The 56432-nt window shown below is 65.0% G+C and carries 52 protein-coding genes and 1 pseudogene (1 of these 53 running past the window's edge); 24 read left to right on the top strand and 29 right to left on the bottom strand.

Annotation, left to right across the window (positions count from 1 at the left end; genetic code table 11):
- Positions 1-558, bottom strand: the start of a protein-coding gene (locus ACVIHF_RS39740; RefSeq protein WP_456793635.1) for a TOMM precursor leader peptide-binding protein. The gene continues 1689 nt to the left of window position 1, outside the view; the window shows 558 of its 2247 coding nt (coding positions 1-558); its start codon is at positions 556-558; its stop codon lies beyond the left edge, outside the window.
- A 967-nt stretch (positions 559-1525) separates the two neighbouring features.
- On the opposite strand from ACVIHF_RS39740, the gene ACVIHF_RS39735 reads away from it, so the two are divergent.
- The 3 genes from ACVIHF_RS39735 (at position 1526) to ACVIHF_RS39725 (ending at position 3719) form a co-directional block, all read left to right on the top strand.
- Positions 1526-2395 carry a VOC family protein gene (locus ACVIHF_RS39735; protein ID WP_456793634.1) on the top strand — a complete coding sequence of 290 codons (870 nt, stop codon included), beginning with the start codon at positions 1526-1528 and terminating at the stop codon, positions 2393-2395.
- Between the two features lie 654 nt (positions 2396-3049).
- Complete coding sequence (locus ACVIHF_RS39730) at positions 3050-3301, top strand: C40 family peptidase (RefSeq protein ID WP_057016389.1); 252 nt, start codon at positions 3050-3052, stop codon at positions 3299-3301.
- Positions 3302-3464: 163 nt separating this feature from the next.
- A complete protein-coding gene (locus ACVIHF_RS39725) occupies positions 3465-3719 on the top strand; it encodes a hypothetical protein (protein WP_141340215.1) in 255 nt (84 codons plus the stop codon).
- A gap of 3 nt (positions 3720-3722) precedes the next feature.
- Here ACVIHF_RS39725 and ACVIHF_RS39720 read toward each other — a convergent pair.
- Positions 3723-4121, bottom strand: a pseudogene (locus ACVIHF_RS39720) (TetR/AcrR family transcriptional regulator); the annotation flags it as partial.
- Between ACVIHF_RS39720 and ACVIHF_RS39715 the strand changes: the two are divergent.
- Positions 4093-4389, top strand: a complete 297-nt coding sequence (locus ACVIHF_RS39715) for a hypothetical protein (RefSeq protein ID WP_253610078.1) — start codon at positions 4093-4095, stop codon at positions 4387-4389. The pseudogene ACVIHF_RS39720 and the gene ACVIHF_RS39715 overlap by 29 nt on opposite strands.
- A gap of 41 nt (positions 4390-4430) precedes the next feature.
- Here the strand turns inward: ACVIHF_RS39715 and ACVIHF_RS39710 are convergent, their stop codons facing one another.
- The 3 genes from ACVIHF_RS39710 to ACVIHF_RS39700 form a co-directional block, all read right to left on the bottom strand.
- Positions 4431-5162 (bottom strand): hypothetical protein, encoded by a 732-nt coding sequence (locus ACVIHF_RS39710; protein ID WP_310882951.1) that lies wholly within the window; start codon positions 5160-5162, stop codon positions 4431-4433.
- A 108-nt stretch (positions 5163-5270) separates the two neighbouring features.
- Positions 5271-5513 (bottom strand): hypothetical protein, encoded by a 243-nt coding sequence (locus ACVIHF_RS39705; protein WP_076825188.1) that lies wholly within the window; start codon positions 5511-5513, stop codon positions 5271-5273.
- A gap of 177 nt (positions 5514-5690) precedes the next feature.
- A complete protein-coding gene (locus ACVIHF_RS39700; protein ID WP_375166781.1) occupies positions 5691-6686 on the bottom strand; it encodes an NAD(P)H-dependent flavin oxidoreductase in 996 nt (331 codons plus the stop codon).
- Positions 6687-6752: 66 nt separating this feature from the next.
- Between ACVIHF_RS39700 and ACVIHF_RS39695 the strand changes: the two genes are divergently transcribed.
- The gene (locus ACVIHF_RS39695; protein WP_310882949.1) at positions 6753-8315 is read left to right on the top strand and encodes an AMP-binding protein; all 1563 of its coding nucleotides are present in this window, start codon (positions 6753-6755) and stop codon (positions 8313-8315) included.
- Positions 8316-8605: 290 nt separating this feature from the next.
- On the opposite strand, the gene ACVIHF_RS39690 is transcribed toward ACVIHF_RS39695, so the two are convergent.
- The 7 genes from ACVIHF_RS39690 to ACVIHF_RS39660 all read right to left on the bottom strand — a co-directional run bounded on the left by ACVIHF_RS39690 (position 8606) and on the right by ACVIHF_RS39660 (position 15371).
- Entirely contained in the window at positions 8606-10621 is a 2016-nt protein-coding gene (locus tag ACVIHF_RS39690) for an ATP-binding protein (protein ID WP_456793633.1), read from the bottom strand.
- A gap of 418 nt (positions 10622-11039) precedes the next feature.
- Positions 11040-11813: a thioesterase family protein gene (locus tag ACVIHF_RS39685; RefSeq protein ID WP_310882947.1), complete on the bottom strand. Its 774-nt coding sequence runs from the start codon at positions 11811-11813 to the stop codon at positions 11040-11042.
- On the bottom strand, positions 11813-12784 hold the full coding sequence (locus ACVIHF_RS39680; protein ID WP_283064901.1) for an NAD(P)H-dependent flavin oxidoreductase: 972 nt from the start codon (positions 12782-12784) through the stop codon (positions 11813-11815). The genes ACVIHF_RS39685 and ACVIHF_RS39680 overlap by 1 nt, the downstream gene beginning before the upstream one ends.
- A gap of 181 nt (positions 12785-12965) precedes the next feature.
- Positions 12966-13556 carry a hypothetical protein gene (locus ACVIHF_RS39675; RefSeq protein ID WP_456793632.1) on the bottom strand — a complete coding sequence of 197 codons (591 nt, stop codon included), beginning with the start codon at positions 13554-13556 and terminating at the stop codon, positions 12966-12968.
- A gap of 215 nt (positions 13557-13771) precedes the next feature.
- On the bottom strand, positions 13772-14353 hold the full coding sequence (locus ACVIHF_RS39670; protein ID WP_092087930.1) for a YqaA family protein: 582 nt from the start codon (positions 14351-14353) through the stop codon (positions 13772-13774).
- A 69-nt stretch (positions 14354-14422) separates the two neighbouring features.
- A complete protein-coding gene (gene hisE / locus ACVIHF_RS39665; protein WP_028342591.1) occupies positions 14423-14818 on the bottom strand; it encodes a phosphoribosyl-ATP diphosphatase in 396 nt (131 codons plus the stop codon).
- Positions 14819-14936: 118 nt separating this feature from the next.
- Entirely contained in the window at positions 14937-15371 is a 435-nt protein-coding gene (locus tag ACVIHF_RS39660) for a hypothetical protein (RefSeq protein ID WP_026192198.1), read from the bottom strand.
- A 265-nt stretch (positions 15372-15636) separates the two neighbouring features.
- Here ACVIHF_RS39660 and ACVIHF_RS39655 point away from each other — a divergent pair, with 265 nt between their 5' ends.
- The 7 genes from ACVIHF_RS39655 (at position 15637) to ACVIHF_RS39625 (ending at position 24908) form a co-directional block, all read left to right on the top strand.
- The gene (locus ACVIHF_RS39655; protein ID WP_456793631.1) at positions 15637-16692 is read left to right on the top strand and encodes an ABC transporter substrate-binding protein; all 1056 of its coding nucleotides are present in this window, start codon (positions 15637-15639) and stop codon (positions 16690-16692) included.
- A 199-nt stretch (positions 16693-16891) separates the two neighbouring features.
- Positions 16892-17929 carry an IS110 family RNA-guided transposase gene (locus ACVIHF_RS39650; protein ID WP_253605065.1) on the top strand — a complete coding sequence of 346 codons (1038 nt, stop codon included), beginning with the start codon at positions 16892-16894 and terminating at the stop codon, positions 17927-17929.
- Positions 17930-18342: 413 nt separating this feature from the next.
- Positions 18343-20121, top strand: a complete 1779-nt coding sequence (locus tag ACVIHF_RS39645; protein WP_253604608.1) for a glucan ABC transporter ATP-binding protein/ permease — start codon at positions 18343-18345, stop codon at positions 20119-20121.
- A 203-nt stretch (positions 20122-20324) separates the two neighbouring features.
- Positions 20325-21773 (top strand): D-alanyl-D-alanine carboxypeptidase family protein, encoded by a 1449-nt coding sequence (locus ACVIHF_RS39640; RefSeq protein WP_456793630.1) that lies wholly within the window; start codon positions 20325-20327, stop codon positions 21771-21773.
- 176 nt (positions 21774-21949) lie between these two features.
- Positions 21950-23632, top strand: coding sequence for a long-chain fatty acid--CoA ligase (locus tag ACVIHF_RS39635; RefSeq protein WP_310882943.1), 1683 nt, complete (start codon positions 21950-21952; stop codon positions 23630-23632).
- A 22-nt stretch (positions 23633-23654) separates the two neighbouring features.
- A complete protein-coding gene (locus tag ACVIHF_RS39630; RefSeq protein WP_310882942.1) occupies positions 23655-24212 on the top strand; it encodes a DUF924 family protein in 558 nt (185 codons plus the stop codon).
- A gap of 210 nt (positions 24213-24422) precedes the next feature.
- Positions 24423-24908: a peroxiredoxin gene (locus ACVIHF_RS39625; RefSeq protein ID WP_018269652.1), complete on the top strand. Its 486-nt coding sequence runs from the start codon at positions 24423-24425 to the stop codon at positions 24906-24908.
- Between the two features lie 274 nt (positions 24909-25182).
- Here ACVIHF_RS39625 and rnhA read toward each other — a convergent pair whose 3' ends face one another.
- Genes rnhA through ispH form a run of 3 tightly spaced genes read right to left on the bottom strand, consistent with a single transcriptional unit; the run spans position 25183 to position 27592 of the window.
- Positions 25183-25635, bottom strand: coding sequence for a ribonuclease HI (gene rnhA / locus ACVIHF_RS39620; protein ID WP_283064904.1), 453 nt, complete (start codon positions 25633-25635; stop codon positions 25183-25185).
- Positions 25632-26612 (bottom strand): homoserine kinase, encoded by a 981-nt coding sequence (locus ACVIHF_RS39615; RefSeq protein WP_310882941.1) that lies wholly within the window; start codon positions 26610-26612, stop codon positions 25632-25634. The genes rnhA and ACVIHF_RS39615 overlap by 4 nt, the downstream gene beginning before the upstream one ends.
- A gap of 5 nt (positions 26613-26617) precedes the next feature.
- Positions 26618-27592 (bottom strand): 4-hydroxy-3-methylbut-2-enyl diphosphate reductase, encoded by a 975-nt coding sequence (gene ispH, locus ACVIHF_RS39610; RefSeq protein ID WP_057016404.1) that lies wholly within the window; start codon positions 27590-27592, stop codon positions 26618-26620.
- 229 nt (positions 27593-27821) lie between these two features.
- On the opposite strand from ispH, the gene ACVIHF_RS39605 reads away from it, so the two are divergent.
- Positions 27822-28520 (top strand): DUF1013 domain-containing protein, encoded by a 699-nt coding sequence (locus ACVIHF_RS39605; protein WP_076825203.1) that lies wholly within the window; start codon positions 27822-27824, stop codon positions 28518-28520.
- 109 nt (positions 28521-28629) lie between these two features.
- Here the strand turns inward: ACVIHF_RS39605 and ACVIHF_RS39600 are convergent, their stop codons facing one another.
- From ACVIHF_RS39600 to ACVIHF_RS39590, 3 genes are all read right to left on the bottom strand, one after another.
- Entirely contained in the window at positions 28630-28902 is a 273-nt protein-coding gene (locus ACVIHF_RS39600) for a hypothetical protein (RefSeq protein ID WP_075969207.1), read from the bottom strand.
- A gap of 311 nt (positions 28903-29213) precedes the next feature.
- Complete coding sequence (locus ACVIHF_RS39595; RefSeq protein ID WP_456793629.1) at positions 29214-31121, bottom strand: propionyl-CoA synthetase; 1908 nt, start codon at positions 31119-31121, stop codon at positions 29214-29216.
- A 198-nt stretch (positions 31122-31319) separates the two neighbouring features.
- The gene (locus ACVIHF_RS39590) at positions 31320-32090 is read right to left on the bottom strand and encodes a tetratricopeptide repeat protein (protein WP_253604624.1); all 771 of its coding nucleotides are present in this window, start codon (positions 32088-32090) and stop codon (positions 31320-31322) included.
- A gap of 135 nt (positions 32091-32225) precedes the next feature.
- On the opposite strand from ACVIHF_RS39590, the gene ACVIHF_RS39585 reads away from it, so the two are divergent.
- Positions 32226-33770 (top strand): cation:proton antiporter, encoded by a 1545-nt coding sequence (locus ACVIHF_RS39585; RefSeq protein WP_310882938.1) that lies wholly within the window; start codon positions 32226-32228, stop codon positions 33768-33770.
- Positions 33771-33988: 218 nt separating this feature from the next.
- Here the strand turns inward: ACVIHF_RS39585 and ACVIHF_RS39580 are convergent, their stop codons facing one another.
- From ACVIHF_RS39580 to ACVIHF_RS39565, 4 genes are all read right to left on the bottom strand, one after another.
- Positions 33989-34795, bottom strand: a complete 807-nt coding sequence (locus ACVIHF_RS39580; protein ID WP_253604628.1) for an SDR family NAD(P)-dependent oxidoreductase — start codon at positions 34793-34795, stop codon at positions 33989-33991.
- Positions 34796-34907: 112 nt separating this feature from the next.
- Positions 34908-35321: a DUF1850 domain-containing protein gene (locus ACVIHF_RS39575; protein ID WP_456777820.1), complete on the bottom strand. Its 414-nt coding sequence runs from the start codon at positions 35319-35321 to the stop codon at positions 34908-34910.
- Entirely contained in the window at positions 35282-37390 is a 2109-nt protein-coding gene (locus ACVIHF_RS39570; protein ID WP_456793628.1) for a TRAP transporter permease, read from the bottom strand. The genes ACVIHF_RS39575 and ACVIHF_RS39570 overlap by 40 nt, the downstream gene beginning before the upstream one ends.
- A gap of 174 nt (positions 37391-37564) precedes the next feature.
- On the bottom strand, positions 37565-38512 hold the full coding sequence (locus ACVIHF_RS39565; protein WP_018269641.1) for a TAXI family TRAP transporter solute-binding subunit: 948 nt from the start codon (positions 38510-38512) through the stop codon (positions 37565-37567).
- Between ACVIHF_RS39565 and ACVIHF_RS39560 the strand changes: the two genes are divergently transcribed.
- Positions 38511-38828, top strand: coding sequence for a hypothetical protein (locus ACVIHF_RS39560; RefSeq protein ID WP_456793627.1), 318 nt, complete (start codon positions 38511-38513; stop codon positions 38826-38828). The two genes, ACVIHF_RS39565 and ACVIHF_RS39560, sit on opposite strands and share 2 nt — an antisense overlap.
- Positions 38829-39362: 534 nt before the next feature.
- Positions 39363-40577 (top strand): EAL domain-containing response regulator, encoded by a 1215-nt coding sequence (locus tag ACVIHF_RS39555; RefSeq protein WP_456793626.1) that lies wholly within the window; start codon positions 39363-39365, stop codon positions 40575-40577.
- A gap of 12 nt (positions 40578-40589) precedes the next feature.
- Here the strand turns inward: ACVIHF_RS39555 and ACVIHF_RS39550 are convergent, their stop codons facing one another.
- Together ACVIHF_RS39550 and ACVIHF_RS39545 are read right to left on the bottom strand one after the other, a co-directional pair.
- On the bottom strand, positions 40590-41492 hold the full coding sequence (locus tag ACVIHF_RS39550; protein WP_456793625.1) for an HpcH/HpaI aldolase/citrate lyase family protein: 903 nt from the start codon (positions 41490-41492) through the stop codon (positions 40590-40592).
- Positions 41493-41511: 19 nt separating this feature from the next.
- Positions 41512-41991, bottom strand: a complete 480-nt coding sequence (locus tag ACVIHF_RS39545) for a hypothetical protein (RefSeq protein ID WP_225645168.1) — start codon at positions 41989-41991, stop codon at positions 41512-41514.
- Positions 41992-42194: 203 nt separating this feature from the next.
- Between ACVIHF_RS39545 and ACVIHF_RS39540 the strand changes: the two genes are divergently transcribed.
- Positions 42195-42494 (top strand): hypothetical protein, encoded by a 300-nt coding sequence (locus tag ACVIHF_RS39540; RefSeq protein WP_016845604.1) that lies wholly within the window; start codon positions 42195-42197, stop codon positions 42492-42494.
- Between the two features lie 117 nt (positions 42495-42611).
- Here ACVIHF_RS39540 and ACVIHF_RS39535 read toward each other — a convergent pair whose 3' ends face one another.
- Entirely contained in the window at positions 42612-43808 is a 1197-nt protein-coding gene (locus tag ACVIHF_RS39535; RefSeq protein WP_456793624.1) for a hypothetical protein, read from the bottom strand.
- Positions 43809-43926: 118 nt separating this feature from the next.
- Between ACVIHF_RS39535 and ACVIHF_RS39530 the strand changes: the two genes are divergently transcribed.
- Entirely contained in the window at positions 43927-44172 is a 246-nt protein-coding gene (locus ACVIHF_RS39530; protein ID WP_456793623.1) for a hypothetical protein, read from the top strand.
- Positions 44173-44187: 15 nt separating this feature from the next.
- Here the strand turns inward: ACVIHF_RS39530 and ACVIHF_RS39525 are convergent, their stop codons facing one another.
- On the bottom strand, positions 44188-44817 hold the full coding sequence (locus ACVIHF_RS39525; RefSeq protein WP_310882932.1) for an NUDIX hydrolase: 630 nt from the start codon (positions 44815-44817) through the stop codon (positions 44188-44190).
- A 92-nt stretch (positions 44818-44909) separates the two neighbouring features.
- Here ACVIHF_RS39525 and ACVIHF_RS39520 point away from each other — a divergent pair, with 92 nt between their 5' ends.
- The 3 genes from ACVIHF_RS39520 to ACVIHF_RS39510 all read left to right on the top strand — a co-directional run bounded on the left by ACVIHF_RS39520 (position 44910) and on the right by ACVIHF_RS39510 (position 46915).
- The gene (locus tag ACVIHF_RS39520) at positions 44910-45335 is read left to right on the top strand and encodes a PaaI family thioesterase (RefSeq protein WP_016845608.1); all 426 of its coding nucleotides are present in this window, start codon (positions 44910-44912) and stop codon (positions 45333-45335) included.
- A gap of 106 nt (positions 45336-45441) precedes the next feature.
- Positions 45442-46461 carry an aldo/keto reductase gene (locus ACVIHF_RS39515; RefSeq protein WP_310882931.1) on the top strand — a complete coding sequence of 340 codons (1020 nt, stop codon included), beginning with the start codon at positions 45442-45444 and terminating at the stop codon, positions 46459-46461.
- A 253-nt stretch (positions 46462-46714) separates the two neighbouring features.
- Complete coding sequence (locus tag ACVIHF_RS39510) at positions 46715-46915, top strand: hypothetical protein (RefSeq protein ID WP_057016417.1); 201 nt, start codon at positions 46715-46717, stop codon at positions 46913-46915.
- A gap of 100 nt (positions 46916-47015) precedes the next feature.
- Here the strand turns inward: ACVIHF_RS39510 and katG are convergent, their stop codons facing one another.
- Entirely contained in the window at positions 47016-49181 is a 2166-nt protein-coding gene (gene katG / locus ACVIHF_RS39505) for a catalase/peroxidase HPI (RefSeq protein WP_456793622.1), read from the bottom strand.
- Positions 49182-49299: 118 nt separating this feature from the next.
- Between katG and ACVIHF_RS39500 the strand changes: the two genes are divergently transcribed.
- Entirely contained in the window at positions 49300-50256 is a 957-nt protein-coding gene (locus tag ACVIHF_RS39500; protein WP_076825224.1) for a hydrogen peroxide-inducible genes activator, read from the top strand.
- 344 nt (positions 50257-50600) lie between these two features.
- Here the strand turns inward: ACVIHF_RS39500 and ACVIHF_RS39495 are convergent, their stop codons facing one another.
- Entirely contained in the window at positions 50601-51638 is a 1038-nt protein-coding gene (locus ACVIHF_RS39495; RefSeq protein ID WP_253605065.1) for an IS110 family RNA-guided transposase, read from the bottom strand.
- Between the two features lie 240 nt (positions 51639-51878).
- Positions 51879-52754 (bottom strand): UTP--glucose-1-phosphate uridylyltransferase GalU, encoded by an 876-nt coding sequence (gene galU, locus ACVIHF_RS39490; RefSeq protein WP_028334743.1) that lies wholly within the window; start codon positions 52752-52754, stop codon positions 51879-51881.
- 223 nt (positions 52755-52977) lie between these two features.
- On the opposite strand from galU, the gene ACVIHF_RS39485 reads away from it, so the two are divergent.
- Both ACVIHF_RS39485 and ACVIHF_RS39480 read left to right on the top strand, forming a co-directional pair.
- On the top strand, positions 52978-54357 hold the full coding sequence (locus tag ACVIHF_RS39485; RefSeq protein ID WP_456793621.1) for a lytic murein transglycosylase: 1380 nt from the start codon (positions 52978-52980) through the stop codon (positions 54355-54357).
- 319 nt (positions 54358-54676) lie between these two features.
- A complete protein-coding gene (locus ACVIHF_RS39480) occupies positions 54677-56386 on the top strand; it encodes an SGNH/GDSL hydrolase family protein (RefSeq protein ID WP_456793620.1) in 1710 nt (569 codons plus the stop codon).
- The last annotated feature ends 46 nt before the right edge of the window (positions 56387-56432 follow it).

Below are 56432 nucleotides of genomic sequence, written 5' to 3'. Positions count from 1 at the left end.
CCAGGGCGTCCCATCGCCAAAGCGCTTTCCGTTCAATTCGACGAGCCGCCGGTCAAGATAATCGTTCGCCAGTGTGATCGTGAGCTTGGGCGACCGCTTGGTGATCCGAACACCGAGCTTGCTCAAGGCCGCGGCAAGTTCGTTGGCGCCTTTGACATCGATGGCTTCGACCCGCACGGGGCAATCGCGGAGATTCTGTTCTGCGACCTCGGGGGGGAGGCCGAGACTCGCCCAATATCCATCGACGACGCCTGCGAACGCGTGCGGCGCGCCGCTTACGACATATCGGCGCTCCAGCAGCCGCCTGATCGCTTCCTCGATCTTGTCGGCGGGAAAATTCTTTGAGAGCTGCCGAACGATCTCTGGTGCAGCCTTACCATTTTTGCCGATCGCCGCGGCCACCGCACAATAGAGATCACCATGCAGGAAGAATTTGCGGTTCTCGGAGTAGAGGCAGACCACATCGGGAGGAATCACATAAGCGGTAAAGTTCGGCGCGAATCGCAAAATGCCCTTGCGGCTCTGCCTCGCGGTGCGGCTCTTGCCATTGACTGTCATCGGGGCGGCACGCTGATCCTGTTGCAGTCACTTCCGATCGCCGGAGCGCGGCAAACCATGGCATTGCGCGACTTGTGCGCCGCGTTCGGCCACCGGCATTCTGCGAGCAATTTGGATCACACTCGCCCACCGTCGGCAAGCTGATCAGCCAGGCGCGGCGAATGTATAACGAAAGCAAAAAATTGGCCGGGTCGTTCGGGCGCCCGGCCAATGAAATCGCGACGTGTCGACGCCCAGTCAGTGAGCGCTAGCACCAGCGGCAGCGGCCCCAGGATGCACAGCAGCCTGCGCATGAGACCAATGGCACGCCTACGCCGATCCAACCAACGCCGCAGCCGCCACATCCACCGCAACCGACACCGCAGCGGCAGCCTCTGCAGGCCCTGCATCCTCCGCAACCCCTGCAGCCTCCGCAACCTCTGGCGCCTCCGCAGCCACGGCAACCACCGCATCCCCGCGCGAGCAGCACGCGGCCTCCGACGCTTTCATCGTCGATGAGATTGAGGTGGAAGGTGGCGAGACTGACGTCGGCGAGTTCTTCCTCACTGAGCGTCGTCATATGGCCCGGCGCGAAGTTCGGCTTGTGTTGAACGTCGCCGGAGGGCACGGCGGAGGCATATGCGCTGCCCGCGAGCGAAAAAGTCAGACCGGCTAATCCCAGCGCCGGTACCGCGGCGTTGGTCGTTCGCTTCTTTCTCGAAGCTTGCTTCGCCCGCTGCATGGCCGCATCCTCCCAGTTTGGAAGAAAGGACTTCCGAAGCACGATCTTACGCCGAGCGAACGAGGCAGACAAGAATTACGGTATACACAAAATGTAATAGAGCTCGTTCTGATTGCATTCATCTTCATGAACGATATCGCGCAATTTGGTCGATTAAATCGACAATCCGCGCCCGTAGAGCGGATTGCAACGGGTGCAATTTGATGCAGTGCGCAATCGTCGGCCCGCTTGAACGGGGAAATTAGCTTGGTCGATCAACTCGGACGCTTCGCCTGGTATGAGTTGCTGACGACGGACATGCCGGCAGCAGCTGATTTTTATGGCAAGGTCATCGGCTGGGCGGTGGAAGATGCGTCGACTCCGGAATTCGCCTATACGCTGCTTACTGTAGGCGACGCCCCGGCAGTTGGACTCATGCATCTCCCGGAAGAGGGGCTGCGATTGGGAGCGAGGCCGAGATGGGTCGGCTACATCGCCGTCGATGACGTGGATGCGAAAGCGGTGCAGATCCGCCGTCGTGGGGGCGCCATTCTGGTAACGCCGACCGCCAGCAATATTGGCCGAATTTCGGTGGTCGCCGATCCGCAAGGAGCGACGTTTGCACTGGTTTCCGGGCTGACATATGGCCAACGGCAACCCAGCGGATTGGACGAGCCTGGACGCGTGGGCTGGCACGAGTTGCTGGCTGAAGACCGGAACAAGATCTTCCCGTTTTACGGCGAGCTTCTTGGCTGGCAGAAGGCTCACGCTGAAACCGGGCCGGCCGACCTGTACGAATTGTTTTCGGCGGCCGGCCAGACGATCGGCGGAATGCTCACCAAACTTCCGAGCGTATCGCAACCCTGCTGGCTCTATTACTTCAATGTCGACGACATCGGTGCGGCTGCCAAGCGCGTTGATGCTGGCGGGGGCCGGGTCCTCCAAGGTCCAATCGAGTTGCCCGACGGTTGCTGGATCTTGCGATGTGCCGATCCCCAAGGGGCTCTATTTGCGCTACAGGGAGCTTGGGATCAGAAAGGCACTGAGCGACCCTCCGCCTCGGAACTCAATTGGTCCGCCAGGTGGGGTGATGTCGCTTCGCAGGGCAAATTGGTCCTTCACAAGACCAAGCGATAGGTCGGAAACGTGTCGACCTTGTCCGCAGCAGAATTATACAGGTATTTAAATTAGGTAGATTGCGCATTTGTATTCTGAATGGTGCACCACGCTTCGCCTTTGCAGGCTTCGCGTGGCGCGGCCGCGAAGCCTGCAAGGGCGAAGCGTGTCCGGCGAAGCTCGAGCAACGCGAAAGCGAAGACGGACTGTTTACAATCACCACACCGCACTGACTCACGATCGGCAGCCGATCCTAGGCTGGCCGGCTCGACAACGCGTCGCTGTCCGAGAGCACAACCGCGGTGATCAAATTAGCAGCCATTGCGCGGACCAAGCCTGACGTCTTCGGCAGTGTCGCGGCCGCCTGACGGGACGTACCGGCCATATTTTGGCCATAGCCCGTTTCTTAAACGCCTGCGCGGGCCATGCCCCGCCTTCGTTATGCGTCGCCTGACCGATGCGGTCGCTTCGCAAGCCAATCGCAGATCATCGCTGCGCTTCCCCCCACAACATGGATGGTCTGCCAACAGCAAGAAGGACTTTGTAATGCGTAAACTTCTCGCCGCTGTGGCGGTTCTTTTGGCGTTCGCTTCAACTGCCGAAGCCCGCGGCCGTCACCATCACCATCGGCACTCTGCACATTCCGGTCGCCCAGCTGCGTGGTGCGGCTGGTTCATGCGCACCCAGGTCGGCAGCGATCCCGGTCCGCAATTCAATCTGGCCCGATCCTGGGCAAGCTACGGCACCAATGCCGGCGGCCCCTCGGTCGGCACCATCGTGGTTTGGCGTCACCACGTCGGCAAGATCGTGGGTCAGGAGAACGGCCAGTGGATCGTGCAGAGCGGCAACGACGGGCATGCCGTGCGCACGCGGCCGCGCTCGCTGGCTGGCGCCATCGCATTTCGAAATGCCTACGCTTCGTTCTAAAGCGCGATGAGATTGGGTCGAATCGTCATCGCGCTTTGGCCTCTTGTTTGAGCATGATCTTTTCGGAAGACCGCTGCGCACTTTTCCGGGTGATGCTTTAGGGAACCTCGACGCTTCAGCTGACATGCGAGCTTGCGACAGCCGGGCGGTATACGAACCGTTCATGATCGCACCTTACGCTGCAGCAGGGTTTCGCCCTGAAGCCCTCAGACGGGCGCCGTCATCTGTGTTGACCAGATGGCGGCGCCTTTTTCAGGAGCCAATTGGCTTGCCCCAGAAGTCGAAAAAAGTTGCGACGGCCGCTCAGACTGTTTCTTACTGGTCGGCCGCTTACGTCAGTCTCTGCAATGGCGTGACGGTTTTCGCTGTGACCGGCGGCGTGCTCGGGTTTCTGCTGGTCGCCAAGCACTATCTGTGAACTTCAGCGCTTTCCGAGACTCCTCAGATACGCGCAGAACATGTCGGCCATGGCGTCGGCATAGGTCGCGATCTCGGCGGGCGTTCGCGGGCTCTCGGAAAAATCTTTGCCCACCGTGCTCAGCGTCGTCGTGATCAAATCGCCGGCCATCGCGCGCACCGCGCCGGACGCTTTCGGCGATGCCGCGCGCATGAACGCTTCGACGATGCGCTCGCCCGATGCCCGTGCCGCGCGCGCCTCGGGCGCATCGCGATAGAGCGGCGCGGCGTCGCTGAGCGCGACGCGCACCGCGGCCTCCTCGCATTCGGAGCGGATGAAGGCGTGCACCAACGAACGCAGCCGATCCAATGGCGGCCGCCTGGCATCCTCGAGAATGTCACTCAGCAGGCTGGTGGTCTGCCGCCTGCGACAGGGCAATATGCGCGAGCTCGAAACCGTCGGCGACATCAAGTCGGCGATCAACATCTCCGACGATGCGCTGCTGAAGGAGATGTTCAAGGATTGGGGGACGTTTCAGACCCGGCTGGCGCAAGCCATCGAGAAGAAGTCGCCAAGCGACGTCAGGCAGACGCTCGAGCCCTGGCTGAAGCGCAACAAGGACTTCATGAAACAGCTGCTCGTCGAAACCCAGGGTAAGGTGGAGAAGCTGCGGCCGCTGGAGGCCCGCTAGAGCACAAGGAGCGCAGATCCGCTTCGGCCGGACCCTGCCGCTCAGATCATCGCAGCGACACGTTCGAGGCCAATCAGGCGCGCCAGCGAACGGACCTCGTTCTTCTGATCCTCGCGGAGCTGGAACAGCAGCGGCATCGCCGCCGACTTCAGCTGCTGGACCTCCTCGGAGTCCGGATCGATCGGCATGCTGCCGGATGCGGGATCGCCCTGGCGCTTGGCGTGGATCTTGCGGGCGACGGCGCGCAATGCGGTCTCGACCGCCGGCCAGTAATATTCCTGCGACGACGACAGCTTCAGCCGGTCCTTGATGCCGGCGATCTGGGCGTCGCTCAGCAGCGCGTAGCTCTTCTGCGGCGCCGGCTTGGCGGCTGCCTTGGACTTCGGCGGCGCCGGGGCGACCGGCGCGGGTGCGGGCTCGGCGATCTTCGGCTGAGCCGCATCGACGGGGTCGGTGATCTTCGGCAGGCCGACATCGGTCGGCTCGATGGAGGCATAGGCCTGGCGCACCGTGTCAGGCGCGCCCGGAATCGCGGCTTGGGCCCGCAACAGGAGCGGAGACGGATTGGCGGAAGGCTCAATCGGCTGGGGTGCCTCAAACGAGGCCGCGGCAAGCGTGCTGACCGCGAGCTTGTCCTGCTTGCTGGCACGGTTGGCGACCGGTCCAATGTCGGCCTGCGCCGCCGGCAGGCTGTCACGGCCCAAAATGGCTGTTACCGCGGCGCTGGCGAGGAGGAAGCATGTCAGCGCGGCGAGGGTGATGGCTCTGGTCAAAAACTACTCCATTGCCGGCCGGTGTCACCGCAAACTGCGCGCGAAATGCGGCGGTACCGTGCCGTGACGACGCCAAATAGGTGAAATTGTCCCGAAACGGCCGGAAAATCAGGCCGCGACGTCGAGCTCATAGGCCTCCTGGATATCGGCGACGATCTCATGCGCCGTCCAGAGCGCGCCGGGCTGGACCGTGTGCATGCTGACCGTCCAGTTGGTGCGGCGGGTGCGCGGCGTGCTGACAATGTCGAATTCGACCTGACGGCACAGCGGATGCCGCTGCAGGGCGTAAAACACCCGGGTCCGGAGCTCGTCGAGCGATGCCGGGGTCTTGGAGAGCGCCTCAAAGGCCATGTCGCATTCCCACAAACTGCCGGGCGACCAGCCGTGGCGACCCGTGACGCTATTGTTGGGACTGGCATGGTTAATGTCGCGTTAAGCGGATGGGCGGGATTTGAGTGCTGCTATTTCGCGAACCAGCGCGCTTTCGGGCACCGGTTGGCGCGAAGGGAACGCGTCAAAGCAGCGACGCTAGAGCCGCACCCGCGCGCTCGCCGCCTCATACTCCGCGACCGTCTGCGCCACGAGTTCGTCGACGCCGAGCACCCCGGTCACCCCTGAGGTGGAATGACCGCCGCTCCAGATATCGCGCCAGCGTTTGGGGCGGCTTTCGCGGGCGCCGATGTCGATGTCCTTGCCGATGTCGATCGCGCCGCGTGCCGGCAGGTCGTCGGGATCGAGACCAGCGGCCTCGATCGAGGGCCGCAGCATGTTGGTCTGCAGGCCGGTGAACGCCGTCGTGAGCATGACGTCGTCGGCGGTGGAAGAGACCAGCATCTGCTTGTACCTGCCGTCCGCCATGCTCTCGCGCGTCGCGATGAACTTGGTGCCCATATAGGCGAGGTCGCAGCCGAGCGCCTCTGCGGCGCGGAGCGCGTGGCCGTCGCTGATGCCGCCGGCAAGCACGATCGGTCCATCGAAGAAGCCGCGCACAGCGCGGACGAACACGAACGGATTGAGCCAGCCGGTCTGGCCGCCCGCACCCGCAGTGAGCAGCACGAGCCCGTCGGCGCCGGCTGCTGCCGCGCGCTCGGCATGGCGGATCGAGGCGACATCGGCGAACACCAGCGCGCCGGCATCGTGCAGAGGGCCAAGCACCGGCGCGGGCGAGCCGACCGAGGTGATCACAAGCTCGGGCTTGTGCCGCAGCAGCACGGCGAGATCCTGGGCCAGCCGTGTGTTGGAGCGATGCACGATCAGGTTCGGGCAAATCGGCGCGGCTGCTTGGCCGCTGGCATCGGCATGCGCCTGCAGGCGGCGCGCGATGTCGCCGAGCCAGGCATCGAGCTGTTCCGTCTCACGGCAATTCACCGTCGGAAACGAACCGATCACGCCGTTGCGGCAGGCGGCTACCACCAGCTCGACACCGGAGACCAGGAACATCGGTGCTGCAATCAGCGGCAACCGGAGGCGATCGCGGAAACGCGCGAGAAGATCGGCGGACAAGTTGTTTCTTCCCATCATCATTGTGTTAGCGTTGCCGCCAACATTGGCACGACAAAAGCCAAAGACAAAGGCGGGAGGGACAACGAGATGAGCAATCCGCTCTATGCATTTCCGGCGGTGTGCGAACAGACCTTGCGGGCACTGGCGCGCTATCCATCGCGCACCGCCTTCGCATGGCCGGGCGGCTCGCTCAGCTATCAGGGCGCGACCGACCTGATCGGACGAATGCAGAGCGTGTTCATGCGGCTCGGCTTTGCGCCCGGCACCCGCGTCGCGCTGCTCACCGCCAACCGCGCCGACAGTTGGTGCGCCGGCGTCGCCGCGCAATTGTCACGGCTCGCGATCACCTGGCTGCATCCGCTGGGCTCGCTCGACGACCAACTGTTCCAGATCGAGGATTCCGAAGCGCAGATGCTGATCGTCGACGGCATCACGTTTCGCGATCGCGGCGGCGAACTCACGGCGAAGGCGCAGGGCCTGAAGACCGTGTTCACGCTCGGCCCGGCGGATTACGGCGCCGACCTGTTGCAGGTGGCCGAGGACGCCGGCAGCGCAAGCGCGAAGAATTTCGCCCGCGCCGACGACATCTCGACCTTGAACTACACCGGCGGCACGACCGGCAAATCCAAGGGCGCGCTGCGCTATCACCGCGAATATGGCGGCTTCGCCGCCGCGATCCTCGCCGATTTCGAGATCCCGGAGACGCCGCGCTACCTCACCGTGGCCCCCATCAGCCATGTCGCCGGCACCAAGGTGCTGCCGACCCTGATGCGCGGCGGCACCGTGCACATGCTGAAAGGGTTCGATCCGGAGGCCGTGTTCACGACCATCGCACGCGAGAGGATCAACTTCACGCTGTTCGTGCCGACCATGATCTATGTGATGCTGGATCATCCCGCGCTCGACAAGACCGACCTCTCCTCGCTCGAACTCCTGCTCTACGGCGCGTCCGCGATGTCGCCGAGCCGGCTGGTCGAAGGCATCGAGCGGATCGGCCCGGTGTTCTCGCAGCTTTATGGCCAGACCGAATGCTATCCGGTCTCGGTGCTGCGCAAGGCGGATCATGACCCGAAGACACCGGACCTGTTCCTGTCCTGCGGCTTCCCGATCGCCGCCTGCCAGGTCAAGATCCTCGATCAGGACGACGAGGAGGTCGCGACCGGCGAGGCCGGCGAGATCTGCGTGCGCGCCACGCATGTGATGGCCGAATACTGGAAACGGCCCGACATCACGGCGGAGACGCTGAAGAGCGGCTGGCTGCACACCGGCGACATCGCGCGCATGGACGAGCGCGGCTACATGTTCATCCTCGACCGCAAGAAGGACATGATCGTCTCCGGCGGCTTCAACATTTTTCCGCGCGAAGTCGAAGATGTCTTGTCACAACATGCCGACGTCGCGATGGTCGCCGTGGTCGGCGTGCCCGACGACAAATGGGGCGAGGCCGTCACCGCCGTCGTGGTCGCGCGCGAGGGCGCTGTGCCCGACGCCGACGAGCTGATCGGACTGGTGAAGGCGAAGAAGGGCTCGGCGCACGCGCCGAAGCAGATCCAGTTCGTCAAGGAACTGCCGATGACCGGCGTCGGCAAGGTCGACAAGAAGGTGCTGAAGGCGCGCTTCTGGACCGGCCGCGACCGCATGGTGGGGTAGGATGCTCGCACGACGATTGCTGGTCCCGTCATCCTGAGAGGTTGTGACGCTTTTGCTCCGCCGTCATTGCGAGGAGCGAAGCGACGAAGCAATCCATCTCTCCGACCTGCCGGGCTATGGATTGCTTCGCTTCGCTCGCAATGACGCGGATGGAGCTGTGCGCACCGTCACCCTGAGGCGCGAGCGGAGCGAGCCTCGAAGGATGCACGGCCCCGATGTTTCAGCTTGCGCTATCTCCGCTTGCGGCAGCAGCCGGGCCGGCGCCCTTCGAGACGCCGCTTCGCGGCTCCTCAGGGTGACGGGGACAGAGTGGAAGGCGTGGCGAGACTGTCGGCGCTGGCGGCAGCAGCTTGCTGACCGGTGCCCTGCCCGAGCAACTGATCGAGCCGGTCGCGCAGCTGATCCTGGTGGTAGGGCTTGGCCAGCCGCGGCAGGTCGACCTGGGTGCCGTCGGGCAGTTCGGCATAGCCGGTGGCGAGCAGCACCAGAAGCTGCGGCCGCACCTTGCGCGCAGCGGCGGCGAGTTCGATGCCGGTCATGCCGGGCATCACGTGATCGGTCATCATCAGGTCGATCTCCTGGTCGCTCCTGAGGATTTCGAGCGCCTGCGGTCCGGAATTGACGCCGATCACGCGGTGACCGAGGTCCTCCAGCATTTCCATGGTGGACATCGCGATCAACGGATCATCGTCAACCAGCAGGATCACCGCCGAGCGCTTGACCGTTTGCGCTGCAGGCGCCGGGCTCTCGACTTCAGGCACCGCCGTTGCAACCGGCAGCACCAGTGCAGCCGTGGTGCCCTTGCCGACCGCGCTCGACAGCTCCAGCTCGCCGCCGAGCTGCACGGCGAGCCCATGCACCATCGACAGGCCGAGCCCGGTGCCCTTGCCCACCGGCTTCGACGAGAAGAACGGCTCGATCGCGCGCTTCAGCACGTCCGGCGACATGCCGGTGCCGCTGTCGATCACCGAGAGCTTCAAATAGTCGCCAGGCTGCAGCGCCGGATCATTCTTCGCCTGCCAGGTCGCGAGGCGGATCTCGATCACGCCGCCATCCGGCATCGCGTCGCGCGCATTGATCGCAAGGTTGAGGACCGCAAGCTCAAGCTGGTTGCTGTCGACGCAGGCGAGCGGCAGCCCCTCGGGAATGTCGAGCCGCAACATGATGCGCGGTCCGAGCGAGCGCTCGAGCAGATTGCTCATATCGCGCACCAGCGCGCCGAGATCGACCGGCACCGCGCGCAGATCCTGCTGCCGCGCGAATGCCAGCAGCCGCTGCGTCAACGACGCGCCGCGCTCGGCGCCCTGCAATGCGCCGTCGACCAGCCGACGCAGGCGTGGGTCCTCCGGCAAGCGCTTGCGCAGCAGATCGAGATTGCCCATCACCGCCATCAGCAGATTGTTGAAGTCGTGCGCGACGCCGCCGGTGAGCTGGCCGATCGCCTCCATCTTCTGGGCATGGCGGAGCTGTTCCTGCGCCCGCTCGCGCGCCGCGACCTCCTTCATCAGGTCGGCGGTGCGCTGCTCGACCCGCTGCTCCAGCGTCGCGGTGAGTTCGGCGAGTGCGGTGCGCTCGGCGGCAAGCTGCGCCAGCAATGCCTCGCGCTCGATCTCCGCGGTCTTGCGTGCGCTGATGTCGGAGCAAACGCCGACCAGCGAGCGGATGCCGCCGTCGGGCCGACGCACCGCACGCGCGCGCACGTCAACCCAGTGCTCGGTGCCGTCGGGCCAGATGTTGCGGTATTCGATCTGATAATCCGAGCCGGTGCGCAACGTTTGTTCGACGATCTCGCTCCGGCGCGCGCGGTCGTCGGGATGCACCGCGGCCAGGAGATCCTGATAGGTGAAGGGATCGCCCGGCCTGCGCCCGAAATATGTCTTGCAGGTCGGCGACGCCTCGAGCTCGAAATCCGGCAGATGAAGCTCGAGCGCGCCGAGATGACCGGCATTGAGCGCGGTCTGCAGCAGCCCTTCGCTCTCGGTCAGATCCTCGAGGATTTGACGGGTCTGGTATTGGCGGCGACGGCCGCGCACCGTCGCGGCGACCAGGCTTACCAGCGTGGTCGGATGAAACGGCCGCTCGATGAAGGTAACATTGCCGAGCGCCCGGCCGAGCCGCGCTGCTTCCGGATTGCGCTCGGGTCCCCCCTTCTCGCTGATCAGCACGATAGGAAAGTCCGACCATGACGGCTGCTCGTTCAGCCAGTGCGTCAGGCCGGCGAGATCGGCGGCCCTGATCACCTCGTCGGCAATGATGGCAAGGCCCGCCCCCGCTTGCGATCTGGCGTTCGAGCTCGGCGAGATCACCGCAGATGTTGGCGTAATAGCCGGCTTCCTTGATCAGGTGGGCAGTCTTGACGGCGTCCCGCTCGCTCGCGGCGAGGATGACCGCGCGTTCCGAGGACGGACCAGGCTTCATCGCGTCTGTCCCTGCGGCGGCCGGGCGTCGACACCGTCCGGCACATCACACAACCGCCGGACGGCCATGGCCACGATGCCGGCGGCGGGATCAATACGCATCATGGGACCCCCTAACGGGAGCGAAACTCGCACCTGCCGCCAACCGTTCCCGGGAAGCCGAGTTATTTTTGCCGCAGGGGCAGTCGCTTGGCGTTCCTGCACCGCGAATTGGTGAAACAACCCCATGCACTGTAGACGTGGCTGGACGTAGCCGTCCCCAAAGCGACCTCCCTTTTCAAGGGAGGTCGAAGAAACATAGCCCGAGCTAGCGCCGCTCGATGACCAGGCTCTGGACCGCCTGGCCGAAATAGCCGCGCTGATCGGCGAGCCGCGACATTGCAAGCCCGGCGCCGTCAGGGCCGATCCAGGACTGGCCGTCGAGCAGGATCCAGTCGCCGACCGGCTCGCGCGCCAGGCTCACCGAGAGATCAGCGTTGATGAAGGTCCATTGGCTGAAATCGAGCGCCGGCGAGGTGCCGTTGGAGAAGTCCGAGGCAACCACTGCCCGCATCGCCTGCGAGACGGCGGCGCCCGCAATCAGCGGGCGGTCAACGCGGAACCAGATCGCACCAGGTCCCATCACGCCGAAGCGGCCGCGCGCGGCCCGCATCGAGATGCACTTCACGAACGGACTGTTCGCAAGGTTGCCCGGCTCGATCATACTTTCGTCGGGCCCCGGCAGATCGACCGCAAGCGGGGCGATGTCAGGCGGCAATTCGGCGGTCTGTTGCTTGATCTTGAGCACCGTGGCCGAAACCACGAGAACGCCGTCGGCAAGCAGCCTGACGCCACAGAGCTGGATCTTGCGGCCGTCGCGCAGGACCTCGCTCTGCACGGTCAGCGGCGCCACCGGCACCGGGCGCATCAGGTCGATGGTGACGCGCGCGATCCGCATCGGCACCGGCGTCGGAAGGGCTTCGGCCGCCCACACCACCAGCGCTGCCGGTGCGGAGCCGTGCTGCATCCGCGGATCCCACGGACCCGCGGCGTCAGGACTGGTGACGACGCGGTCGCCGTCAACGCGAAAGATCGGCTCCATCAGGCGAGCGCCGGATCGACCGCGTCTTCATACTCTTTCCTGAACCGGGCGATCAGCTCGGCTGCGGGCACCACCTTGGAGATGCTGCCGACGCCCTGGCCCGAGCCCCAGATCTCCTTCCAGGCCTTCGGCTTGGCGCGCTCGCCGGATGCATCGGTGCCGAAGCTCATCTTCGAGGGATCGGAGGTCGGCAGGTTTTCCGGATCCATGCCGGCCGCGACGATCGACGGCTTCAGATAATTGCCGTGCACGCCGGTGAACAGGTTGGAGTAGACGATGTCCTCGGCGGACGAATTGGTGATCATGTCCTTGTAGCCCTCGACCGCGTTTGCCTCTTTGGTCGCGATGAAGGCCGAGCCGATATAGGCGAAGTCGGCACCGATGATGCGCGCGGCGCGGATGGCGCGGCCGTTGGAGATGGTGCCCGACAGCGCGATCGGCCCGTCGAACCATTGCCGCGTCTCCGACACGAACGGGAACGGCGACAGCGTGCCGGCGTGACCGCCGGCGCCGGCCGCGACCAGGATCAGGCCGTCGGCGCCCTTCTCGATCGCCTTGTGCGCGAACTTCTGGTTGATCACGTCGTGGAAGACGATGCCGCCCCAGCCGTGGACGGCCTGGTTGAGCTCCTCGCGCGCGCCGAGCGAGGAGATGATCATCGGCACCTTGTGCTTCTCGCAAAGCGCCATGTCGTGATCGAGCCGGTTGTTCGACTTGTGCACGATCTGGTTCACCGCGAACGGCGCCGACGGCCGCTCCGGATGCGCCTTGTCATAGGCGGCGAGCTCTTCCTTGATCCGGTACAGCCATTCGTCGAGCAGCTCCGGCGGCCGCGCGTTCAACGCCGGAAACGAGCCGACCACGCCGGCCTTGCACTGCGCGATAACGAGGTCGGGCACGGAGATGATGAACAGCGGCGCCCCGATCACGGGAAGAGACAGGCGGCCCTTGAACAGAGCAGGCATGGACATTTGAAGCGGATCCTCAAGCGTTGGTCGTTGGTTGATCTCGAATGCTGACCGTCATACCAACAAGGCAATCTTTCCAGTGTCAAGTATTGCGTTTTGGCGCTGCAAAAAGGATGACAAATCCTCATCCTGAAACCGTGTTTTCGCGGGCGCCTGGCATCCCAGACGCAAAGCCTGGCCGTCGCTATTGGCAGACCGCCCGTGCCACGAAATTTTCCGTCCTGCAGTCGTTCGGGCCGCGCTTGTGGCCCGGCAGATAGACCAGCGGCGAGCATTTCTCGGAGGCGTCGGTATCGATGCCCTTGCCTTCCCGAAACCCCTTGCTCTGGCACAGCCGGTCGGCGCCGATCTTGCAGTCCGGCGCACCATTCGAGGCCACCACGCAGGCCGCGCGTCCGGTCACCACCGTCGAGGGGCGCGCGATGTTCGACAAATCGTTGATGGTCTCGCCGGGGCCCTTCAGCGGCGGCAGCGCCGACTTCGACTTCTCGAACAGCTTTCCGATTTCATTGATCAGCCCGGGATTCTCGCGCTCGACCGGCGCGGGCGGCAGCTCGATCTGTTGCTGCTGCGAAGGCGCGACCGGCTGCTGCGCCGGCGACTGCACGCCAAGCGCCGGCGGTACTGTCTGGGCCCAGCTGTGGTCGAGGGTCGTCAGCGACAGCGCAAGACCCGACAGCACACGACCCGACAGCGCAATGCGCGCCCTTGCACGCGTGGGCCTGACGAGCGTGAGCCCGGCAGGATCGAGCAGGTCCGCGATTCCATCAGCCATCGCGCTGAGCGTAACCCGAAGCCGCGCGCAGGCAAAGCCGCAAGCGGTCGGTCGCTAGTGTCCCGAATCCGAAGTTCGCATCATTTGCCGCACCTTCGGAGCGAACTTCGGATTCGATAAGGACACTAGCAAACTTATGATTCTAGTGTGCTTTATGAATGCGAAGTTCGTGAAAGTGGCTGCCGCGAAATCGCACGAACTTCGCATTCAGCACACTAGATCAGCTTGAATGCGACAACAAAGCCCAGCACCAGCACGATCGCGCCGATCGCGACCCACAGGCCGAGCCGCTTCTCGAGCTCGGCGCGGATGAAATCGCCATAGCGGTTGAGCAGCACCGCGACGAAGAAGAAGCGGCCGCCACGCGCGACGATCGAGCACAGGATGAACAGCCAGATGTTGTAGCCGGCAAAGCCTGATGTGATCGTCACGAGCTTGTAGGGGATCGGTGTCAGTCCCTTCAGCAGGATGATCACGGCGCCCCATTCGGCGTAGGAGGCGCGGAACGCGTCGACCTTGTCGGAGAGGCCGTAGAGATGGATCAGCCACTGCCCGAGCGAGTCGTAGAGCAGTGCGCCGATCGCATAACCGAGCACGCCGCCGGCAACTGACGCTGCCGTGCAGACCGCGGCGAACCACCACGCCCGCTTCGGCCGCGCCAGCGACATCGGCAGCAGCATGATGTCAGGAGGGATCGGGAAGAAGGAGCTCTCAGCGAAGGCGACGGCCGCGAGAATCCACAGCGCATAGGGCTTGTCGGCCGCGTCAACGCACCAGTCGTAAATCCGTTTCAACATGGGCGCGATGAACCATCATGGAGCGGATTTGTCCATGCCGGGATTGAGCTGAATCTGGTTGATTTACGGCTACCGTTTGCGCAGCCGGTTCTCCAGCGCGACAATTCGGCGCCGAACCACCGGGACCGGCGCGGGTTTGGGCAGTTTGACCGGCGACTTCGGCAGCTTCTCGGCGATCCCGAGCAGCCGCTCGCGCCGCTCCATCTCGCGCCAGACATCCTCCGGCTTCACGCCAGCCGACGCCCAGAGAACGGCGAGATTGTAGAACAGGTCGGCGCTTTCGCGAATGACGGCATCCGACTTGCCGCTGACGGCGTCGATCACCACTTCGATCGCTTCCTCGGCGAGCTTCTTGGCCATCTTGGCCGGGCCGCGCTGGAACAGCCGTGCCGTGCGCGACGTAGCCGGATCAAGATCCTTGGCCGCGATCACCGCCTGGTAAAGCCGCTCGATCGAATCACTCATGCTTCGAGCCTAATCGAAACGCGTCGCCAGCGTGTTAACGGCGACGACGAAAAAATCCACCGGCCCTCGGCCGGTGGATTCAATCCTTTGTGACAGTTCTGAGAACCGCCGACGGCCGTCAGTACGGCTGATACGGCAGTTGCGACCGGCGCCCGTAATAGCCGCGGTAACCATAGTACGGTCCGCCGCCGTAATAGACCGGGCCGCCACCATAGTAGACGGGACCACCGTAGTAGCCCGGGCCACCATAGTAGCCGTAGGAGTCGTAATAGTCGCGGCGGCTCTGGGCTGCGGCGATCGCGAGACCCGTGCCGACGATCCCGGCGAACGCAGCCGCGGCCGCTGCGCCACCGCCGCCATAGTAGCGACGGCGGGCACTGATGTCGGTCGCGCCGCTCGTGCCTTGTGACGTCGTCACAGCGGTCGCCTTACCTGCCGAAGCAGAGCCTGCGAACGCCATCGTCGGCTCGACGGCCGTCAACGCCACCGCGGCAACCGTTGCCAATGTGGCTGCGCGGCCAATGGACGAAAAAACACCTTTTCGCGCAAACATTGCAGTCATCCTTTGTGGAAGCCGGCCCGACGGGCCTTGGCTAGCTAACCCACTGCCTCCAGATTAGGTTCCCCAAACCGAATGCAAGCTGAACGACCTGAGGTGAAAACATGGCAAGCCGAAGCCTGGCAGTCATCGACCGTTCAGCTTGCCTGGGGCAAAATGCCTGCAAATAACGCTTGAAACTGACGCTTGCTCTGGCGCATTCGATGTCATGAAGCAGGCGCGCCGGCGCGGCACTTTGTCTCGCCTCCCGGATGTCATGATGCAGGTAAGTCGGACCACCGTTCTCCGCTGGATACTGGCCGGCATGATCGGCCTCACGGGGGGCGTGTGGCCGGTGTTGACGCCGCTGCGCGCCAGCGATCTGCCGCCGCCGCTCACCATCCAGTTCACGCTCGACCGTCCGCTTGATGCCGCCGCAGCGCCCTTCGTGATGGCGTTATCCGGCGGCCTGTTCAGCGCCGAGGGCCTTGCGGTCGGCACCAACGTCGCGACCAGCTCGGCGGATGCCATCGCGCGCGTCGCCGACGGCTCGAGCGATTTCGCCCTCGTCGACATCAACTCGCTGATCCGCTTTCGCGACAAGCCTGGTGCTGCGCCCGTCAAGGCGGTGTTCGTGCTGTTCAACCAGGCGCCGTATGCGATCATCGCGCGCAAGAGCCGCGGCATCAGGACGCTGAGCGACATGCAGGGCAAGAGCCTCGGCGTCGCCGAGGGCGACCTCTCGATCCGGCTGTGGCCCGCGGTCGCGAAGCAGAACGGCATCAAGCTGTCGAGCGTGAAGCAGAGCACGATCAGCGCCGCGGTGCGCGAGCCGATGCTCTCCGCCGGCCAGGTCGATGCCGTCACCGGCTTCTCCTATCTCTCGGCGATCAATTTGCGCGATCGCGGCGTGCCCGCCGACGATCTCGCGGTGCTGCGCTTCGCCGACTATGGCTGCGAGGCCTACGGCTTTGCCGTGATCGTCAGCCCGCGCCTTGCCGCCGCGAAGCCGGATGCGGTGAAAGGATTCGTGCGCGCGGCGATCGGCGGCACCAACCTCGCGATCAAGGATCCGGCCCGCGCCGCCGGCGAGGTCGCGAGCCGGATGGATGGCGGCTCGCGCGATCTGGAGCTGGAGCGGCTGAACGCCATCATCCGCGACAACATCCTGACCAGCGAGGTGAAGCGCGACGGCATCGGCGGCATCGAGACGGAGCGCTTCGAGCGCTCGGTCGACCAGCTCGCGGAGGACTTCAAATTCCAGAAGCGGCCGCACGCCGCCGACATCTTCGACGAGGCTTTCCTGCCGCCGATCGACGGCCGCCTGGTGAATTGAGAGCATGCGAAGCGGCACCAAATGTTCAGCGTCGTCCTGGCGAAAGCCAGGACCCATTACCCCAGCCGTTTGTTGTTGCGCGACGCTGGGGCCACTATCCCGCTCCCAATCAAATTCGGTGGCTGATGGTGTGGACGGCCCCCTACGGCATCAGTGTGCCAGAATGAGGTTGTCTAGATCTCATACAAGGGAGCCGTCCGTGAACCAGATTATCCGCATTGGGATTGATACGTCGAAGTATATTTTTGTGCTGCATGGGGTTGATGCGGCGGAGCAGGTGGTGCTGCGCAAGAAGCTGTCGCGCAAACAAGTGCTGGAGTTCTTCGCCAAATTGCCGCCGACTGTGATCGGGATGGAGGCCTGCGGGGCTTCGCAACATTGGGCGCGTCAGCTTTCCAAGCTCGGTCACGAGGTGAAGCTGATGGCACCGCAATTGGTCAAACCCTACGTGATGCGGAACAAGAATGACGGGCGGGATGCAGAAGGCCTGTGTGAAGCGATGAGCCGGCCGAGCATGCGCTTCGTGCCGGTGAAGACGGCCGAGCAGCAGGCCGCGCTGATGCTGATGGGTGTCCGCGACGGATTGATCGTCCGGCGCACCCAGCTGACCAATACGATACGCGGCCACGCGGCGGAGTATGGCCTGATCGCCCCCAAGGGACTGGACGCGATCGAACCCCTGCTGGTGCGGATTGCGCAGGACGAGACGCTTCCGGTTCTGGCGCGCGAGCTGTTTGTGGTGCTGGGCCGGGAGCGCGTCAGGCTCGAGGGTGAGTTGGAGGCGGTTGAGGCCAAGCTGATGGCCTGGCACCGCGCCGATGCCACGGGCCGGCGCTTGGCTCAGATCCCCTCGGTCGGTCCGATCGTTGCAACCGCGCTGGTGATGAAGACACCTGATCCGCGCACGTTCCGTTCTGGTCGTCATTTTGCGGCCTGGCTGGGATTGACACCCAAGGACCACTCCACCGCTGGCAAGACCAGGCTTGGCAAGATCACGCGGGCTGGCGATGAGAACTTGCGCCGTCTGCTGGTGGTCGGGGCCACAGCGGTGATCCAGCAGGCCAGGCGGGGACGCGGTCATCACTCGCGCTGGCTGCTGGCCCTGATCAAGCGCAAGCCGCCGAAGCTTGCGGCCGTGGCGCTCGCCAACAAAGTGGCCCGTATCGCCTGGAAGCTGATGGCAACGGGCGAGAGTTACGAGGCGGCACGGATGAATCCCATGACAGCCGCCGCCTAATCGATTAGCCGGCGGGCTCGCTCGCCGGCCGACCGGAGCTGCAAGAGCAGATGGAGCGATCGATCGAGCAACGATGCGAGACAGTCCGCAGGACCCATCGGCCGCCAACAGGCCGCGTGGTTGTTTGGAACTCGCATCGCGCAAACCATCTTGGCCAGCGATCCATTCGATCGCACCCAACAGGCCGGACATATGGATGCAAGCGATCCGATCTCACCAAACAGCTCTTGTGCCACGGGGGCCGTCCACATATGGGTCCTGGCTTTCGCCAGGACGACGGCGTAGGGAGCCGCTCGCCACAATCACCCTCACCCTGAGCATGACGCGCTGTCACCGCTGGCCCTGCATCGCGAACCCTGATTAAATTGCATTCCCGCCTGATCGGGCGCCCACCGCTGACGAGTGCCGCCGGCATGTCCATGCTTCGCCTCTATACCCGCGTCCTCGAACTGCTCGGCAAGGAGGCGCGGCTCGGCTGGATCCTGGCCATCGCCAACGTGCTGCTCGCCGGCGCGCAATTCGCCGAGCCGGTGCTGTTCGGCAAGATCGTCGACGTGCTGTCGGGCCGGCCGGTCACCGGGCTGTTCGCGACCTCCTCGGCATGGCCGCTGCTCGTCGCCTGGGCGGCGTTCGGCCTGTTCACGATCGGCTGCAGCGCGATCGTGGCGCTGCAGGCCGACCGGCTGGCGCACCGCCAGCGCCAGGCGGTGCTGACCGATTATTTCGAGCACATCCTTCAGCTGCCGCTGACCTTCCATTCCGGCACCCATTCCGGGCGGCTGATGAAGGTGATGCTGAACGGCACCGACGCGCTGTGGCGGCTCTGGCTCGGCTTCTTCCGCGAGCATTTCGCCGCGATCATGTCGCTGATCGTGCTGCTGCCGCTTTCGCTCTACATCAACTGGCGGCTGGCGATCCTGCTGTTCGGGCTCTGCGTCGTGTTCACCGTGCTGACCACGCTGGTGGTGCGCAAGACCTACGGCATGCAGAGCGAGGTCGAGGCCTATTACAGCGACCTCTCGGCGCGCGCCTCGGACGCGCTCGGCAATGTCGCGCTGGTGCAGAGCTTCGTGCGGATCGATTCCGAGGTGCAGGGCCTGCGCTACGTCGCCGACAAGCTGCTCGCGGTGCAGATGCCGGTGCTGTCATGGTGGGCGCTGGTCACCGTGATCACGCGCGCCTCGACCACGATCACGGTGCTCGCGATCTTCACCGTCGGCATCGCGCTGCATAACCAGGACCTCACCACGGTCGGCGAGATCGTGATGTTCGTCTCGTTCGCCACCATGCTGATCCAGAAGCTCGAGCAGGTGGTCAGCTTCATCAACAACGTGTTCATGGAAGCGCCGCGCCTGCAGGAGTTCTTCGACGTGCTCGATGCGGTGCCGGCGGTGCGCGACCGGCCCGGCGCGGTCGATCCCGGACGGCTGTCCGGCCTCGTCGAGTTCGACGACGTCTCATTCTCCTATGACGGCAAGCGGCCGGCGATCGAGGATCTCAGCTTCACCGCCTTGCCGGGCCAGACCATCGCGCTGGTCGGCTCGACCGGCGCCGGCAAATCCACCGCGATCGCGCTGCTGCATCGCGCGTTCGATCCGCAATCGGGCATCATCAGGATCGACGGTATGGACATACGCGCGCTGAAGCTGACGGCGCTGCGGCGAAACATCGGCGTGGTGTTCCAGGAGGCGCTGCTGTTCAACCGCTCGCTCGCCGACAATCTGCGCGTCGGCAAGCCCGACGCCACCGATGAGGAGATGCGCACCGCCGCGGCGCGCGCGCAGGCGCTGGATTTCATCGAGCGCAGCGAAAAGAAGTTCGATACCCATGCCGGCGAACGCGGCCGCATGCTGTCCGGCGGCGAACGCCAGCGGCTGTCGATCGCGCGTGCGCTGCTGAAGGATCCGCCGATCCTGATCCTCGACGAGGCCACCAGCGCCCTCGACGCCGTCACCGAGGCCAAGGTGAATGCCGCTCTCGACGAAGTGATGAAGGGCCGTACGACCTTCGTGATCGCGCACCGCCTGTCCACCATCCGCCACGCCACCCGCATCCTGCTGTTCGACCAGGGACGGGTGATCGAAAGCGGAACTTTCGATGAACTGGTGGCGAAAGGTGGGCGTTTTGCCGAACTGGCGCGGGCCCAGTTCATGGTCCAGGAACAGGCGCGCGCCGGCATCGAGACACCATAATTCCTGCCTTTCCAATTGAGGCGGCTGCCGAAATTCAGCCGATTTCGTCCACGATATAATTCCCCGGCCTCTGTTCTCTGCTGGCAAGCCGGTATAGGGTTTGCATCGCCGCAATGCGGCGCCGGACACGCTTGAAACCCGTACGTCACAATCGCAAGACCTCCTTTTTTCAAGGCGGGTCTCAAAGGACCGGAACCGGATTCGTGCACCTTCCTCGCCCGTCATTGAAATGGATTCTGGCCGTCGCGATGCTCGCCATCGCCTCGCCGCAAATGGCGCAAGCCGAGGCACTGCTGGTTGTCGAGGCCGATTCCGGAAAGGTGCTGCAGGCCGACAATGCGACGATGCCGTGGTACCCGGCTTCGCTCAGCAAGATGATGACGGCCTATGTGACGCTGAAGGCGGTCAAGGACGGCCGCGTCTCGCTCGACACGCTGCTCACGGTGTCGCCGACCGCGTCGTCGCAGTCGCCCTCGAAGATGGGCTTCCGGCCCGGCACCCAGGTCACCGTCGACAACACGCTGAAGATGATGCTGGTGAAGTCGGCCAACGACATGGCCGTGGTGCTGGCCGAGGGCATCGGCGGTTCGATCGACGGCTTTGCCGGGATGATGAACCAGACCGCGCAAAGGCTCGGCATGACGCAAACGAGCTACGTCAATCCGAACGGCCTGCCCGCCGACGGCCAGATCACCTCGGCGCGCGACATGGCGATCCTCGCCCGCGCCATCATCCGCGACCTGCCGGAATACGAGTATTTCGTCCACATCCCGTCGATCCGCTTCGGCCGCCGCATCACCCAGAACTTCAACAAGCTGATCGGCCGCTATCCCGGCGCCGACGGCTTCAAGACCGGCTTCATCTGCGCCTCCGGCTACAATCTCGTGGCGTCGGCGACGCGCGACGGCAAGCGGCTGATCGCCGTGGTGCTCGGCGCCTCCTCGGGCCGCATGCGCGCGATCCGCGCCGCGCAGCTCCTGGACCGCGGCTTTGCCAACAATGGGATGGCGTGGCTGCGGCCCTCGCTCGGCACCGTCGACAATCTGGTGCCGATCGATTCCACGCCGCCGAACCTGCGCGAGGAGATGTGCGGTCCCAAGCACAAGCGGCCCGCCAGCGACGAGGACGCAGAAGACACCGTCGCCAGCGCCGGAAGCTCCAGCACCAATGGCGACGGCGGCGTCAGCTTCTTCGCCTCGGGCCTGCAGGCTGCGATGCCGACCAAGCCGGCCGACATGCTGGCGCAGCCGGCCGCGGCCTCCGAGCCGGTCGTGGTTTATACGGGGCCGACCAAGACCGGTGCTGCGTTGATCGCCGCGGTCGAGGCCGACACCGAGAAGATGCAGCCGGTCAAGCGCGCCAAGGGCAAGCACAGCCGCGTCGCAGGCAAGAAGCCCGATGCGGCCGATGACGCGAAGGCCGACACCAAGGGCGCCTCCAAGTCGGATAGCAAGCCGGCGGCCAAGCCCGCCCGTCACGCCAACGCCAAGCCGGATGCCGCAGCTGCGAAGACGGCCGCGGCGGACAAGCCCGCCGCCGCAAAGCCTGCCGGCAAGCCGGCGGCGGCAAAGCCGGCCGCCAAGCCGAAGACTGCGGCCGACAAACCCAAGGCTGCCGACAAGCCGAAAGCCGACGCCAAGCCGGCCGGCTAGCACAGCGCCCGCCCGTCATTTCCGACCGTCATTTTCTCCAATGCGTCGATAACGCGCAGCGGCTTGCCATTGGCCGCGGCATCGCTCAATACTGCCTGAAACAACGCGGCCAAAGGTCGGAAAACCCGGAAGCAATCCGGGACATCAGCCAAATTTGAGAGAGGGGATTGACCATCATGGAGCGCATCTGGCTCAAGCATTATCCGGCCGGCGTGCCCGCGGATATCGACGTCACGCAATATTCGTCGCTGGTCGAATTGCTGGAAGAAAGCTTCAAGAAATTCGCCGATCGCAAGGCGTTCATCTGCATGGACAAGGCGATCACCTATCGCGAGCTCGACGGGATGTCGACGGCGCTCGGTGCCTACCTGCAGAGCAAGGGCCTGCAGAAGGGCGCACGGGTCGCGCTGATGATGCCGAACGTGCTGCAATATCCGATCGCAACCGCCGCCGTGCTGCGCGCCGGCTATGCCGTGGTCAACGTCAACCCGCTCTACACCCCGCGCGAGCTCGAGCACCAGCTCAAGGATTCCGGCGCGGAGGCGATCATCGTGCTGGAGAACTTTGCCACCACCGTGCAGAAGGTACTTCCCAACACCGCGGTCAAGCACGTGATCGTCGGCAGCATGGGCGACCTGCTCGGCCTCAAGGGCGTGATCGTCAATCTGGTGGTGCGCCGGGTGAAGAAGATGGTGCCGGCCTGGTCGATCCCCGGCGCCGTCGGCTTCAACGAGGCGCTGTCAGCCGGCCGCGCCGCCAAGCTCAACAAACCGACGCTGACGCTCGATGACGTCGCCTTCCTGCAATATACCGGCGGCACCACCGGCGTCTCCAAGGGCGCGACCCTGCTCCACCGCAACATCCTGGCCAACGTGCTGCAGAACGACGCCTGGCTGCAGCCGGCGCTGGCGAAGCCGCCGATCGTCGAACAGATGGTCATCGTCTGCGCGCTGCCGCTCTATCACGTCTTCGCGCTCACCGCCTGCTATCTGCTGGGCATGCGGGCCGGCGGCACCAATCTGCTGATTCCGAATCCGCGCGACATGGCGGGCTTCGTCAAGGAGCTGTCGAAGTACCAGGTCAGCTTCTTCCCGGCGGTCAACACCCTCTACAATGGCCTGCTGAACACGCCCGGATTCGACAAGCTCGACTTCTCCAAGCTGAAGATCGCCAACGGCGGCGGCATGGCGACGCAAAGGCCGGTCGCCGAGAAATGGTTGAAGGTCACGGGCATCTCGTTGTCGGAAGGCTATGGCCTGTCGGAGACGTCGCCGACCCTGACGTGCAATCCTGCAACGATCGAGGAGTTCTCCGGGACGATCGGCCTTCCCGTCCCCTCGACATGGCTCTCGATCCGCGACGATGACGACAATGAATTGCCGATCGGCGAGGCCGGCGAAATCTGCGCCAAGGGCCCGCAGGTGATGGCGGGCTACTGGAACAGGCCCGACGAGACTGCGCGCGTGATGACCGCGGACGGTTATTTCCGCACCGGCGACATCGGCGTGATGGACGAGAAGGGCTACACCAAGATCGTCGATCGCAAGAAGGACATGATCCTGGTCTCCGGCTTCAACGTCTATCCGAACGAGATCGAGGAAGTGATCGCAAGCCACCCGGGCGTGCTCGAATGCGCCGTGATCGGGGTGCCCGATGCGAAGTCCGGCGAAGCGGTGAAGGCCTTCGTGGTCAAGAAGGACCCGAACGTCACCGCCGAGGACATCATCAAGTTCAGCGCCACCCAGCTCACCGCCTACAAGGTGCCGAAGCAGATCGAGTTCAGGACCGACCTGCCGAAGACCAATGTCGGCAAGATCCTGCGCCGCGAGTTGCGCGACGAGAAGAAGGCCGCGGCCTAAGGCCTGAGTGGACTGACGTTCGATGTCTGACGCAAGCCTCGCGACGCCGGCTGACGTGCTTGGCTTCTGGCGGAATGCCGGCCGCGACCGCTGGTACAAGCACGACGACGCCTTCGATGCCGAGATCCGCAGCCGCTTCCTTGCCACCTGGCAGAAGGCGGCTGCCGGCGAATTGTCGTCATGGGAGGCGAGCGATGAGGGCGCGCTGGCGCTGACCATCGTGCTCGACCAGTTTCCGCGAAACCTGTTTCGAGGCGACGCCAGGACCTTTTCAAGCGATGCGCTGGCGCGTGAAGTGGCAAGGCGCGCCATCGACCGCGGCGTCGATGCGCGGACCGCCCCCGTGCTGCGCGAATTCCTCTATCTGCCGTTCGAGCATTCGGAGGACCTCGACGACCAGCAGCGCTGCGTGACGCTGTTCCGGCGATATGACTGCCATCCCGACAACGTGAAATACGCCGAGGACCACGCCGACATCATCCGCCGGTTCGGCCGCTTCCCGCACCGCAATCGCATGCTGGGCCGGCAGACCACGGCCGAGGAGCAGGCCTTTCTCGACGCCGGCGGGTTTTCCGGCTGATGACGGAACGGTGACCAGAGCCTTTTCCGTTCCGATTGCATCGGAACGGGGCGCTAGATTCTTGTTTTGACGCGTTTTCTTCACGCGAACCGGTATCCACTTCGCTCGAAAACGCTTTGACGTCCGGCATTGCCGTTCTTCGGCGAGCCCGTATTGTGCCGTGCTGTAGCCGGGTTTAAGACAGTTCCGCTTCACCGAGGGAGAACAACGATGACGATCAATGTTGGCGACAAGCTGCCGGAAGCCAAGTTTCGCGTGATGACCGCCGAGGGTCCGCAGGTCAAAACCACCGACGACATTTTCAAGGGCAAGAAGGTCGCCCTGTTCGCCGTGCCCGGCGCCTACACCGGCACCTGCCACAAGATGCATCTGCCGAGCATCTTCCTCAACGCCTATGCCATGAAGAACAAGGGCGTCGACACCATCGCGATCGTCTCGGTCAACGACGCCTTCGTGATGAACGCCTGGAAGCGCGACACCGACCAGCGCGACGAAGCCGTTTTCCTCGCCGACGGCAATGCCGACTTCGCCAAGGCGATCGGCATGGAGCTCGACGCCTCCGGCAACGGCCTCGGCATCCGCTCCAAGCGCTACTCGATGCTGGTCGAGGACGGCGTGGTGAAGAAGCTCAACCTCGAGCCCGCCCCGGGCAAGGTCGAGGTCTCCGGCGGCGACACGCTGCTCGGTCAGCTCTGAGCCGACGCTTCTTCCCTTCTCCCCTTGTGGGAGAAGGTGGCGCGGATGCAATCCGCGCCGAATGAGGGGTCTCTATCCGCGGAGACAGACCCCTCACCCGTCCGCGATGCTGCGCATCGCGTCCACCCTCTCCCACAAGGGGAGAGGGAAAGATCGCCGAAATGTCGGGAATCGTAGGATGGGTAGAGCGCAGCGAAACCCATCGCCTTCGTGCCGTGCATTGAGATGATGGGTTTGCGCTCTACCCATCCTACGCACCCGGCTCGCTGCGGCCCTAATTCTTCAACTTCGCCATCGCCACGCCCTCACGCGCCAGCTCGTCGGCGCGTTCGTTCTCGGTGTGGCCGGCGTGGCCCTTGATCCAGTGCCAGCGCACCTCATGCGGCTTCAGCGCGGCGTCCAGACGCTGCCACAGCTCGACATTCTTGACCGGCTTCTTGTCGGCGGTGCGCCAGCCGTTGCGCTTCCAGCCATGGATCCAGCCGGTGATGCCCTGGCGGACATACTGGCTGTCGGTGGTGAGATCGACCACGCAGGGCTTCTTCAGCGCTTCCAGCGCCGAGATCGCCGCCATCAGCTCCATGCGATTGTTGGTGGTGTGCGCCTCGCCGCCCTTCAATTCCTTCTCGACGTCGCCGAATCTGAGGATCGCGCCCCAGCCACCCGGCCCCGGATTTCCGGAGCAGGCACCATCGGTGAAGACAATCACATGCGGCTTGTCGCTCACGCCGCGCACCCGGCCGGCGTGATGCCGTAATCGCGCAGGCTCGCGACATTCTGCTGGAAGCGCAGCTTGCGGACATATTCCAGCGGGTCCTTCGGCTGCACCAGCGCGCCTTCGGGCACGTTGAGGAAATCGACCAGCCGCGTCAGCAGGAAGCGCATCGCGGCACCGCGCGCGAGCAGCGGCAGCGCGGCCTCTTCCGCCGCCGACAGCGGGCGCTCGCGGCCGTAGGCGTTGAGCAATGCGCGCGCCTTGGTGACGTTGAAGGAATGATCCGGCTCGAAGCACCAGGCGTTGAGGCAGATCGCGACGTCGTAGGCCAGGATGTCGTTGCAGGCGAACGGGAAGTCGATCAGGCCCGAGAGCCTGTCGCCCAGAAAAAACACGTTGTCGGGAAACAGGTCGGCATGGATGACGCCGACCGGCAGATCGGTCGGCCAGGCGGCTTCGAGATGATCGAGCTCGCGCGCGATGAAATCGTGCAAGCCCGGCTGCACGCTGTCGGCCCGCGCGGCGGCGAGATCGAACAGCGGCCGCCAGCCGGCGACCGACAGCGGATTGTTGCGGACCAGCGGAAAATCGCGGCCGGCAACGTGCATTTTGGCCAGCGCCTCGCCGACGCCGGAGCAATGCGCCACGTTCGGCCGCCGCGGCCACACGCCCTCGAGGAAGTTGATGATCGCGGCGGGCCGGCCGGCGAGCCGGCTAGTGACCTCGCCCTTGCGGTTGCGCGCCGGCTGCGGGCACGACACGCCGCGCTCGGCGAGATGGCCCATCAGCGACAGGAAATACGGCAGGTCGTCCTCCGCCACGCGCTTCTCATAGAGCGTGAGGATGTAGGCGCCCTGGCTGGTGTGCAGCAGGAAGTTCGAATTCTCGACGCCCTCGGCGATGCCCTTGTAGGAGAGCAGTTCGCCGATGTCGTAGCTTTTGAGGAATTCCGCGAGGTCTTCGGCGGCAACGTCGGTGTAGACCGCCATATGGTCTATTCCGCCGCGGCAGCGTCAGGCCGCAGCGAACGCGGCAGCGGGAAGAACTCGTTCTCCTCCGCGGCCGAGACCGTCTCCACGTGCAGTTCATAGCGCTCGGCGAAGGCGCCCATGATCTCCTCGACGATCACTTCCGGCGCAGAGGCGCCCGCGGTGATGCCGAGGCTCGTGATGCCTTCGAACCTGCTCCAGTCGATGTCGCTGGCGCGCTGGGCGAGCACGGCGATCGGACAGCCCTCGCGCTCGGCGACCTCGCGCAGGCGCTGCGAGTTCGACGAGTTCGGCGCGCCGACCACGATCAGGGCGTCGACCACCGGCGCCACCTTCTTGACCGCGAGCTGACGGTTGGTGGTCGCGTAGCAGATGTCTTCCTTGTGCGGACCATTGACGTTCGGGAAGCGCTGCTTGAGCAGCGTCACGATCTCCGCGGTGTCGTCGATCGACAGCGTGGTCTGGGTCACGAAGGCGAGGTTGTTGGGGTCCTTCGGAACGAAGGTCTTGGCGTCCTCGGCGGTCTCGATCAGGGTCACGGCGCCCGCCGGCAGCTGCCCCAGCGTGCCGACCACCTCGGGGTGGTGGGAATGGCCGATCAGCAGGATCTCGCGGCCGCGCTTGAAATGGATCGCCGCCTCGCGGTGGACCTTGGTCACCAGCGGGCAGGTCGCGTCCAGCGAGAAGAAATTGCGGGATTTGGCCTCGGCGGGAACCGATTTCGGAACGCCGTGGGCCGAAAACACCACCGGCGCGTTGGTATCGTCGGGAATTTCGGCCAATTCCTCGACGAAAATGGCGCCTTTGGTCTTCAGGCTGTCGACCACATACTTGTTATGGACGATTTCGTGCCGGACATAGACCGGCGCACCATAAATGGTGAGGGCACGTTCGACCGTGTCGATGGCACGGACCACCCCGGCACAAAAGCCGCGGGGGGAGCAAAGCACGATTCTAAGGTCGGGTTTTTTGGCTGACATCGGGCTGTCTCGGGGCAATCTCGGGACCGAATCACCCCTCGCCGGCGGGCGGGGAACGGCCAATTTGAGTAAGGACTTGGGACTGCTTTCGGGCGCTGTCAAGGCGATTTTGCTGACCCATTGCGCCATTCCCCCCGGAGGGCTTATATAGGCCCTATAATTCCCGTCATCGCCGATGACTACCAGCTTCGCCTCGACAGAGGTGGGCGAAGCACAAAGGAGATTTGCCATGAGCAACGCACCGCTGATGCCGAAGGCGACTGCCGTGTGGTTGGTCGACAATACCGCCCTGACCTTCGATCAGGTGGCCGATTTTACCAAAATGCACCCCCTCGAGGTCCGCGCCATCGCCGACGGCGACGCCGCCCAAGGCATCAAGGGCATGGACCCGATTTCCAACGGCCAGCTGACCCGCGAGGAGATCGAGCGCGGCGAGCGCGACCAGAACTACCGCCTCAGGCTCCAGGAGAGCAAGGTGGTGCTGCCCTCCGCCGCCAAGAAGAAGGGCCCGCGCTACACCCCGGTGTCGCGCCGCCATGAGCGTCCGAGCGCGATCCTCTGGCTGGTGCGCAACCATCCCGAGCTGAAGGACGCCCAGATCATGCGTCTGGTCGGCACCACCAAGACCACGATCGCCAGCGTGCGCGACCGCACCCACTGGAACGCCTCGACCCTGACCCCGATGGACCCGGTGACGCTCGGCCTGTGCTCGCAGATCGAGCTCGATTTCGAGGTGCAGCGCGCCGCCAAGGAGAAGCCGACCACCACGGTCTACGGCGGCGCCACGCTGCTGCCGGCCTCCGAGACCACGCGCAAGGACGAGCTGGACGACCAGCCGATCGAGCGCCACGACGATCTCAACGTCGATGCCGTGTTCGCCAAGCTGAAGACGATCGGCGGCAAGAAGCCCGCCGACGAGGAAGAGTAAGCGCGGATCGCGCAACTCGAAGCGCAGAATACGAAACGCGGCAGGGCAACCTGCCGCGTTTTTGCTTGGATGCGCATGCGATGGGCGTGACCGCGGCCGTCGGCGCGGCTCAATGCCGGTCGGGATTGTTCATCATGTATTCGCCGAGATCGCGCTGCCGCCGATCGGTGCGGGCTTCGGCGTTCTGGCGCTGCACGTCGCGGTTCTTGCGGCAGGCGACGTAATCAGGCGAGCCGACCGCCACCTTGCCGCCGGCCTGGCAGTACTGGTCGTCGTCGCCCATGCTCTCCGCGATCGGCGATCGGCCGCGCTCGAGACAGCCCGCAAGCAGCGGCAGGGCGAGCAGCAAGGCGAGTGGCGCGCGTGCGGAAATGGATCGCATCCGTGGGTCCGTATCTCGTGGCATATGACAGGGAGGCCGGGATGACCCGGCAATCCATCAAAATCAAGGCCGTTTTGCTTCCGAATGCGGAAGTCTTGTTCCACAGGTGCCGACCTCAGGCGCGGGAGGTGCCAGCACTCCCTCGCCCCGCTCTTGCGGGGTCGAGACGAGCGCTGCTCGCTCTTAGAGGGTTGGGGTGAGGGGCCGCCTCCGCAGAATGAATGCAGCGAGCGTGCGGAGCCTCCCCCTCACCCGGATCGCATTGCCATGCGATCCGGCCTCTCCCCGCAAGCGGGGCGAGGCAACAAGAGCTACGCCTTCCCCTTCAGCGCCTCGCCGATCTCGTCGAGCACCTTCGGGTCCTCGATCGTCGCCGGCATGGTCCAGGGCTCGCCGTCGGCGATCTTTTTGATGGTGCCGCGCAGGATCTTGCCGGAGCGGGTCTTCGGCAGCCGCGCCACCGTGATCGCGAGCTTGAACGCGGCGACCGGCCCGAGCTTGTCGCGCACCAGCGCCACGACGTCCTTCTCGACCTCGGCGGGCTGCTTGGTCACGCCGGCCTTCAGCACCAGGAAGCCGCAGGGCACCTCGCCCTTGATCGCGTCCTTGACGCCGAGCACGGCGCATTCGGCGACGTCGGGATGCGAGGCAAGAATCTCCTCCATGCCGCCGGTGGAGAGCCGGTGGCCGGCGACATTGATGATGTCGTCGGTGCGGCCCATCACCCAGACATAGCCGTCCTCATCCTTGTAGCCGGCATCCGAGGTCTTGTAGTAGCCGGGGAATTCCGAGAGATACGCGTCCCTGAAGCGATCGTCCTGCTGCCATAGCGTCGGCAGGCAGCCCGGGGGCATCGGCAGCTTGATGACGATCGAGCCCATCGTGCCGGCCCCGACCGGCTTTGCCGCCTCGTCGACGATGTCGACCTGATAGCCCGGCATCGGCACCGTGGGCGAGCCGTGCTTGACCGGCAGCTGGCCGAGCCCGACCGGATTGCCGGCGATGCACCAGCCGGTCTCGGTCTGCCACCAGTGGTCGATGACCGGCACCTTCAGCTGCTGCTCGGCCCACTCCACGGTCGGCGGATCGGCGCGCTCGCCGGCGAGGAACAGGGTGCGGAAGCTCGAGAGATCGTAATTCCGGATGAACTTGCCTTCGGGGTCTTCCTTCTTGATCGCGCGGAACGCGGTCGGCGCAGTGAAGAAGGCGACCGCCTTGTGCTCGCTTATCACGCGCCAGAACGCGCCGGCATCCGGCGTGCCGACCGGCTTGCCCTCGTACATGATGGTGGTCGCGCCGTGGATCAGCGGGCCATAGACGATGTAGGAATGGCCGACCACCCAGCCGATATCGGAGCCGCACCACCAGATCTCGCCGGGCTTCACGCCGTAGAGATTGTGCATCGACCATTTCAGCGCAACGAGATGCCCGCCATTGTCGCGCACCACGCCTTTCGGGATTCCGGTCGTGCCTGACGTGTAGAGGATGTAGAGCGGATCGGTGGCGGCTACCGGCACGCACGGCGCGGCCTTGCCGGCATCGAACGCGGCCTGGCGAAGCGTCGCCCAATCATGATCGCGGCCCGCGGTGAGCTCGCAAGCCTGCTGCGGCCGCTGCAGGATGATGCAGGTCTCGGGCTTGCTGCCGGCGAGGCGGATCGCCTCGTCGAGCAGCGGCTTGTATTGCACGATGCGCCCGGGCTCGATGCCGCAGCTCGCCGAGAAGATCAGCTTCGGCTTGGCGTCGTCGATGCGGGTCGCAAGCTCCTTGGCCGCGAAGCCGCCGAACACCACGCTGTGCACCGCGCCGATCCGCGCGCAGGCGAGCATCGCGACGACGGCCTCCGGCACCATCGGCATATAGAGGATGACGCGATCGCCCTTCGCCACGCCGAAATCCTGCATCACCGCAGCCAGCGTCCGCACCTCCTCCAACAATTCGGAATAGGTGAACTTGGTGATCGTGTTGGTGAGCGGCGAATCGTGGATCAGCGCGACCTGGCTGGCGCGGCCGCCGGCGACATGGCGATCCAGCGCGTTGTAGCAGGTGTTGACCACGGCGCCGGCGAACCAGCGCCCGTAGGCGCCCATGGAGGGATCGAAGATCTTCTTGGCCGGCTCGATCCAGTCGATCTCGCGCGCCGCTTCCGCCCAAAAGCCCTCGGGGTCCCGGAGCGAGCGGGCATACACCTCATGATACCGGCTCTGCTGGATATTCATCGCGTTTCTCCCTCGCGCGGTCGCGCGTCATTTGCCGACCATTGTCACGGGAAGTGGCGCCGTTTCAAGCCGAAATGACCGCGACCTTCGGCCGGGTCGGAGCAAAGCGTTTTCGAGCGAAGTGGGTCCCGGTTCGCGTGAAGAAAACGCGTCAAAACAAGAATCTAGAGCTCATTCCGCTTCGATCGGAACGGAGCACTAGTAGCCGTCGACGCCGTTGATCCGCTGCAGCCGCTCGCGCATCGCCTTTTCCAGATCGTAGCCCGGCTTGCCGAAGTCGGCATTGCGGCGGGCGATGAACTGATCCTGCGCGCGCTGCAGCTCGCGCGCCTGGCGCGGATTCTGCGTCTCGCGCACCGTGCGGAAGGTGGATGCGACGATCTCGCGATCGAGATCGGCAAGCGTGGGATTGGCGCAGATTGCCTTCTCCACCGGCCGGCGCGCCTTGCGGCAATCGAAGCTCGGCTTGCCGGCGACCGCCATCATGGCGCCGATCCGCTCCAGCTCCAGCGACAGCGATTTGTAGTTGGCCCTGGCGGCGGCGTGATTGGGGTCGAGCTTGACGGCAGCACCAAAATCCAGGATCGCCTTCGGCCGGTCGCCCTTGCGGCGCCACAGCTCGCCGCGCGCATTATGCGCATCGGCAAGCGATGGATCGAGCTTGAGCGCGGTGTCATAGTCTGCGATCGCGCGATCGATCATCTGCTTGCGGTCATAGGCGCCCGCCCGCGCCATCAGCGCCTTGACGCGATCGGGCCTCGTCGCCTTCTCATTGTCGATCAGCGCGCCGCAGACATCGATGATCTTGTCGTCATCGGCGGCCGCTGCCGCCGCGATGCAGGGGCCGGCGTTGGCCTGCACATCCTCGCCCGGTTCGCTGCCGGTGGCGCGCGCAACGCCCGTCATCAGCGCGCCCGACAGGCCGACACAGACCAGCATCGCGGCCAGATTTGCAGGTTCGCGTCGCATCCTGATCGCCGACAAATCGTCCCTCTTCCGCGCCCGAACCGCCGGCCTCCGATGCCCGGCGGCGCGCCATTTGCCGCAAAACCACACGCTGGATTATACGTCAATTGCGACGATCGGCTGCATCGGGGGTTCGGCTTGCTCACATTCGAATGGATCATCGGGCTGTTGCTCGCGGCGGTGGCGCTATCGGCGCTGGCGCGGCGGATCAAGGTGCCCTACCCGACCTTCCTGGCGCTCGGCGGCGTGCTGCTGACGCTGCTGCCGTGGGCCCCGACCTGGGCGCTGGAACCGAAACTGGCGCTGGCGCTGTTCGTCGCGCCGGTGCTGCTCGACGCCGCGTTCGACACTTCGCTGCGCGATCTCCGCAACAACTGGCTGCCGGTCTCGACGCTGGTGGTGGTCGCGGTCGGCGTCACCACAGCGGCGGTCGCGGTGGTCGCGCATTGGCTGCGCCCGGACATGCCATGGGCGGTTGCGATCGCACTCGGCGCCATCGTGGCACCGCCGGACGCGGCCGCAGCCACCGCGATCCTGCGCCAGGTCAACCTGCCCTACCGGATCCAGAAGATCCTCGAAGGAGAAAGCCTGCTCAACGATGCCAGCGCGCTGCTCATCTATCGCGTCGCGGTCGGCCTCGTCGCCGCCGAGCACATGAAGATCCGCGAGTTCGTGCCGTCCATCACGATCGCGCTGGTCGGCAGCCTCGCCGCAGGCTTCCTGTTCGCGCAAGTCTGGATGATGATCACGCGTCGCATCACCGAGGCGCCGAGCGCGATCATCACGCAGTTCGGCGGCACTTTCATGGTGTGGATCATTGCCGAGCATCTCGGGCTGTCCGGCATCCTCACCATCATCGCCTATGCGATCACCATCTCGCGCACCGCGCCGGCCCGCACATCGGCGCGGCTGCGCGTGTCGTCGTACGCGGTGTGGGAAACCGTCGTGTTCGTGCTCAACGTGCTCGCCTTCATGCTGATCGGCCTGCAGTTGCGCCCGATCTGGTCCGGGCTCGACGACGAGGTGCGGTGGAAGTATTGCAGCTTTGCCGCCGCGATCCTCGCCGTCGTGATCCTCGCCCGCATCCTCTGGGTAATGCCCTACGGCGCGCTGCTGCGCACACTGAAGACGCGCAACCTGCTGCCCGCCCACGTGGTGGACGCCGTGCCGACCTTGAAGCGCGGCTTCATCGTGTCCTGGTGCGGCATGCGCGGCATCGTCACGCTGGCGGCGGCGTTTGCGCTGCCTGAATGGTTTCCGTATCGCGATCTGATCCTGCTGACGGCGTTTGCCGTGGTGCTCGGTTCGCTCGTGATCCAGGGGTTGACGCTGCGGCCATTGATCCTGGCGTTGAATTTCGCTGACGACGATCCGGTCGGACGCGAGGCGGCCCATGCCCGCGGCGTGGTGTTTCGCGCCGCGCTCGACGAGATCGACGCCGACCCGTCGGAGGAGGCCGAGATCCTGCGGCTCGAATATCGCGCCGTGCTGCTGCGCGCCGAGAATGATCCCGACGGCGGCCTGACCTCGCGCGAGCTGCCGTCGGATCCGCTGCGCCGCCGCGCCATCGCCGCGGCGCGTCAGGCATTGCTCAATCTGCGCCGCATCGAGGCGATCGGCGACGACGCATTCCATCTGGTCGAGGAAGAGCTCGACCGCGCCGAGCTCAGCGTGGAGGCCTAAAGCGCCATGAGGTTAGGATGAATAGCCGCCGCGACACTGCGCTCCCTCTCCCCGTTCTTTACGGGGAGAGGGTTGGGGTGAGGGGCTGTCTCCGCGTAACCGGCGATAGCTGCATCTGCGGAGAATCCCCTCACCCGGAATGCATCTAGCGATGCATTCCGACCTCTCCCCGCACGCGGGGCGAGGTAAAGCGAAGTTCGCTGCTCAGGCGCCCGACTTCACGCCCCCGACTTGGAGGTGATGCCGCCGTCGACCACGAGCTCGATGCCGGTGACATACTTCGATTCGTCCGACGCCAGGAACAGCGCGGCATTGGCGACGTCCCAGGCGTCGCCCATATGCCCCATCGGCACCTGCGCGTCGCGGGCGCGCCACATCGCCTCGACATCGCCCTTGGCGTAGCTCTGCGCCAGCCCGGCCGAATGCGCGACCATCGGTGTCTTCATCAGTCCGGGCAGGATCGCGTTGACGCGCACATGCTTCGAGGCGAACTCGACCGCGGTCGAGCGCGTCATCTGGTTCATCGCGGCCTTGCTCGCGTTGTAGCTGACATAGGAAATGCCGACATGGCGGATCGAGGCGATCGAGGAGATGTTGATGATCGAGCCGCCGCCCTGCTTGATCATGACGGGAATGACGTGCTTCATCGACAGATAGGCGCTCTTGAGGTTGACCGCGAAGACGCGGTCCCACTCGGCTTCCGCAACTTCCACCACGCTGCCGACCTCGGCGATGCCGACATTGTTGTCGAGCACGTCGATGCGGCCGTAGGCCTTCAGGCAGGCCGCGACCATCGCCTCGACCTCGCCGGCGCGCGAGACATCGGCGGTGAATGCGGCAGCCTTGCCGCCCTCGCCGGTGATGATGCCGACGGTCTCCTCCGCCGCGGCGCCGTTGCGATCGACGCAGAAGACGCTGGCGCCCTCGCGCGCAAAGGTGACGGCGGTCGCCTTGCCATTGCCCCAGCCGGGCCCGATCGAACCCGCGCCGACCACCATCGCAACCTTGCCCTTGAGCCGATCCATCGCCTGTTCTCCCTTGTTGTTCTTGTCGTGACTGTAGCCCGGATGAGCGAAGCGATATCCGGGAGCGCTATCCCCCGCATATCGCTCCGCTCATGCGGGCTACGGATACTTACTACGGATTCTCGCAAACACTCATCGTCGTGACATTAGCACCGATCGGATGCCCGATAATCTCCGATAAGGTCTGGCAGCGTCCCTCCTGGCACAGGTGCCATTCACCCGCGGCGCCGGAATTGCCGAGCACGACCTCCGCCCTTGGCATCGGCGGGGGCGACCATTGAAACCAGCCATCGACAAGGCGCGCCTCCGGCGGCGGCTCCATGCCGGCGCCGGTGCCCTTGACGCGCGCCTGTTGCAGCGTCAGCCCGGCCGGCGTGACCAGCCAGTCCTCCTGCCACGCGCTCTTCTCGATCGAATGCGTCCAGGCGAGCGTGAACGCCGCAATCGACAGCGCCTTCACGACTCCCGCGGAAGCGAGGCAGAGGCTCAAGCCGCCGCCACCGCATTGCGCGGACGCTGCCGCCATTGCCATAGCACGACAGCAGCAGCGAGCGTGAAGCCCGCTGTATCCGAGAACGGGAAATCGCCGAGCAGGCAGAGCGCGGCGCCGAACGCGACCAGGATCTCGATGAAAGTCAGCCGCGTGAACAGGAAGCCGATCGCGACGATGCCGAACAATCCGATCGCCACCAGCGCCTTGAAGGTCGCCAGCGCCACCGCGCCGTAGAAGCCGAGTTGCGCCTGCATCGGATCCCCGGTCTGCAGCATCAGCGCCGGCGAATAGACGAAGATGAACGGAATGACGTAGCCGGCAAGCGCGATCCGCATCGCCTCCCAGCCGATCTTGTCCGGGTTCTCCTTGGCGATCGGCGCCGCCGCCAGGGCCGCGAGCGCGACCGGCGGCGAGAGGTCGGCCATGATGCCGTAATAGAACGCAAACATGTGGCTTGCGATCAGCGGCACGCCGAGCTTGGCGAGCGCCGGTGCAGCCAGCGCCGCGGTGATGATGTAGGTCGGGATCGTCGGGATGCCGGTGCCGAGCAGGATCGACAGCAGCATGGTCATGATCAGTGCCAGGAACAGGCTCTTGGCGCCGAGCCCGATGATCCAGCTGCCGAAGATGGTGCCGACGCCGGTCTGCGTCATCATGCCGATGATGGTGCCGACGATGGCGCAGGCCATGCCGACCGTCAGCGCCGACTTGGCGCTGTCGGCGAGCGAGTCGCGGCAGGCTTTCAGCGTGGCGCGGCCGCCGCGGGTGATCGCCGCGATCACGATCAAACCGGCGACGACGCTCGCGACCGGAACGATCTCGATGCCGTGGCGCGACACCGCGGCGACCACCAGCGCGAGGCCGGTCCAGAAGATGTAGCGTACGACGGTGTTGGAGAAGCCGAGCGTGATGCTGGCGCCGAGGATCAGCGCGACCGTGAGCGCAAGTCCCATGCTGCCGGCATAGAGCGGCGTGAAGCCCTCGAACAGCATGTAGACCAGCGCCGCGAGCGGCAACACCAGGTACCAGCGCGCCACCAGCGCTTTCCAGGCGCTCGGGATCTCCGAGCGCTTCATGCCGACGAGGCCATGCTTGCCGGCCTCCAGATGCACCATCCAGAACGCCGAGGCGAAGTAGAGGACCGCCGGGATCACCGCGGCCTTGACGATCTCCGAATAGGGCACGCCGAGCGTCTCGGCCATGATGAAGGCGACCGCTCCCATGACGGGGGGCATGATCTGGCCGCCCATCGAAGCGGTGGCCTCGACGCCGGCCGCGAAGGCGCGGCGGTAGCCGAACTTGATCATCAAGGGGATCGTGAACTGGCCGACGGTGACGACGTTGGCGACGCCCGAACCCGAGATCGTGCCCATCATGCCCGAAGCGAACACCGCGACCTTGGCGGGGCCGCCGCGGGTGCGACCGAACAGGCCGAGCGAGACGTCGGTGAACAGCTGGATCATGCCGGCGCGTTCCAGGAACGAGCCGAACAGGATGAACAGGAAGATGTAGGTCGCCGAGACGTAGATCGGCACGCCGTAGAAGCCTTCGGTGCCGAACGAGAGATGGGTGACGATCTGGTCGAAGTCATAGCCGCGGTGATTGAACGGCGACGGCAGATATTGGCCGAAGAACCAGTAGAGCAGACAGGCGCCGCACATCAGCGGCAGCGCCGCCCCCATCAGCCGCCGCGTGCCCTCGAAGATCAGGACCGCGAGCAGCGTGCCGACGGCGAGGTCCATGTTGGTCGGATCGCCGTCGCGGGCGATCAGGTCGGCATAGAAGATCCACTGGTAGAGCCCGCAGAGGAACCCGGCGGCGCCGACGATCCAACTCACCGCGCGGCCGAAATCGGTCTTGGCGGTGAAATTGCCGATCAGGCCGAAGGTCAGGAGGATCAGGAAGCCGACATGGACGCCGCGCACCACCTGGCTCGGCAGGTAGTTGAAAGCCGCGACATAGAGCTGGAACACCGCAAAGGCGAGACCGATGGCATAGGCCAGATGCCCCCAGGCACCCGGGCCGAAGCCCTCCGGAAAGCCGTGCTCGAAATTGTCGAATTCAACCTTGACGGGCTGCTCGCCCTCAACCTGCTGCTGCATATGATCAGTCCCCCGCCGTGTCCGCGACGTCCATAGTACCTGCGTGGCGCTTGGGCCGCGTCCCCCGCACGTCATGCGCGGGCTTGACCCGCGCATCCATCGAAAAATGAGCTCTTTAGAAAGATGGATGGCCGGGTCAAGCCCGGCCATGACACCCTCGAAGCGTAACCGGCCCTACTTGATCAGGCCCTTCTCCTTGTAATACCGGATCGCGCCGGGATGCAGCGGCACCGGGCTGCCGGTCGCGGCGGCCTCGAGCTTGATCTCCTTGCCCGCGGCGTGGGCGTTGGCGAGTTCCGGCAGCGATTCGTAGACCAGCTTGGTCATCTGATAGGCGAGATCGTCCGACACCGCGCTCGAGGTCACGAGGTAGTTCACGACCGCGGCGGTCGGCACGTCCTTGTCCTGGCCCGTATAGGTGTTGGCCGGGATGATCACGGAGACGAAGGGCGGGCCGATCTTGTCGACGGTCTCCTTCGGCACGGCGACCACGGTGATCTCGCTCGAGGTCGAGAGGTCCTTCAGCGAGGCGACGCCGAGGCCGGCGGACTGCAGCGTGGCGTTGAGCTGGCGGTTCTTCATCAGATCCACCGATTCGGCGAACGGCAGGTACTCGACCTTGCCGAGATCCTTGTAGCTCATGCCGGCGGCCGCGAGGATCGCGCGCGAGTTGAGCTCGGTGCCGGACTTCGGCGCACCGACCGACAGGCTCTTGCCCTTGAGATCGGCGAGTGTCTTGATGCCGCTCTCGGCGGTCGCGACGATCTGGATGTAGTTCGGATAGATCGCGCCGATGGTGCGCAGCTTGTCGAGCTTGTTCTTGAAGCCGGCTTCGGCGTCGCCTTCCCAGGCGGCTTTGAGCGAATCGCCGAGCGTGAAGGCGATCTCGCCGCGGCCCTGCTGCAGCAGCACCAGGTTCTCGACCGAGGCCTTGGTCGCCTGCACCTGGGTTTTCACGCCGGGGATCTTGTCGCCGTAGATCTTCCCCATCGCGACGCCGAGCGGATAGTAGACGCCGGAGGTGCCGCCGGTGAGCACGTTAATGAACTGCTCGGCCTGTGCGACAGGCGCGGACAAAACGCTGGCTGCCACGATCGCAGCAGCCATCAACTTGGAATTCATGAGTATTATTCTCCCCTTAAGCCGGCCGGAAATTGGCCGGACACCCCCGCCGGGTCAACCCATCCAAATGACGCATGCGCGGCGGAAATCCCCGATAGCAACACCACTTTACCTGCCGCGGGAACTCGCCGCGCGACCGGGCGACCGCTTCGAGCTGGTTGCCGCGACCCGGGCGCTGGCGGCCGCTAACGGCTCGGTATTCGCGCCGGCGATCGCCGCGGTGACACTCGGCATTGTCGGACCCAAAGCGTTCTCGGCGCGGACCGGCCGCAACGAAGCAGCGAAGATCGGCTTGCGGCCCCAGATGTCGGCTTGAGCACCGCTGTCGCCGGATTCATTGTCGTCCATGCAGGTTGCAGCGCTGCATTCCTGTTCCTTGCAGCTATCGCTTGTGCCGCGCTGATCGGCCACTGCGCGTTGATGCGGGAGACGTTGCGAACAGCAGCGACGACGTCACGCACATCTGCATTGGCATCACAAAACGGGTGATCTGATTCGCCGTCGGCGCTCCGCGCAGCACTCTGCATGATGCGATCTGATGTCCGACAATGACGCAGTTCCGCGTCTGCGTCGACGCGACAACACAGTCATTAACGCCGTCTCTCGATGACACACGCGCACAGTGTTTCTGCCGATGTGCAAAGTCGGACGCGATCGCGCTCATGAATGTCAGATGACGCATTTGTTGCACGTGTAACAGCGGTGAGACGCCGCGATTCCAGCGCCATTTGAATCGAATTGAATCCTTTAAGGTTAGCGGGGCAATCAATGTATGATCCAGAAATTTCCATGATTGCCGCCGCTCTAGGATGTACGAGTCAAGCCGGGGTAACTACGGACAAGGCGGGGCATGAATCACATCAGTCACATCGAACGCACGCGAGCCGGCTGGTTCGGACATCGCAAGCTGACCCCACGCGCATGCATTGCGGACAGCAAAAAACACCTTCGGACCTTCCTCGCCGAGGCGCTGGAAGACCTCGGCTTCATCACCAGTGAATGCAGCCAGGCGTTGGAACTCGACACCGTTCTGGACGCGGAACGGCCCGATCTCCTGGTGCTCGGCGTGTCCGTGGACGGCATCGAAGTCAGTAAAATTCTCGAGACTTTGGTGAGAAAGGACTATGGCGGCAAGGTCCTCGTCATCGGGCAGCCGGACTCGATCATCGTCAAGGCGGTCCGGCAAATCGGCGACGAGTACGGCATCGCCATGCTGCCGGCGCTGTCGACGCCGTTCAGCGCCGGGACCCTTCGCGACAGTCTTGCGTCGTTGATGCCGCTTGAACCCGCGCCGAGCCCGGCGGTGGACGTGCCCGAAGCGCTGAAGGCCGGCTGGCTCGAGCTGTGGTATCAGCAGAAAATTCATCTCCGGACGCTGGTGCCGAGCGGCGCCGAGGCGCTGATCCGGATGCGCCATCCGGCCTGGGGCGTCGTGCCGCCGGCCTACTTCATCCCGGACGAAAGCGATCCGCATTTTCATGCGCTGTCCGAGTTCGTGATCGAGCGCGCAATCGAGGACTGGCGCTATCTCCTCGAGCAGACCGGGCCGGTCAATCTTTCGATCAACCTGCCGATCTCATTCCTCGCCGACGATCGTGCCGTGCGCGAGCTCTGTTACCGGATGCCGGATCATGCGGCCTTCGCGGGCCTCTTGATCGAGATCGACAGCACCGACGTGGTCGATAATCTGGATCTGGCGATCGATGTCGCCCGGCGCGTTCGACTGCACAATATCGGCATCTCGATCGACAATGTCGGCGCGAACTGGCCGTCTTTGCTGGGACTGCCGAACTTTCCGTTCGTCCAGCTCAAGGTCGACCATCAATTCGTCACCGGCTGCGCGGATCAGCGCCTGAAGCAGACGGTGTGCCGGCGTGTCGTGGAGCTGGCCCACGAAAACGACGCGCAGGTCGTGGCCCAGGGGGTCGAGACGCGTGCGGACTTTCTCGCCGCGCACGAGATGGATTTCGATCAGGTCCAGGGCTACCTGTTCGGCAAGCCGATGGGCGTCAAGAAGTTCGCCCGCTCACGCATGCACTTCTCGGAGAAAGAGCCGGCCTCCTGAGGCGCGGCGTCGTCAAGCTCGAACGTCACGATCGACTGCGCGCAGCGCTTCGCCGCGCGCGATCAGGCGTTTTGCATTGGAATAGGTCGGCACCTCGAGCAGCGAGCCGTCAAGTTCGACGCGCCCAAAGCCCTTTGTCCGCGCCGCTTCGAACGCCGCGACGATCCTGCGCGCCTGGCGCAACTCCTCCTCGCCCGGCGTCAGGACGCCGTTGACGATCGAGGCATGCGCGGGATCGACCAGGCTCTTTGCGGCGTAACCCAGCCGCCGCGCCCAGATCGTGTCGCGTTCGACGCCTTCAGCGTCGCTCCAGGTGTAGGGACAATCGACCGCGACGACATCAGCGGCACGACATTCGACGATGAAGCGCTGCCGCGCGTAAGCCAGCTCCAGGCCGTCGCTGCCGCGCTCGGCACCAAGATCGGCGGCGAGGTCTTCGGAGGCCATCAGGCAACCGATGACGCGCCGGCTCGCCGTGGCGATCGCACCGGTCTGCACCAGACCGCGCGCGAACTCGATATTCGGCAGCAGCGACGTCGATCCCTCGGCGATACCGTAGTCGCGCTCGAACCGCGTCACCGCCTCGTCAAGCCTGACGACATGGTGCGGCTCGGCGACCTTCGGCAGCGCAACGATATCCGGACGTCCGCGCATCACGGCGGCAAGATCGTCCATGCCGTCCTGGTCCAGCGGATTGACGCGGACTGCGACCATCACGCCCTGGTCGCGCCAGGCCGCGTAGAGCTCGACCGCCAAGGCCCGCGCCTTCGGGCGCAGCGGCGGCGGGGTAAAATCCTCGAGCTCGTGGATCAGCACGTCGGCGCCGCTGGCGGCCGCGTGCTGCAGCACGTCCTCATTGGCGCCTTCGAGAAACAGCCAGGAGCGGCACAGCGGGGCCGGGCGCAGCTTGCGCATCACGCGGCCCGCGCCGCCGTCACTGGAACGTCATGTCGAGGCATTTCGAGATGTCGGAGCCGAGGCCGGACGAGATGGTGATGCAGCCGCGGATCTTCTGGGTGTTGACGTCGTTCGCCCAGATCGCATAGCCGCCGGGACCGAAGAACGAGTTGGTGTTCGGCGGCTCGGTCTCGGTGGCGTCGAAGGTGTAATTGCCGTCGGTCTCGAAGATGCGCGGCTTCTTGGTACAGCCGCCGTCGGCCTGCACGTTGATGACCTCCTTGTTGTCCCGCGTCAGCGCCAGCGAGACCTGGCAGCGGAAGTATTCCGAGGTCTTGGCGTTGAACAGATAGGCGTAGGACTTGCAGGTCGCGGTGTTGAGCTTGCCGGCGGACAGGCCGCGGCTGCAGGAGATCCGCTGATTGTTGGAGAGCTTGAACTCGTCCGCCTGCGCGACTGACGCCAGCGTCATGAACGACAGAGCGACACCGATTCCGATCTTCATGACGTGGTTCATCCTGATCATCCCAAGGTAGTGTTTCCGGCAATCAAAGCGTTTGTAAACGGTAACGCGAAAATAGTCGCCAAGCTTGATGCGGGAAATCACAAAGTCGGCGATCCGCGAGCGGTCGCGCCGATTGTCGTATTGACGCGTGAACATCGTTCGTGATTTGTTCAAAAACGTGGGGACGACGCCGTTTTCTCGGCCGGAGGTGGATCATGACGCATTTTTTGACCAAGACTTTCATCGCGACTGCGGCGTTTGCCGCGCTGACGACCTGCGCATTCGCGCAGGAGGCTGCGCCCTGGGAGCTGAAGCCCGACATGGGCTACGCCTATGACAAGGACGGCAAGACCTGGTCCTACAAGATGGGCACCAACAACGCCGGCACGCTGCTGAAGGGCGCCAAGAAGGTGCCGAAGGGGACGCTGTTCTTCATCGGCCAGAACGGCCAGCTCTACATGCGCTCCGGGCCCTATCTCGAGGGCGACGGCAAGTTCAAGTTCGGCTCGAATTAGAGCGTTTTCGAGCGAAGTGGACGCCGGTTCGCGTAAAGAAAACGCGTCAAGAAGAGTCTAGGGCTTCGGTTCTGATTCAATCAGAACCGAAAATGCCCTAGCGGTTTTCGGCAGGCGTCAGAACGTCGCGGCCAATTCCTTCGCGCCCGGCTTGTTGCTGTTGAAATCCATCCGCTCATTGGTGACGGCAAGCAGCCTGACCACCGTGTTGTGGCGGATGGCGACCGGGTTGCGCTCGTAGCCGGAGCGCTGGAAGAAATTCGCGGTCGGCACCTGCTCGCGCATCGCCTGCGGCATGGTCACCATGTCGAGCCCGGTGCCGTCGCCGGTCAGGTTCATCATCTCGAGCTCGGCCGCCGTCAGCGGCCGGCTGTAGCCCTTGTTGCGGGCGAAGATCACCGAGGTCAGCAGCTTGTGGGTCTGCAGCATCGGGCCGACATCGATGTCGAGCACCATGGCATGGCACGCCCAGCCCTGCGGCGTATCGGCGAGGCGCGCATGCGCCGACCAGTCGTCGGGCACGGTGCGGGTGAACGCGACCATCTTCTTCAGCACCGCGAGCTTGTGCTCCATCGCCTTGCGCGCGGGCCCCTGCGTCCTCGCAACCCGCTCGGTCAGATCCCGCACGAATTCATGGCCCTGCTCGGCCAATAGCTCGACGGTGTTGGTGGTGAGCAGCTGGTTGTAGCCCATCGCGGTGGAGATGGCGCGCTTGCCGCCGTGCTCGATGCCCGCCTGTACGTCGTAAGTGCCGGTGCCGCCGGTCTCGAACGAATAGACCCGCACCGCCTGTTCCGGCGTCAGCCCCGCGGCGCGCGCGTAGCGCGCATAGGCGCGCTTGAACTCGACCTCGCTGGCCGGCCGCTGCGGCGTGAACTGGAATTGCTCGGCCGCCGCCCTGACCAGATCGGAGGCCACCGGAAGCGTCTTGGGCGGACGCGGCGGCTTGCCTTCCTCCTCTTCCGGAGCCGGATTGACCGGCCGCTTCGGACCCTCATAGACCGGCGGCTGCTGCAGGACGTAATCGTCCAGCGAGATCTGAACGCGGTCGCGCCGCTTGGCATTGCGGCCGCGCCTCTTCTCGGCGATCGCGTTCCAATAGGCGCTCGCGTCCTGCTCGAAGGCGGCGCGCGCCTCCTGATATTCCTGCAGCTTGCGGCGATATTCCATGATCGCCTGCGGCGATGCCTGCGCCATCGCATTGGCGACGGAAGGCGGCAGCGGACCGGCCTCGCCGGCAAATACGGACGGCGCGCCGGCGGCGAGCGCGAGCGCGACAAATCCATGGCACAGGCGAATCAATTGCGGGCGCATGGCCTCGTTGTAGCAAGCACGGCCGCGAAGTCAGCCCGGAATTGTCCGGATCGCAGCGGCCGGATGCCGCGATCGATGCAGAATATTCGCCACAATGCGGTGTTCTCCGAGGAAAGCCTTGGAGAAAGCCCTGGAGATTGCGATGAGAATGGCACTCTGGCTCGTCGCCGCCTGCGCGTTGACGCTCGCCCCACCGGCGCGCGCCGAGCGTCCGGACTGCGGATCGTTTCCGGATACGCGTTCACGCTTCACCTGTTACGAGAATGTGTCGCGGGCGCCTCAGGAACCCGAGGCCGCGGCGCATTCGCCTGGTGCGCGGGGGAAATCAATAAAGATGAACGCCCGCAAGCGGCATCACAAATAGCGGCATCGTTGCGGCCTACTTCCATGCGAATACCGGCTGCTCCAGTTCAGCGACGCGGGTGCTGCGACCGGCCAGCACCTCGCGAAATTGATAGATCAGCGCGGCGGTCGGCGCATGGATCTGCTGGCCACCGAGGCGGAAGCGGATCACGCGGCGCGAGCTTTCCGGGATCGTGGCGAAGCTGAACGCGTCCTCCAGCTCGACCGCATCGAGGCCGATGCGATGGACGGAGGCGACCTCGTCCGGGTTCGGGATGATCGCCGCATGCGCGCCGGCCCAGACCACGACCGGCGTGATCAGATAGCCGGATCGCGTCGGATAATCGTCGAGCATGCCGAGCACGTCGCTCGGGCCAAGCGCGAGCCCGAGCTCCTCTTGCAATTCGCGCAGCGCGGCCTCGGCCTGCGTCTCGCCGGCATCGCAGCGCCCGCCCGGCAGCGCCCATTGCGCGCTGTGGGCGCGCAGGCGCGCGCTGCGGCGGGTCAACAGGAACGCCGTGCCGCTGCCGTCGTCGCCTTCGGTCAGCGCGATCGCGACCGCCGCGCGCTTCAACGTCGGCGCGGCGTCCGCCGGCGCCAGGCGTGCGAATGCGGCACAGAGCTCTGCGATATTCCGCCGGGTGGCATCGTCAAATGTGCGGGCCATGTACCTTGACTACAACACAACAGCGTTTGATGAAATGACTCCGACCACATGCCTCCTGCGATCAATCATCAGCAAGCAACGGACCCCACCTCATGACGGCCAAGGCCGCGGACAAACTCAAATCCGACGGCTGGAAGATCGCCGAAACCACGGGATTCCTGACGCTGATCGGCCCGTTGTGGGAACGGTTGAAGGACGGAGCGCTTGAACTCGCGCTGATCACCGAGGACAAGCACCACAATCGCCGCGGCCTCGTGCAGGGCGGCGTGATCATGACGTTCGCAGATCGCGCCTGCGGCATGGCCGCACGCTTCGTCTCGGGCAAGCCGACGCTTGCGACCGTGCAGCTCGACACCCATTTCGTCGAGGCCGGCAAGATCGGCGAGATCCTGACGACGCGGCCGCGTGTGGTACGCTCGACCCGCAGCCTGATCTTCATCACGGCCGAGGTGACCGTCGACAAGCGCTGTATCGCGATGGCCAACGGCGTGTTCAAGATTTTGAAGAACGAGAGTTGATCCTTTGTCATTCCGGGATGGTCCGAAGGACCAGACCCGGAATCTCGAGATTCCGGGCTCGATGCTTGCGCATCGCCCCGGAATGACCGCAGGAAAGGAAAGTCCGATGCAATATCGCCAGCTTGGCCGTAGCGGCCTGAAGGTCTCGCCGATCTGCCTCGGCACCATGATGTTCGGCGGACCGACCGACGAGGCGACCTCGGCGCGGATCGTGGCGAAGGCGCGCGAGGCCGGCATCAACTTCATCGACAGCGCCGACGCCTATAATGCCGGCAAGTCCGAGGAGGTCGTGGGGCGCGCGATCTCCAACAACCGGTCGAACTGGGTGCTCGCGACAAAACTCGCCAATCCGATCGGCGACGATCCCAACCACGGCGGGCTGTCGCGTCGCTGGGTGTTCCAGGCCGCCGACGAGAGCCTGAAGCGGCTCGGCACCGACTACATCGACGTCTACTATCTGCACAAGGAAGATCACACGACGCCGCTCGACGAGACGGTGCGCGCGATGGGCGACCTGATCCGCGCCGGCAAGGTGCGCTATTTCGGCGTCTCCAACTACCGCGCCTGGCGCGTCGCCGAGATCTGCAACATCTGCGACCGGCTCGGCATCGACCGCCCGGTCGCGAGCCAGCCCTATTACAATGCGATGAACCGGATGCCGGAGGTCGAGCATTTCCCGGCCTGCGCCTATTACGGGCTCGGCATCGTGCCCTATAGCCCGCTGGCGCGCGGCGTGCTTACCGGCAAATACGCGCCCGACGCGGCGCCACCCGCGGACACGCGTGCGGGGCGCAACGACAAGCGCATGATGCAGACCGAGTGGCGGCCGGAATCGCTCGAGCTCGCGCAGGAGATCAAGCGCCACGCCGAGAGCAAAGGCATCACCGCCGGGCAGTTCGCGGTGTCCTGGGTACTGAACTCGTCGTTCGTCAGCGCCGTGATCGCGGGGCCGCGCACCGAAGCGCAATGGGACGACTACATCCGCGCGCTCGACTATCGCTTCACCGCCGAGGACGAAGCCCTGATCGACCGCCTCGTCGTCACCGGCCATCCCTCGACGCCGGGCTTCAACGACCCCGCCTATCCGATCGAGGGGCGCCGCGCGCGGAGCGGATCGTCGCTGTAGCGGCAGCGTCACAATTTTAGTTTGTGCGCTCCGCCCGCCGTCATTGCGAGCGGAGCGAAGCAATCCATCGTGCCGCAAGCGGAGAAATGGACTGCGTCGTCGCTGACGCTCCTCGCAATGACGGTGTGTTGCACTCGCTCGGTACGGATAACCCGCTCGGCAACGCCGAAGTTACGTTTCGTAGCTTCCGAATTGCGCGAAGCCCGAGTCGGCTGCAGCATCAGGGCATGGAAATGCTGATGCTGGAGCTGCAATGACGGCATCCAATGTACTGGACTGGATCGTGGCCCTCCTCGTCTGCTGGGCGAGCCTGACCGCAATCTTTGAACCTTCGCGCGGTGCCTCGCAGTGCGACGTATCCACCGCGACGAGCAGCGCGCCGCAGGCCTCACTGGCGACCCCGACGCAGGCGGAGTTCGAGGAGATGATCCGCGACATGAAGCTGCATGATTGAACGGGATCGGCAAACCGCGAAAATCCTTCCGCATCATCTCCCAAATGAAACAGGGCGGCGCCGAAGCGCCGCCCTGCCCTGATTGCCGTTTGCTCGCCGCTTACTTCGCGAGGTCGAAGCGGTCGGCGTTCATCACCTTGGCCCAGGCCGCGACGAAGTCCTTCACGAACTGCTCCTTGGAGTCGGACTGGCCGTAGACCTCGGCGAACGCCCGCAGCTGCGAGTGTGAGCCGAAGATCAGGTCGACGCGGGTGCCGGTCCACTTCACCGCCTTGGTCTTGCGGTCGCGGCCCTCATAGACGCCCTCGCCGGCATCGGTCCACACCGTGCCCATGTCGAGCAGGTTGAGGAAGAAGTCGTTGGTGAGCGTCCCCGGCTTGCCGGTGAAGACGCCGTGCTTCGACTTCTTGGCATTGGCGCCGAGCACGCGCAGGCCGCCGACGAGGACCGTCAGTTCCGGTCCGGTCAGCCGCAGGAGCTGTGCACGGTCGACCAAGGCCTCTTCCGGCTGCAGGAACTGATGCTTGCCGCCGATATAGTTGCGGAAGCCGTCAGCCCGCGGCTCGAGCGGAGCGAAGGACTCGACGTCGGTCTGGTCCTGCGTCGCATCGGTGCGGCCCGGCGTGAAGGGGACCTTCACACTGGTGCCGCCGTCCTTGGCCGCCTTCTCGATCGCAGCCGCGCCGCCGAGCACGATCAGATCGGCCAGCGAGACCTTCTTGCCGAACTCCTTCTGGATGGCCTCGAGCTTGGACAGCACAGTCTTGAGCTGAGCCGGCTCGTTGACATCCCAGTCCTTCTGCGGCGCAAGGCGGATGCGTGCACCATTGGCACCGCCGCGCTTGTCGGAGCCGCGGAACGTGGAGGCCGAGGCCCAGGCGGTCGACACCAGTTCGGACACCGACAGGCCCGAGGCGAGGATCTTCGCCTTGAGCGCCTCGATATCCTTGTCGTCGATCACGGCGTGATCGAGCGCCGGTACCGGATCCTGCCAGATCAGCGTCTCCTTCGGCACCAGCGGGCCGAGGTAGCGCTGGATCGGACCCATGTCGCGGTGCGTGAGCTTGAACCAGGCGCGGGCGAAGGCGTCCGCGAACTGATCCGGATGCTCATAGAACCGGCGCGAGATCTTCTCATAGGCCGGATCGAAGCGGAGCGACAGGTCGGTGGTCAGCATGGTCGGGACATGCTTCTTCGACGGATCGAACGCGTCCGGAATGACGGCGTCCGCGCCCTTTGCCTTCCACTGCTTCGCACCCGCCGGGCTCTTCGTCAGCTCCCATTCGTACTTGAACAGGTTCTCGAAGAAGTGGTTGCTCCACTTGGTCGGGGTCTGGGTCCAGGTGACCTCGGGACCGCCGGTGATCGCGTCAGCGCCGACGCCGGTGCCGAACTTGCTCTTCCAGCCGAGACCCTGTTCCTCGATCGCGCCACCTTCCGGCTCCGGACCGATCAACGACGGATCGCCCGCACCGTGGGTCTTGCCGAAGGTGTGGCCACCGGCGATCAGCGCGACGGTCTCCTCGTCGTTCATCGCCATGCGGAAGAACGTCTCGCGGATGTCCTTCGCGGCGGCGACCGGATCCGGATTGCCATTCGGGCCTTCCGGGTTGACGTAGATCAGGCCCATCTGCACCGCGCCGAGCGGCTCGGAGAGCTGGCGCTCGCCGCTGTAGCGCTCGTCACCAAGCCAGGTGCCTTCCGGACCCCAGTACAGCTCTTCCGGCTCCCACACGTCGGCGCGGCCACCCGCAAAACCGAACGTCTTGAAACCCATCGATTCCAGCGCGACGTTGCCGGCGAGGACCATGAGATCGGCCCACGAGATCTTGCGGCCGTATTTCTGCTTGATCGGCCACAGCAGCCGGCGCGCCTTGTCGAGGTTGGCGTTGTCGGGCCAGCTGTTCAGCGGGGCGAAACGCTGCTGACCGGCGCCGGCGCCGCCGCGGCCGTCGGTGATGCGATAGGTGCCCGCCGAGTGCCAGGCCATGCGGATCATCAGGCCGCCGTAATGGCCGAAGTCGGCCGGCCACCATTCTTGCGACGTCGTCATCAGGGCCGTGAGGTCCTTGATCACGGCGTTGAGATCGAGGCTCTTGAATTCCTTGGCGTAGTCAAAACCCTTGCCCATCGGATCGGACAGGCTGGAGTTCTGATGCAGCACCTGAACGTCGAGCGTCTCCGGCCACCAGTCACGATTCGAGTGCCCGCGAGGCCCGCCTGTGAATGGGCATTTGCCCGCGCCTTCGTCGGTTTTTGCGTCCATGTTTCTTCTCCGAGGTGATGGATTCTGGAATGCGCTGGAGCTCTTCCAAGAACGATTCTACGCAACCCAATCCATCAGAGGAAATTGACTTTAGTGATCGCGCCGATAAGATTATCTGATGATAAATGTCACACTCCGGCAACTCAGGTATTTTGATGCTCTGGCCCACCACCGCCATTTCGGGCGCGCCGCGGATGCCTGCGCGGTGTCACAGCCGGCGCTGTCGATGCAGATCCGCGAAATGGAACAGGCGGTCGGCGGCGTGCTGATCGAACGCAATGCGCGGCAGGTGACGCTGACGACCTTCGGCGAGGACCTGCTGCGCCGCGTGCGCGACATCCTGCGTTCGGTCGACGAACTCGGCGACTTCGCGCGCGCCTCGCGCGACAAGCTTGCCGGACGGCTGCGGGTCGGCATGATCCCGACCGTCGCCCCGTATCTGCTGCCGAAGGTGATCGAGAACCTGGCGCGGCTGCATCCCGAGCTCGACATCCATGTCCGCGAGACGCTGACGCCGAAGCTTATCAAGGAAGTCGCCGAGGGGCGGCTCGACACCGCGATCGTGGCGCTGCCGGTATCGGAACCGTCGCTGACCGAGGTCGCGCTGTTCTCGGAAAACTTCCTGCTGGTGCGGCCGGGCGAGGACGCCAAGACGCCGGTGCCGAGCGCCGAGATGCTGCGCGAGATGCGGCTCTTGCTGCTCGAGGAGGGTCACTGCTTCCGCGACCAGGCGCTGTCGTTCTGCAACATGCAGTCCTCGCCGCCGCGCGAGGTGCTGGACGCGAGCTCGCTGTCGACGCTGGTGCAGATGGTCGGCGCCGGCATCGGCGTCACCCTGATCCCCGAGATGGCGGTGACGGTGGAGACGCGCTCGGCGCCGGTCACGGTCTCGCGCTTCAAGCACCCGCAGCCCTCGCGCACCATCGGCATGGTCTGGCGCAAGACCTCTCCGCTTGCCGCACAGCTCCAGCAGATCTCCGAAGTCGTCAGCCTCGCCGCCCGCGCCCTGCGCGCGCCGAAGCAGGACGGCGCCAAGGAGCCGGCGAAACGCGCGGGACGAAGGAAGGTGGCGTGATTGCCGAGACGCTGCGGCGAAGATGTAATTCTCGTTTGACGCACACGTCTCGCCACCCCCACAACCGTCGTCCTGGCGAAAGCCAGGACCCATATGTGGACGGCCCCCGTGGCACAAGAGCTGTTTGGTGAGATCGGATCGCTTGCATCCATATGTCCGGCCTGTTGGGTGCGATCGAATGGATCGCTGGCCAAGATGGTTTGCGCGATGCGAGTTCCAAACAACCACGCGGCCTGTTGGCGGCCGATGGGTCCTGCGGACTGTCTCGCATCGTTGCTCGATCGATCGCTCCATCTGCTCTTGCAGCTCCGGTCGGCCGGCGAGCGAGCCCGCCGGCTAATCGATTAGGCGGCGGCTGTCATGGGATTCATCCGTGCCGCCTCGTAACTCTCGCCCGTTGCCATCAGCTTCCAGGCGATACGGGCCACTTTGTTGGCGAGCGCCACGGCCGCAAGCTTCGGCGGCTTGCGCTTGATCAGGGCCAGCAGCCAGCGCGAGTGATGACCGCGTCCCCGCCTGGCCTGCTGGATCACCGCTGTGGCCCCGACCACCAGCAGACGGCGCAAGTTCTCATCGCCAGCCCGCGTGATCTTGCCAAGCCTGGTCTTGCCAGCGGTGGAGTGGTCCTTGGGTGTCAATCCCAGCCAGGCCGCAAAATGACGACCAGAACGGAACGTGCGCGGATCAGGTGTCTTCATCACCAGCGCGGTTGCAACGATCGGACCGACCGAGGGGATCTGAGCCAAGCGCCGGCCCGTGGCATCGGCGCGGTGCCAGGCCATCAGCTTGGCCTCAACCGCCTCCAACTCACCCTCGAGCCTGACGCGCTCCCGGCCCAGCACCACAAACAGCTCGCGCGCCAGAACCGGAAGCGTCTCGTCCTGCGCAATCCGCACCAGCAGGGGTTCGATCGCGTCCAGTCCCTTGGGGGCGATCAGGCCATACTCCGCCGCGTGGCCGCGTATCGTATTGGTCAGCTGGGTGCGCCGGACGATCAATCCGTCGCGGACACCCATCAGCATCAGCGCGGCCTGCTGCTCGGCCGTCTTCACCGGCACGAAGCGCATGCTCGGCCGGCTCATCGCTTCACACAGGCCTTCTGCATCCCGCCCGTCATTCTTGTTCCGCATCACGTAGGGTTTGACCAATTGCGGTGCCATCAGCTTCACCTCGTGACCGAGCTTGGAAAGCTGACGCGCCCAATGTTGCGAAGCCCCGCAGGCCTCCATCCCGATCACAGTCGGCGGCAATTTGGCGAAGAACTCCAGCACTTGTTTGCGCGACAGCTTCTTGCGCAGCACCACCTGCTCCGCCGCATCAACCCCATGCAGCACAAAAATATACTTCGACGTATCAATCCCAATGCGGATAATCTGGTTCACGGACGGCTCCCTTGTATGAGATCTAGACAACCTCATTCTGGCACACTGATGCCGTAGGGGGCCGTCCACACCATCAGCCACCGAATTTGATTGGGAGCGGGATAGTGGCTCCAGCTTCGCTCAACAACTGATGGTCAGGGTAATGGGTCCTGGTTTTCGCCATGACGACATCGAATATGTTGCGCGGTCTGCGAATCATACGTCCGCATTCTCGCGGCGAATGACAAGATGAGGCGGCCCCTACTTCTCCAGGTACTTCTTCATCTCGGCGATCAGGCCGTCGCGCAGTTCGGGGCGCTTGAGGCCGAAGGCGATGTTGGCGCGGAGGAAGCCGGGCTTGGAGCCGCAATCGTGGCGCTCGCCCTCGAACTCGACGCCGTAGAACTTCTGCGTCTTCGCAAGCCCGATCATCGCATCGGTGAGCTGGATCTCGCCGCCGGCGCCGCGCTCCTGCGTGGCCAGGATGTTGAAGATCTCCGGCTGCAGGATGTAGCGGCCGGTGATCGACAGGTTGGACGGCGCGGTGCCCTGCGGCGGCTTCTCGACCATGCGGTCGACCTCGAAGATGTTGCCGGTGCGTTTGCCGACGCTGCAGATGCCGTATTGATGGGTGAGTTCGTCGGGCACCGCCTCGACCGCGATCAGGTTCGACTTGTCACCAAGCCTGCTCGCGGCGTCGATCATCTGCTTGAGGCAGCCCGGCGTGTTCAGCACCAACTCGTCCGGCAGCACCACCGCGAACGGCTCGTTGCCGATGATATCGCGTGCGCACCACACCGCGTGGCCGAGCCCGAGCGGCGCCTGCTGCCGGGTGAAGCTCATCGCGCCGGCCTCCGGCTGGTTCTGCGCCAGGATATCCTGCTCGGTCTTCTTGCCGCGCTGCGCCAGCGTGGTGTCGAGCTCGAACATGCGGTCGAAGTGATCCTCGATGACACCCTTGTTGCGGCCGGTGACGAACACGAAATGCTCGATGCCGGCTTCCCGGGCCTCGTCGACCACGTACTGGATCAGGGGCTTGTCGACGATCGTCAGCATCTCCTTCGGCATCGCCTTGGTGGCGGGCAGCACGCGGGTACCGAGACCGGCGACGGGGAATACGGCTTTGCGGATCTTCATGGGATTATCGGAAGCCTTGAAATGGGTGGGACGGCGGCACGAAATGAATCATGCCTTTGGTACCCCGTTTTGCAGCCGCCAACAAAGGCGGATGTGTGGTGCGGCTTAATTCCGCCGTTCCCGTCAGCCAATGCGGGTCGCAACAAAATCTCGCCCTTGTTAAGTTATTGGAAACCGTGCCGGGGCCTTCTGGAACAGCACGATTTTGACAGGCACACGACAAATGCGCGCGTTGGGAACATCAAGGACCAAGCTTTTCGGCGCGAGCCTGATCGCGCTGGCCCTGCTGCTGCCCGGCAGCACGCAAGCCCAGTCGGCGGGCAACGGCCTGACCAACCTGATCGACAACATCTTTTCCGGACCGAACGCGACGCCGCCGCAGGCCGCAACCGGACAGGACGGCGCGGCACCGCCGTGGAGCGGTGAAGACGGCGCCTCCGGCCATCCGCTGATGACCGCAGCGGCGATCCGCCAGGCCGCGTCGGACTTCCCGAACTGCGTCGCAGCGATGTGGCCAGATGCCGCACGGCGCAACATCACCCAAGAGAATTTCGAGCGCTTCACCGCCGGCCTGACGCCCGATCTGCGCATCATGGATCTGATGGATTCGCAGCCGGAGTTCACCAAGGCGATCTGGGATTATCTCGACATCCTGGTCAGCGACACCAGGCTCGCCAAGGGCCGCGAGATCCTTGCGAAATACAAACCGCAGTTCGACGCCACCGAGAAGGCCTATGGCGTCGACCGCTACATCATCGCGGCGATCTGGGGCATCGAGTCGAACTACTCGACCCAGATGGGCGATCGCAATGTGGTGCAGTCGACCGCGACGCTCGCCTGCATCGGCCGCCGTCAGGCCTATTTCAAGGACGAGTTCCTGTCGGCGCTGGAAATCCTCAACCGCGGCGACCTCAGGCCCGAGCAGATGCGCGGCTCCTGGGCCGGCGCCTTCGGCCCGACCCAGTTCATGCCGACCGCGTTCAAGCGCTATGCCGTCGATGGCGACGGCGACGGCCGCCGCGACGTCGTCGACAATCCGAGCGACCTGATCGCCTCGACCGCCAACAATCTGAAGAAGGACGGCTGGCAGACCGGCGCGAGCTGGGGCTACGAGGTCGTGCTGCCGCAAGGCCTCAATTACATGCTGGCCGACCGCGCCAAGGCCATGCCGCTGTCGCAATGGGAGCATCTCGGCCTCAAGCGGCCGAACGGCCAGCCGTTCCCGCGGTCGTCCGACAAGGCCTATCTGCTGGCGCCGGCCGGCGCCGAGGGGCCGGGCTTCCTGATGCTGCAGAATTTCCGGGTGATCATGAAGTACAACCCGGCCGAGGCCTACGCGCTCGCCATCGGCCATTTCGCCGACCGCCTGCGCGGCGGCCAGCCCTTCGCGCAGCCCTGGCCGCGGCAGGAGCGGGTGCTGTCGCGCGCCGAGCGGCTGGAACTGCAGCAGCTGCTCGCCCAGCGCGGCTTCTACAAGGGCACGCCCGACGGCCAGTTCGGCGGCCAGACCCGCGAGGCGCTGCGCGGCTTCCAGGTGTCGATCGGGGCACCGGCCGACGGTTTTGCCACCGCCGAGGTGCTGGAGCGGCTGCGCGGGCGGTAGGGCTGAAGCCGGAGGCTGCCCCGCCCGGATGCAGCGCAGCGAAAGCCGGGGTTCTCGCCGTGCGGCTGGTCTGGTCCCGGATTACGCTTCGCTCCATCCGGGCTACGGCTCTCCCTCCCCCCGCAAGCGGGAGAGGGGGCGCAGTTCCGATGCGGCCATACTCAGGCCCTCCACCCCGAAAGTAACCGTGAAATCCGATATTTGCCGCCTGCCTTGACGGCGGCCGGCGGCACCCGATTTATGGTGGAAAAGCTGCCCGCTTGCGGCCCGATTCCGCTAGTATGCTCACGTACTTCCAGATCATTTGCGACCGAACGCGATGCGAGAGCCAAAGTCCTTTTTGCGCGTATTCACCGAAGCCGGTCCGCTGGTCGCGCTGACGGTGGCGCTTGCGCTGTTGATCGGCATCGCCCAGCCCGCCTCGGCGCAATTCTTCGGCTTCCCCGGCTTCGGCGGCGGACCGCCGCAACCACAGCGCCGCGCTCCGCCGCAGCACGGTGGTGGCGGCTGGTTCGGCGGCGATTTCTTCGCGCCGTTCCAGCAGCAGCAACCGCAATCATCGCAGCCGCAGCGGCCGCGCGAGGATTTCTCGCGCGCTCCGGCACCGGCCAAGCGCGAGGCGGCCGCCGAGCGCAACGTGCTCGTCATCGGCGACGCCATGGCCGACTGGCTCGGCTATGGCCTGGAAGATGCCTATTCCGACCAGCCCGACATGGGCGTGATCCGCAAGCACAAGACGGTCTCCGGCCTGATCCGCTATCAGCCCAAGGGCGATCCGGCGGATTGGGCCGCGGCCGCGAAGGGCATTCTCGCCACCGAGAACCCCGACGCCATCGTCGTGATGCTCGGCCTCAACGACCGCACCGCGATCCGAGAATCTGTCGTGGAGAAGAAGGTCGACAAGAAGGACGAGAAAAAGGACGCGCGCGGCAAGCCCGAAGCCAAGCCGGGCGACAAGCCCGATGCCGCCGCCAAAACTGATGGCAAGCCGGTCGAGGCCGAGCCGCCGGCCGACGACGCCGACAATGACTCGCAGGCCGCGCCGGAAAAGACTGCGCGTTCGCCGAACGGCCTCTATGAATTCCGCGACGACCGCTGGGTCGAGCTCTACGGCAAGAAGATCGAGGAGTTGATCAACGTGCTGAAGAGCAAGGGCGTGCCGGTGCTGTGGGTCGGCCTGCCCGCGATCCGCGGCCAGAAGGGCACGTCGGACATGCTGTTCCTCGACGCGCTCTATCGCGACGGCGCCGGCAAGGCCGGCATCACCTATGTCGACGTCTGGGACGGCTTTGTCGACGAGGCCGGCCGCTTCATGCAGAAGGGCCCGGACTTCGAAGGCCAGCCCCGCAAGCTGCGTACCGATGACGGCGTGTTCTTCACCAAGGCCGGCGCGCGCAAGCTCGCGCATTATGTCGAGCGCGAGGTGACGCGCCTGCTCGCGGTGCGCTCCGGGCCGATCGCGCTGCCCAGCGAACCGGCGACGCCGGATACCAGCGCCGAGCCCGGCAAGCCCGCGCCGCGGCCGCTGGCGGGCCCGGTGCTGCCGCTGGTCGCCTCCACGGTCGGCACCGATCAGTTGCTCGGCGGACCGGGCTCACGGCCCGCCGCGGTCGATGCGCTCGCCGCGCGCACGCTGGTGAAGGGTGAGGCACTGGCGCCACCCGCCGGCCGCGCCGATGATTTCGTCTGGCCGCGCCGCGAGATGGGCCGCGAGCAAGCCAAGGGCGATGTGCCGGTTGCCGCGACCACGCCGGCCGCGCCGGCGGGCGGACCGGCCAATCCGCCGCCCTCGACCACGGCGATCGCGCCCGACGGCTCGATCATCACTGCGCCGAAGCCGCCAAGACGTGTGTTCCGTCCGGCCCAGACCCAGGCCCAGCCGCAACAACAGCAGCCGCAGACACAGCCCTGGCTGCGCGATCTGTTCGGGTTCGGCGCGCCGCAGCAGCGCCCGCTGGTCGCTCCGCCGCCGCGCCCGCCGCGCGGTGTCGGACAGCGGGCGGCGGTGCCGGGGAGTCCGTGGCAGTAGGCCGCGCGTCTTCCGATAGAATTGACGCTACATCCACGTCATTGCG

This window comes from Bradyrhizobium sp. USDA 4506, assembly GCF_054058795.1.
The sequence above is the reverse complement of the archived record's forward strand: the minus strand, read 5'-3'. Positions and strand labels throughout refer to the sequence as shown.

What these genes read in the sequence shown, in the direction of transcription:
- ACVIHF_RS39565 (WP_018269641.1), bottom strand. Translation starts at nt 38,512, where the DNA reads ATGAATTCCAAGTTGATGGCTGCTGCGATCGTGGCAGCCAGCGTTTTG.
- ispH (WP_057016404.1), bottom strand. Translation starts at nt 27,592, where the DNA reads ATGTCAGCCAAAAAACCCGACCTTAGAATCGTGCTTTGCTCCCCCCGC.
- ACVIHF_RS39595 (WP_456793629.1), bottom strand. Translation starts at nt 31,121, where the DNA reads ATGAATATCCAGCAGAGCCGGTATCATGAGGTGTATGCCCGCTCGCTC.
- ACVIHF_RS39580 (WP_253604628.1), bottom strand. Translation starts at nt 34,795, where the DNA reads ATGGATCGGCTCAAGGGCAAGGTTGCGATGGTGGTCGGCGCGGGTTCG.
- hisE (WP_028342591.1), bottom strand. Translation starts at nt 14,818, where the DNA reads ATGAGTGATTCGATCGAGCGGCTTTACCAGGCGGTGATCGCGGCCAAG.
- ACVIHF_RS39730 (WP_057016389.1), top strand. Translation starts at nt 3,050, where the DNA reads ATGCGCACCCAGGTCGGCAGCGATCCCGGTCCGCAATTCAATCTGGCC.
- ACVIHF_RS39605 (WP_076825203.1), top strand. Translation starts at nt 27,822, where the DNA reads ATGAGCAACGCACCGCTGATGCCGAAGGCGACTGCCGTGTGGTTGGTC.
- ACVIHF_RS39575 (WP_456777820.1), bottom strand. Translation starts at nt 35,321, where the DNA reads ATGGCGGCAGCGTCCGCGCAATGCGGTGGCGGCGGCTTGAGCCTCTGC.
- ACVIHF_RS39540 (WP_016845604.1), top strand. Translation starts at nt 42,195, where the DNA reads ATGACGCATTTTTTGACCAAGACTTTCATCGCGACTGCGGCGTTTGCC.
- ACVIHF_RS39700 (WP_375166781.1), bottom strand. Translation starts at nt 6,686, where the DNA reads ATGATGATGGGAAGAAACAACTTGTCCGCCGATCTTCTCGCGCGTTTC.
- ACVIHF_RS39715 (WP_253610078.1), top strand. Translation starts at nt 4,093, where the DNA reads ATGTCACTCAGCAGGCTGGTGGTCTGCCGCCTGCGACAGGGCAATATG.
- ACVIHF_RS39525 (WP_310882932.1), bottom strand. Translation starts at nt 44,817, where the DNA reads ATGGCCCGCACATTTGACGATGCCACCCGGCGGAATATCGCAGAGCTC.
- ACVIHF_RS39670 (WP_092087930.1), bottom strand. Translation starts at nt 14,353, where the DNA reads ATGTTGAAACGGATTTACGACTGGTGCGTTGACGCGGCCGACAAGCCC.
- ACVIHF_RS39705 (WP_076825188.1), bottom strand. Translation starts at nt 5,513, where the DNA reads ATGGCCTTTGAGGCGCTCTCCAAGACCCCGGCATCGCTCGACGAGCTC.
- ACVIHF_RS39535 (WP_456793624.1), bottom strand. Translation starts at nt 43,808, where the DNA reads ATGCGCCCGCAATTGATTCGCCTGTGCCATGGATTTGTCGCGCTCGCG.
- ACVIHF_RS39685 (WP_310882947.1), bottom strand. Translation starts at nt 11,813, where the DNA reads ATGGAGCCGATCTTTCGCGTTGACGGCGACCGCGTCGTCACCAGTCCT.
- ACVIHF_RS39590 (WP_253604624.1), bottom strand. Translation starts at nt 32,090, where the DNA reads ATGCGACGCGAACCTGCAAATCTGGCCGCGATGCTGGTCTGTGTCGGC.
- ACVIHF_RS39725 (WP_141340215.1), top strand. Translation starts at nt 3,465, where the DNA reads ATGATCGCACCTTACGCTGCAGCAGGGTTTCGCCCTGAAGCCCTCAGA.
- ACVIHF_RS39635 (WP_310882943.1), top strand. Translation starts at nt 21,950, where the DNA reads ATGGAGCGCATCTGGCTCAAGCATTATCCGGCCGGCGTGCCCGCGGAT.
- ACVIHF_RS39630 (WP_310882942.1), top strand. Translation starts at nt 23,655, where the DNA reads ATGTCTGACGCAAGCCTCGCGACGCCGGCTGACGTGCTTGGCTTCTGG.
- ACVIHF_RS39645 (WP_253604608.1), top strand. Translation starts at nt 18,343, where the DNA reads ATGTCCATGCTTCGCCTCTATACCCGCGTCCTCGAACTGCTCGGCAAG.
- katG (WP_456793622.1), bottom strand. Translation starts at nt 49,181, where the DNA reads ATGGACGCAAAAACCGACGAAGGCGCGGGCAAATGCCCATTCACAGGC.
- ACVIHF_RS39550 (WP_456793625.1), bottom strand. Translation starts at nt 41,492, where the DNA reads ATGCGCAAGCTGCGCCCGGCCCCGCTGTGCCGCTCCTGGCTGTTTCTC.
- ACVIHF_RS39480 (WP_456793620.1), top strand. Translation starts at nt 54,677, where the DNA reads ATGCGAGAGCCAAAGTCCTTTTTGCGCGTATTCACCGAAGCCGGTCCG.
- ACVIHF_RS39600 (WP_075969207.1), bottom strand. Translation starts at nt 28,902, where the DNA reads ATGCGATCCATTTCCGCACGCGCGCCACTCGCCTTGCTGCTCGCCCTG.
- ACVIHF_RS39655 (WP_456793631.1), top strand. Translation starts at nt 15,637, where the DNA reads ATGCAGGTAAGTCGGACCACCGTTCTCCGCTGGATACTGGCCGGCATG.
- ACVIHF_RS39695 (WP_310882949.1), top strand. Translation starts at nt 6,753, where the DNA reads ATGAGCAATCCGCTCTATGCATTTCCGGCGGTGTGCGAACAGACCTTG.
- ACVIHF_RS39560 (WP_456793627.1), top strand. Translation starts at nt 38,511, where the DNA reads ATGAGTATTATTCTCCCCTTAAGCCGGCCGGAAATTGGCCGGACACCC.
- ACVIHF_RS39615 (WP_310882941.1), bottom strand. Translation starts at nt 26,612, where the DNA reads ATGGCGGTCTACACCGACGTTGCCGCCGAAGACCTCGCGGAATTCCTC.
- ACVIHF_RS39625 (WP_018269652.1), top strand. Translation starts at nt 24,423, where the DNA reads ATGACGATCAATGTTGGCGACAAGCTGCCGGAAGCCAAGTTTCGCGTG.
- ACVIHF_RS39680 (WP_283064901.1), bottom strand. Translation starts at nt 12,784, where the DNA reads ATGTCCATGCCTGCTCTGTTCAAGGGCCGCCTGTCTCTTCCCGTGATC.
- ACVIHF_RS39520 (WP_016845608.1), top strand. Translation starts at nt 44,910, where the DNA reads ATGACGGCCAAGGCCGCGGACAAACTCAAATCCGACGGCTGGAAGATC.
- ACVIHF_RS39500 (WP_076825224.1), top strand. Translation starts at nt 49,300, where the DNA reads ATGATAAATGTCACACTCCGGCAACTCAGGTATTTTGATGCTCTGGCC.
- ACVIHF_RS39570 (WP_456793628.1), bottom strand. Translation starts at nt 37,390, where the DNA reads ATGCAGCAGCAGGTTGAGGGCGAGCAGCCCGTCAAGGTTGAATTCGAC.
- ACVIHF_RS39510 (WP_057016417.1), top strand. Translation starts at nt 46,715, where the DNA reads ATGACGGCATCCAATGTACTGGACTGGATCGTGGCCCTCCTCGTCTGC.
- ACVIHF_RS39660 (WP_026192198.1), bottom strand. Translation starts at nt 15,371, where the DNA reads ATGTTTGCGCGAAAAGGTGTTTTTTCGTCCATTGGCCGCGCAGCCACA.
- ACVIHF_RS39485 (WP_456793621.1), top strand. Translation starts at nt 52,978, where the DNA reads ATGCGCGCGTTGGGAACATCAAGGACCAAGCTTTTCGGCGCGAGCCTG.
- ACVIHF_RS39515 (WP_310882931.1), top strand. Translation starts at nt 45,442, where the DNA reads ATGCAATATCGCCAGCTTGGCCGTAGCGGCCTGAAGGTCTCGCCGATC.
- ACVIHF_RS39545 (WP_225645168.1), bottom strand. Translation starts at nt 41,991, where the DNA reads ATGAACCACGTCATGAAGATCGGAATCGGTGTCGCTCTGTCGTTCATG.
- ACVIHF_RS39675 (WP_456793632.1), bottom strand. Translation starts at nt 13,556, where the DNA reads ATGGCTGATGGAATCGCGGACCTGCTCGATCCTGCCGGGCTCACGCTC.
- galU (WP_028334743.1), bottom strand. Translation starts at nt 52,754, where the DNA reads ATGAAGATCCGCAAAGCCGTATTCCCCGTCGCCGGTCTCGGTACCCGC.
- ACVIHF_RS39555 (WP_456793626.1), top strand. Translation starts at nt 39,363, where the DNA reads ATGAATCACATCAGTCACATCGAACGCACGCGAGCCGGCTGGTTCGGA.